Annotated in this window: 41 protein-coding genes (1 of these 41 cut by a window edge); 13 read left to right on the top strand and 28 right to left on the bottom strand. The window is 34.1% G+C overall.

The window, feature by feature from the left end:
* The 11 genes from BLV91_RS04860 to BLV91_RS04810 all read right to left on the bottom strand — a co-directional run.
* Positions 1 to 100 carry the 5' end (the start) of a thioredoxin family protein gene (locus BLV91_RS04860; RefSeq protein WP_091430274.1) on the bottom strand. 209 nt of this gene lie to the left of the window's left edge, so the window shows 100 of its 309 coding nt (coding positions 1-100); the start codon lies at positions 98 to 100; the stop codon falls past the left edge of the window.
* A 158-nt stretch (positions 101 to 258) separates the two neighbouring features.
* A complete protein-coding gene (locus tag BLV91_RS04855; protein ID WP_091430271.1) occupies positions 259 to 897 on the bottom strand; it encodes a peroxiredoxin in 639 nt (212 codons plus the stop codon).
* A gap of 189 nt (positions 898 to 1,086) precedes the next feature.
* Positions 1,087 to 2,538, bottom strand: coding sequence for a Na+/H+ antiporter NhaC (gene nhaC, locus BLV91_RS04850; protein ID WP_091430270.1), 1,452 nt, complete (start codon positions 2,536 to 2,538; stop codon positions 1,087 to 1,089).
* 237 nt (positions 2,539 to 2,775) lie between these two features.
* The gene (locus tag BLV91_RS04845) at positions 2,776 to 4,374 is read right to left on the bottom strand and encodes a glycoside hydrolase family 3 protein (RefSeq protein WP_091430267.1); all 1,599 of its coding nucleotides are present in this window, start codon (positions 4,372 to 4,374) and stop codon (positions 2,776 to 2,778) included.
* Between the two features lie 113 nt (positions 4,375 to 4,487).
* A complete protein-coding gene (locus BLV91_RS04840; protein WP_091430265.1) occupies positions 4,488 to 5,765 on the bottom strand; it encodes an MFS transporter in 1,278 nt (425 codons plus the stop codon).
* The gene (locus BLV91_RS04835) at positions 5,752 to 7,326 is read right to left on the bottom strand and encodes a glycoside hydrolase family 10-like protein (protein ID WP_091430262.1); all 1,575 of its coding nucleotides are present in this window, start codon (positions 7,324 to 7,326) and stop codon (positions 5,752 to 5,754) included. The genes BLV91_RS04840 and BLV91_RS04835 overlap by 14 nt, the downstream gene beginning before the upstream one ends.
* Positions 7,327 to 7,859: 533 nt before the next feature.
* Positions 7,860 to 9,068, bottom strand: coding sequence for an anhydro-N-acetylmuramic acid kinase (locus BLV91_RS04830; RefSeq protein WP_091430259.1), 1,209 nt, complete (start codon positions 9,066 to 9,068; stop codon positions 7,860 to 7,862).
* A gap of 40 nt (positions 9,069 to 9,108) precedes the next feature.
* On the bottom strand, positions 9,109 to 10,617 hold the full coding sequence (locus tag BLV91_RS04825) for a sodium:solute symporter (RefSeq protein WP_091430257.1): 1,509 nt from the start codon (positions 10,615 to 10,617) through the stop codon (positions 9,109 to 9,111).
* A gap of 41 nt (positions 10,618 to 10,658) precedes the next feature.
* Positions 10,659 to 11,486, bottom strand: a complete 828-nt coding sequence (gene murQ / locus BLV91_RS04820; RefSeq protein ID WP_091430254.1) for an N-acetylmuramic acid 6-phosphate etherase — start codon at positions 11,484 to 11,486, stop codon at positions 10,659 to 10,661.
* 188 nt (positions 11,487 to 11,674) lie between these two features.
* Complete coding sequence (locus tag BLV91_RS04815) at positions 11,675 to 12,946, bottom strand: RagB/SusD family nutrient uptake outer membrane protein (protein ID WP_091430252.1); 1,272 nt, start codon at positions 12,944 to 12,946, stop codon at positions 11,675 to 11,677.
* Between the two features lie 11 nt (positions 12,947 to 12,957).
* Complete coding sequence (locus BLV91_RS04810) at positions 12,958 to 16,017, bottom strand: SusC/RagA family TonB-linked outer membrane protein (protein ID WP_091430250.1); 3,060 nt, start codon at positions 16,015 to 16,017, stop codon at positions 12,958 to 12,960.
* Positions 16,018 to 16,227: 210 nt separating this feature from the next.
* Here BLV91_RS04810 and BLV91_RS04805 point away from each other — a divergent pair, with 210 nt between their 5' ends.
* The 5 genes from BLV91_RS04805 to BLV91_RS04785 all read left to right on the top strand — a co-directional run bounded on the left by BLV91_RS04805 (position 16,228) and on the right by BLV91_RS04785 (position 25,077).
* Positions 16,228 to 16,977, top strand: a complete 750-nt coding sequence (locus BLV91_RS04805) for a DeoR/GlpR family DNA-binding transcription regulator (RefSeq protein WP_091430247.1) — start codon at positions 16,228 to 16,230, stop codon at positions 16,975 to 16,977.
* A 115-nt stretch (positions 16,978 to 17,092) separates the two neighbouring features.
* On the top strand, positions 17,093 to 19,018 hold the full coding sequence (nagB, locus tag BLV91_RS04800; RefSeq protein ID WP_091430245.1) for a glucosamine-6-phosphate deaminase: 1,926 nt from the start codon (positions 17,093 to 17,095) through the stop codon (positions 19,016 to 19,018).
* Positions 19,019 to 19,153: 135 nt separating this feature from the next.
* The gene (locus BLV91_RS04795; protein WP_091430242.1) at positions 19,154 to 22,069 is read left to right on the top strand and encodes an FAD-binding and (Fe-S)-binding domain-containing protein; all 2,916 of its coding nucleotides are present in this window, start codon (positions 19,154 to 19,156) and stop codon (positions 22,067 to 22,069) included.
* Between the two features lie 299 nt (positions 22,070 to 22,368).
* A complete protein-coding gene (locus tag BLV91_RS04790) occupies positions 22,369 to 24,333 on the top strand; it encodes an amino acid permease (RefSeq protein ID WP_091430234.1) in 1,965 nt (654 codons plus the stop codon).
* A gap of 216 nt (positions 24,334 to 24,549) precedes the next feature.
* Positions 24,550 to 25,077 carry a PaaI family thioesterase gene (locus BLV91_RS04785; RefSeq protein ID WP_091430232.1) on the top strand — a complete coding sequence of 176 codons (528 nt, stop codon included), beginning with the start codon at positions 24,550 to 24,552 and terminating at the stop codon, positions 25,075 to 25,077.
* Between the two features lie 76 nt (positions 25,078 to 25,153).
* Here BLV91_RS04785 and BLV91_RS04780 read toward each other — a convergent pair whose 3' ends face one another.
* Together BLV91_RS04780 and BLV91_RS04775 are read right to left on the bottom strand one after the other, a co-directional pair.
* Positions 25,154 to 26,353 (bottom strand): aminotransferase class I/II-fold pyridoxal phosphate-dependent enzyme, encoded by a 1,200-nt coding sequence (locus BLV91_RS04780; protein WP_091430230.1) that lies wholly within the window; start codon positions 26,351 to 26,353, stop codon positions 25,154 to 25,156.
* A 22-nt stretch (positions 26,354 to 26,375) separates the two neighbouring features.
* The gene (locus BLV91_RS04775) at positions 26,376 to 27,008 is read right to left on the bottom strand and encodes a MarC family protein (protein ID WP_091430228.1); all 633 of its coding nucleotides are present in this window, start codon (positions 27,006 to 27,008) and stop codon (positions 26,376 to 26,378) included.
* Positions 27,009 to 27,166: 158 nt separating this feature from the next.
* On the opposite strand from BLV91_RS04775, the gene BLV91_RS04770 reads away from it, so the two are divergent.
* The 3 genes from BLV91_RS04770 (at position 27,167) to BLV91_RS04760 (ending at position 30,017) form a co-directional block, all read left to right on the top strand.
* Positions 27,167 to 27,625 (top strand): Lrp/AsnC family transcriptional regulator, encoded by a 459-nt coding sequence (locus tag BLV91_RS04770; RefSeq protein WP_091430226.1) that lies wholly within the window; start codon positions 27,167 to 27,169, stop codon positions 27,623 to 27,625.
* A gap of 307 nt (positions 27,626 to 27,932) precedes the next feature.
* Positions 27,933 to 29,336, top strand: coding sequence for a dihydrolipoyl dehydrogenase (gene lpdA / locus BLV91_RS04765; protein ID WP_091430323.1), 1,404 nt, complete (start codon positions 27,933 to 27,935; stop codon positions 29,334 to 29,336).
* 144 nt (positions 29,337 to 29,480) lie between these two features.
* Complete coding sequence (locus BLV91_RS04760; RefSeq protein WP_091430224.1) at positions 29,481 to 30,017, top strand: lipocalin family protein; 537 nt, start codon at positions 29,481 to 29,483, stop codon at positions 30,015 to 30,017.
* 87 nt (positions 30,018 to 30,104) lie between these two features.
* Here BLV91_RS04760 and BLV91_RS04755 read toward each other — a convergent pair whose 3' ends face one another.
* Positions 30,105 to 30,482 (bottom strand): DoxX family membrane protein, encoded by a 378-nt coding sequence (locus BLV91_RS04755; RefSeq protein WP_091430222.1) that lies wholly within the window; start codon positions 30,480 to 30,482, stop codon positions 30,105 to 30,107.
* 246 nt (positions 30,483 to 30,728) lie between these two features.
* On the opposite strand from BLV91_RS04755, the gene BLV91_RS04750 reads away from it, so the two are divergent.
* The 3 genes from BLV91_RS04750 to BLV91_RS04740 are packed head-to-tail and all read left to right on the top strand — an operon-like array spanning position 30,729 to position 35,409.
* Positions 30,729 to 32,015 (top strand): anthranilate synthase component I family protein, encoded by a 1,287-nt coding sequence (locus tag BLV91_RS04750; protein ID WP_091430220.1) that lies wholly within the window; start codon positions 30,729 to 30,731, stop codon positions 32,013 to 32,015.
* Positions 32,016 to 32,062: 47 nt separating this feature from the next.
* The gene (gene tilS, locus BLV91_RS04745; RefSeq protein ID WP_091430219.1) at positions 32,063 to 33,373 is read left to right on the top strand and encodes a tRNA lysidine(34) synthetase TilS; all 1,311 of its coding nucleotides are present in this window, start codon (positions 32,063 to 32,065) and stop codon (positions 33,371 to 33,373) included.
* Positions 33,373 to 35,409, top strand: a complete 2,037-nt coding sequence (locus BLV91_RS04740; RefSeq protein WP_091430217.1) for a protein-disulfide reductase DsbD family protein — start codon at positions 33,373 to 33,375, stop codon at positions 35,407 to 35,409. The genes tilS and BLV91_RS04740 overlap by 1 nt, the downstream gene beginning before the upstream one ends.
* Before the next feature lie 75 nt (positions 35,410 to 35,484).
* Here the strand turns inward: BLV91_RS04740 and BLV91_RS04735 are convergent, their stop codons facing one another.
* The 8 genes from BLV91_RS04735 to BLV91_RS04700 all read right to left on the bottom strand — a co-directional run bounded on the left by BLV91_RS04735 (position 35,485) and on the right by BLV91_RS04700 (position 46,837).
* The gene (locus tag BLV91_RS04735; RefSeq protein WP_091430216.1) at positions 35,485 to 36,789 is read right to left on the bottom strand and encodes an ammonium transporter; all 1,305 of its coding nucleotides are present in this window, start codon (positions 36,787 to 36,789) and stop codon (positions 35,485 to 35,487) included.
* Positions 36,790 to 37,063: 274 nt separating this feature from the next.
* Positions 37,064 to 38,362 carry an amidohydrolase family protein gene (locus BLV91_RS04730; protein WP_091430214.1) on the bottom strand — a complete coding sequence of 433 codons (1,299 nt, stop codon included), beginning with the start codon at positions 38,360 to 38,362 and terminating at the stop codon, positions 37,064 to 37,066.
* Positions 38,363 to 38,411: 49 nt separating this feature from the next.
* Positions 38,412 to 41,408 carry an amidohydrolase family protein gene (locus BLV91_RS04725; RefSeq protein WP_091430212.1) on the bottom strand — a complete coding sequence of 999 codons (2,997 nt, stop codon included), beginning with the start codon at positions 41,406 to 41,408 and terminating at the stop codon, positions 38,412 to 38,414.
* Positions 41,409 to 41,574: 166 nt separating this feature from the next.
* Positions 41,575 to 42,648 (bottom strand): alanine/ornithine racemase family PLP-dependent enzyme, encoded by a 1,074-nt coding sequence (locus BLV91_RS04720; RefSeq protein WP_091430210.1) that lies wholly within the window; start codon positions 42,646 to 42,648, stop codon positions 41,575 to 41,577.
* Positions 42,648 to 43,799: an alanine racemase gene (gene alr / locus BLV91_RS04715; RefSeq protein ID WP_091430208.1), complete on the bottom strand. Its 1,152-nt coding sequence runs from the start codon at positions 43,797 to 43,799 to the stop codon at positions 42,648 to 42,650. Before alr ends, BLV91_RS04720 begins: the two co-directional genes overlap by 1 nt.
* Positions 43,789 to 44,943, bottom strand: a complete 1,155-nt coding sequence (locus BLV91_RS04710; protein WP_091430206.1) for an amidohydrolase — start codon at positions 44,941 to 44,943, stop codon at positions 43,789 to 43,791. Before BLV91_RS04710 ends, alr begins: the two co-directional genes overlap by 11 nt.
* Before the next feature lie 6 nt (positions 44,944 to 44,949).
* Entirely contained in the window at positions 44,950 to 45,384 is a 435-nt protein-coding gene (locus BLV91_RS04705; protein WP_091430204.1) for a GNAT family N-acetyltransferase, read from the bottom strand.
* Positions 45,365 to 46,837: a sodium:solute symporter family protein gene (locus BLV91_RS04700; protein ID WP_091430202.1), complete on the bottom strand. Its 1,473-nt coding sequence runs from the start codon at positions 46,835 to 46,837 to the stop codon at positions 45,365 to 45,367. The genes BLV91_RS04705 and BLV91_RS04700 overlap by 20 nt, the downstream gene beginning before the upstream one ends.
* A 62-nt stretch (positions 46,838 to 46,899) precedes the next feature.
* On the opposite strand from BLV91_RS04700, the gene BLV91_RS04695 reads away from it, so the two are divergent.
* A complete protein-coding gene (locus BLV91_RS04695; RefSeq protein WP_091430200.1) occupies positions 46,900 to 47,085 on the top strand; it encodes a hypothetical protein in 186 nt (61 codons plus the stop codon).
* A 133-nt stretch (positions 47,086 to 47,218) separates the two neighbouring features.
* Here BLV91_RS04695 and BLV91_RS04690 read toward each other — a convergent pair whose 3' ends face one another.
* A complete protein-coding gene (locus BLV91_RS04690; RefSeq protein WP_091430198.1) occupies positions 47,219 to 48,421 on the bottom strand; it encodes an NAD(P)/FAD-dependent oxidoreductase in 1,203 nt (400 codons plus the stop codon).
* Between the two features lie 194 nt (positions 48,422 to 48,615).
* On the opposite strand from BLV91_RS04690, the gene BLV91_RS04685 reads away from it, so the two are divergent.
* Entirely contained in the window at positions 48,616 to 50,151 is a 1,536-nt protein-coding gene (locus BLV91_RS04685) for a YifB family Mg chelatase-like AAA ATPase (RefSeq protein ID WP_091430196.1), read from the top strand.
* 125 nt (positions 50,152 to 50,276) lie between these two features.
* On the opposite strand, the gene BLV91_RS04680 is transcribed toward BLV91_RS04685, so the two are convergent.
* From BLV91_RS04680 to BLV91_RS04660, 5 genes are all read right to left on the bottom strand, one after another.
* Entirely contained in the window at positions 50,277 to 50,618 is a 342-nt protein-coding gene (locus BLV91_RS04680; protein ID WP_091430195.1) for a DUF3024 domain-containing protein, read from the bottom strand.
* 350 nt (positions 50,619 to 50,968) lie between these two features.
* Positions 50,969 to 52,255, bottom strand: a complete 1,287-nt coding sequence (locus BLV91_RS04675) for a DEAD/DEAH box helicase (protein WP_091430192.1) — start codon at positions 52,253 to 52,255, stop codon at positions 50,969 to 50,971.
* A gap of 414 nt (positions 52,256 to 52,669) precedes the next feature.
* Positions 52,670 to 53,056: a hypothetical protein gene (locus BLV91_RS04670; protein ID WP_091430189.1), complete on the bottom strand. Its 387-nt coding sequence runs from the start codon at positions 53,054 to 53,056 to the stop codon at positions 52,670 to 52,672.
* Between the two features lie 234 nt (positions 53,057 to 53,290).
* A complete protein-coding gene (gene ypfJ / locus BLV91_RS04665; RefSeq protein WP_091430187.1) occupies positions 53,291 to 54,148 on the bottom strand; it encodes a KPN_02809 family neutral zinc metallopeptidase in 858 nt (285 codons plus the stop codon).
* An 85-nt stretch (positions 54,149 to 54,233) separates the two neighbouring features.
* Complete coding sequence (locus BLV91_RS04660; protein WP_245709606.1) at positions 54,234 to 57,611, bottom strand: PAS domain S-box protein; 3,378 nt, start codon at positions 57,609 to 57,611, stop codon at positions 54,234 to 54,236.
* Positions 57,612 to 57,671 lie beyond the last annotated feature (60 nt).

The raw sequence follows: 57,671 nt of genomic DNA, 5'->3' as shown, positions 1-57,671 counted from the left end.
TTCGGCAATTACCACACCACGAAGCCGAAAATTGTACGACAACCTTATTGTTTTGGTTGACTAAATCAGCTAAAGTATCTTCGTTTAAATCGATTAACATAGTTTTGTTTTTAGATGCAAAGGTTCAGAGGAACTAAGTTGCAAAGGTTTTTAAAAAGATTTAAAAGCGACAAAGTTGCAAAAGGCTTGAATTGACAATTAATTCAAAGTATAAACTTTGAAACTATATGCCTTTGCAACTTTGTAACTCTTAATAAATTAGTTTAAGCTTAAGTATTCAGCAGTACTTTTTCTGTCAGCACTCATTGCTTCTTTACCAGCTTCCCAGTTTGCAGGACAAACTTCCCCTTTTTCTTGGATATGAGTATATGCATCAACCATACGCAAGTATTCGTTTACGTTACGACCTAATGGCATATCGTTAACACTTTCGTGGAAAATTTTTCCAGTTTCATCAATTAAATAAGTAGCTCTAAAAGTTACATTAGATCCTTCGATCATAACTGAATCAGTTTCTTCACTATATTCAGTTGAATCAATATCTAGAATCCCTAAAATGTTAGATAAGTTTCTGTTAGTGTCAGCAAGGATTGGGTAAGTAACACCTTCGATTCCACCATTGTTTTTTGCAGTGTTTAACCATGCAAAGTGAACTTCATTTGTATCACAAGAAGCACCAATTACGATTGTATTTCTTTTTTCAAATTCAGGTAATGCAGCTTGAAAAGCATGTAATTCTGTAGGACATACAAAAGTAAAATCTTTTGGGTACCAAAACAAAAGTACTTTTTTGTTGTTATTTGTAGCTTCTTCAAAAATGTTGATTTTCATGTTGTCTCCCATTTCTGAGATAGCATCAACTGCAATACTTGGGAATTTTTTTCCTACTAATGACATAATTATATTGTTTAATTTTTATTTAATATTCTGCAAAAATAGGGAATAAGAAAGGCTGTTCATTATCAATTTCAATTATATATTTTTATCGAATTATAGCTTTTGCTTATTGGTAAAAAACACAAAGCCATAACTTACGGTAAGTCATGGCTTTATATTTTGTCTCGAATTAAAAGTGTCTTTTTTTTGTTATTTTTTATCGACCAATTGTCTAATTTTAATATTGAATGCTGCAAAGATTAATGTCATAAACGGGCTCAAGATATTAAAAAAGGCATAGGGTAGATAATCAAGTGTTGAAACACCCAAAGTTCCTGATTGATAGGCACCACAGGTATTCCACGGAATTAAAACTGAAGTTACTGTTCCAGAATCTTCTAATGTTCTACTTAAATTTTCAGGAGCTAGGCCTTTCTCTTTGTATGCTTTGGCAAACATTTTACCAGGAACCACAATAGCTAAATATTGATCTGAAGCGGTAATGTTTAATGCCATACAACTTCCTACTGTTGAAGCAAACAGTCCAAAAGTAGTGTGTGCCATTTTTAAAAGAGTCTGACTTATTCTGGATAAAGCGCCAATAGCATCCATTATTCCACCAAAAACCATCGCACAAAGAATTAGCCAGATAGTACCTAACATTTTTTCCATTCCACCAGAAGTAAATAAATCGGCAAGAGTTTTGTTTTCTGTCGGTACTACTACTTTGCCGGTAATGGCATCCATTACCCCTTTATAACCTGACTCAAAAGTCATGTGATCTACACCTGCAATTTGGTTAATGATATGCGGCTGAAATATTAAAGCGAAAATAGCAGCTAAAAGAGTTCCTACTAAAAGAGCAACTAAGGGTTCGGTTTTTTTGATAATTAATCCTATTACAATCGTAGGTACCAAGAATAACCATGGCGAAATAGTAAAGGATTTTTCTATGTCGGCTAGAAGGCTTGCAATATCCACATTTCCATTGATCTCAACGGATAAGCCCAAAATAATAAAAATAATAAGGGTGATTACATAAGTTGGAATCGTTGTTAAGGTCATGTACCTGATATGAGTAAATAAATCAGTACCAGCCATAGCAGGAGCAAGGTTGGTTGTATCTGACATTGGAGATAATTTGTCTCCAAAATAAGCTCCTGAAATTACTGCTCCAGCGACCATTCCCAAATCGAAACCTAATGCACCTCCAACGCCTATCAAGGCAATACCAACAGTTGCACTTGTGGTCCAAGAACTCCCTGTGGCGATTGAGATTATCGAACAGATGATTAAAGTAGCAGGTAGAAATATGGCAGGGCTTAAAATTTGTAAACCGTAATAAATCATTGATGGGATTATTCCGCTAATTAGCCAAGTTCCAGCTAATGCGCCAACCATAAGTAATATAAGGATAGCACCCACGGTTGATTTTATATTTTCAGCAACCTCTTCCATCATTTTTTCGAAAGTGACTTTATTCAAAAATCCAACGATGGCGGCGACAGCAGCGCCTAATAATAGAACAAATTGGTTACTTCCACTCAAAGCGTTATCTCCATAAACCGCGACATTATAGCCTAACATAACTATAAGTGCCACAACTGGAATTAAGGCTTCGGTTATTGATAATTCTTTATTTCTGTTAATTTTGGTATCCATACTATTGCGTTTGAGATTGCAATATAGATAAAAAACTACGTAAAAGCCTAAACTGATATTGAATAAACAACTTGTTTCTAAACCGTTTTTTTAGAACGAAAAATAGTTTGTTTAGTGCTCTTTTTTTTTAGGCTTAGGTGTTGATTTTTAGTAGAATGTGATTTGAATTCCAATTCTAGATCGTCTGATAAAACAATTGCACTAAAAGAATTATGAAATTTTTTTTTTAAAATACTGCTAAATGCCATTAATATGGACGGGTAAAATTCCTTTACATAAACTATTATTAAGCAATTGTATGGCAGCATTTTCTTGGAATTCGATAAAATCTTGATATACCTGAACAATTCCAGTAGCAAATTCCAAATCGGGAATAACTTGCAACGCATAAGGGTTTCCAAATACATAGAGCACGCACTTTTTTGATTGTAGTAATTGCTTTATTATTGATAATACCTCAGGAGCCAAATCAAAATTATTCATTGGTTTTGCTTTCGGAATGTATAATCCAATGACAAGAGTATCAAATGGCGCAAGATCTTTTTCCAAAGAAGCTATAGTATGTTCTTCTATTTCTTCTACAGAAAATAATGGTGCTTTTAAAGTAGGATTCAATGAATTAAAAAAGGGATTGTCATTTCCTTTATGGAGGCTTAGTAATGCTAATTTTCCTTTTTTGGATGCTTTCAAAACTAGAGCAGTGTTGTTATTACCTTTGATTATAGTGATGCTGCTTTGCGCAATTTTACGATTCAATAATGAAGCCGTTTCAAAGTCTAAATTAGCAGCTACAGTTTGATGATTGTCTAGAATTCCAGCTTTCTGTTTGCATTTCATTAAGCGAGCATAGCTTTCTTCAATACGTTCTGCTGTTGCGTTTTTAAGAATCTCCTGAATACCTTCTGGAACATTCTCGGCAAAGCACAACACATCATTTCCAGCGTTGAAAGCTTCCCATTCTAATTGCCCTTTTTTATCGTACAGTTTGGAAACGCTATGCATATTCAAGGCATCTGAAATCACTAATCCATCATATCCTAATTGCTTTCGCAAAAGATCTTCAATCACGGATTTTGATAAAGTGGCCGAGGTGTCTTTACCTTCATTTAAAGCTGGAACTGCAAGGTGTCCAATCATGATGGAGTCGACATTATTTTCAATTCCTTTTATGAATGGATACAATTCGTTTTCGAGTAGTTGTTCCAGGTTTTCTTCTAAAATTGGCAGTCCTAAGTGCGAATCAACATTGGTATTTCCGTGACCAGGAAAATGCTTTAGACAGCCTAAAACCCCTACGTCACTCATTCCTCTTAAATATTCTAAAGCAAAATCAGCTACTTTTTCCTTGTTTTCACCAAAAGAACGGTAGCCAATTACGGGATTATTTGGGTTATTATTAATATCAGCAAGAGGTGCTAAATTGTATTGAATTCCTGCCGATTTCAAATCCAAGCCTATTTGTTTCCCCAGTTCGTAAACTAAATGGGATTCACTGTCTGGCAAAGCACCAAGAGTAATAGCATAAGGATATTGAGGTGTTTTTTCGACGCGCATAGCTAATCCCCATTCAGCATCAATACTCATCAAAAGTGGAGTAGAGGCACATTTTTGGTAACGAACAATAAGATCTTTTAAACGCTGGTAACTATCGTCATTATAGACTATCTTTTTCTTGGTTTCATAATTTGTAGCTGCACTGGCTCTACTATGAAAAAAAGTTAATCCACCTATATTATGTTCTTTAATTAATTGTTCGGTTGCCTGAATATTTTCTTCAGAATCGTTTATAAAAACCGCTGGAAAAAAGAATTGTCCTATTTTTTGTTCTAATGTCATATCTCTTTATTTAAACACAAAGTACACAAAGGAGGCACTAAGTTTGCAAGGATTGTTTTTGCTTCTTTGTTCTTCATTTATTCTATTTTCATAAACTTAAATGACTTATATGTTTATGAATTTTCTTGGCCTACCTTCTTTCCAAATTCTTTCGGATATATTAAGAATCGTGACAGAATTAATCCAGGGATTGTGGCGAGGAAAACCCAAATAAAGAAATTTCCATAGCCTAAGTACTCTTGGATAAAACCACTTAACATTCCCGGAAGCATCATTCCTAGTGCCATAAACCCAGTAGCGATGGAGTAGTGGGAGGTTTTTGATTCACCATCAGCAACATAAATCAAGTACATCATAAAGGCGGCAAAACCAAACCCATAACCAAATTGCTCCGCTATAACTGTAGCATAAATATAATAGACAGAAGTAGGGTGAAAATGAGCTAATAAAATAAAACCGATAATAGGTAAGTGCATCGCTAGAATCATGGGCAACATCCATTTACCAAGACCATCTCTAGAGATAACAATACCTCCTATGATACCTCCAACGGTTAGTGAAATCACACCAAAGGTACCGTAGATAATTCCTACATCTTGTGTTGTTAATCCAATTCCGCCAACACTAATATCATCTATTAAAAACGGGGTTAACATTTTTAATAATTGAGATTCTCCCAAACGGAATAATAAGATGAAAGCCAAAGCAATTCCAATTTGTTTCTTTTGAAAAAAACTAGAAAATACACTAGAAAAACTAGCTTTTTCGGCCTCTACCGAATTTTTTACAATTGCTTTTTCAGTTCTTGGGGTAGCAAAATAATTGTAGATTGTGATTAAAGTCATTAATAATCCAACAATAATCATCGTGTAAGACCAAGCTTTTTGTTTGTCGCCATATTCTTGCTCTAAATATCCTCCAATAATTACAATCAAACCATTTCCGGTAAGCATGGAAAGTCTGTAAAAAGTACTTCGGATTCCTAAGAAAAAGGATTGTTGGTCCTTCTCTAAAGCCAACATGTAAAAGCCATCACTGGCCACATCATTAGAAGCCGAGGCAAAAGCAGCTACCCAAAAAACAGCCAAACTAATGACAAAAAAATGATTCATAGGAATGGACAATCCTACTATTAAAAAGGCGATAGATATGACTAATTGCATAGCCAAAAACCATTTTCTTTTAGTGGAATACAAGTCAATAAAAGGACTCCATAATGGCTTTATTACCCAAGGAAGATATAAAAGACTAGTATAAATACCGATGTCTTCATTGCTGATTCCTAGGTTTTTGTACATGATCACCGAAACCGAAATAATAATAGCGTAAGGAAGGCCCGAGGCAAAGTTTAAAATAGGTATCCAATACCAAGGTCTGTTATCTACTTCCATTATTTGATGCGCTTTGAGTTGGTTTTTTTTCGGATGTTGTACTTAGTTGAGTAGCTTTACTTTCATTACCATAAAAGTCAATAAAGGATAAAGCATACGTATTATTTTTATCTAATTTATTCTTTTTAATAACTATAGAAATGCTGTCTTTTTTTTCTTTGAAAGCAATTTTATCAACAATCTGACTTGTATCACTAATGTCTAATTTAGCTCCATTTTTCGCCTCGTAAACCATAACATAGCGAATCTTACTATTCAAAGGATAATTGAGGGTATAAGTAGAACAGTTATTGTCGCTAATTGAATTACAAACGGTAGGATTGTCAATAACTATATGTCTGGAATTTGGCACAACATACGGTAGGGCCGGATATTTATATTGGTTATTCATCAACAAATCAGTAACAGATTTGTTTCTGTTGATAAATGATTTGGCACTAAAGAAAGCATTTCCATTAATGTTTTTATAAGATCTGGTTACGTCAATCTGATTTGGTATTTCAGAAGGAACGTTCCATCTTTTGTCTGAATCAGTGTTGATTTTGTAACTCCCATTTCCGATGTAGACTGCAGTGTTTTTTGAGTTTTCAGCCCACCATTTTAATAGTTTGGTATACGAAGCGGTGCGGTGGTCCATACTCCAATACAATTGTGGCAGAATATAATCAACCCAGCTGTGTTCCATCCACGCCATTGGATCAGCAAATAAATCATCGTAGTTCGTTTGTCCAGACTGGGTGTCAGAACCTTTTGGATCTACTGATTTGTTGCGCCAAACTCCAAACGGACTAATACCAAATTGTACCCATGGCTTGATACTTTTTATGGAATAGGAACAGTATTTCACGAAATTATTCACATTGTAACGTCTCCAATCAGCCAAGCTCATTCCAGCACCGAATTTCTTGAAGGATGCAGAATCATCGAACTCTTCTCCTGCTATTTTGTATGGATAGAAATAATCATCAAAATGAATGGCATCAATATCATAGTTTTTTACCACCTCGTCAACAACTGCAATTAAATGAGTTTGAACATCAGGCAAAGCAGGATTATAGTAATATTTCCCACCATATTTAATCATCCATTCGGGATGTTTAAAGAAATCATGCGTTGGACTCAATACTTCTGTATTTAAGTTCATAGTTGCACGATATGGGTTTAACCAGGCATGAAATTCAAAGCCTCTATTGTGAGTTTCAGTTATCATCCATTCAAGCGGGTCAAAATTATCAGCAGGAGCTTTTCCTTCTTTTCCTGTTAAATATTTAGACCATGGGGCCAATTTAGAAGGATAGAAAGCATCGCCAACACTTCTAATTTGGACAATCACCGCGTTATAGTTTAGCTTTTTATAGGTATCTAAAATTTCAATGAAGTCGGCTTTTTGCTTTTCAATAGGATCAGTACCCGCTTTTGGCCAGTCGATATTCACAACAGTGGCAATCCATACCGCTCTAAACTCATTTTTAGGGTTTGCTGAGTTTTCTTGCGCCCCTGCATTCCAAAACGATAGTAGGAAAATTGAAATCAGTAGTAGTATGGAGTTGTTCCGGTTCATTATAAGTATGTTTTTATAGAGTTCAAAAATAGTTTTTTTAGTGAAGTTTAATAGATAAATGAGTATTAAAATTCCGCTTATTTAATGGCAGCAATTTCTTTGCCAAATATTTTTAGGAAAAGCAGTTAATAGTATTCAAAGACGATAGAAAAAAACAATCCATTTGAAGTGTTTTCATCATTCATTTATCAAATAATTGCTGTCTAGTGATTTATACTAATATAATTTAGAAGTAGACCTAGATAGAAATTCGAAAGAAATGAGCATAGTTTTATTAACTGCTAGTAGGTCAAAATATCTAGAAGACATTCAAAACCAAATTAGGGGCAATATAAAATAAGAAAAATAATTCTTTAGTACAGACATATTATTCTAGGTGTTTTAAATGTGGGTTAATAAATTTCCAACTTACTGTTTTATTGATAATTATCATCATTTAAATAGTAAGTTTTCGTTATACATCTAGCGAGATTAATCGTTCTTCTTTCATTTTTTAAGTTATTTAATAAAAGTTAATATTTCAAATGTACTCCTTAACTGGGGAACGATATTTTTCCCATAGAAACTGAAGGGATTCCTTTACGGGTTCCAAAATCAGTGGCTTTACCAGAAATCGTTTCATTGGCTAAAACAGCAAATAGCACTGCTTCTTTTGCATCACCACTAATACCTAATTCATTAGTAGTGAAAAAATAGCAAGGTAATAGTTCTTTTAACCATTTTACTAATAATGGGTTATGAGTACCTCCTCCTGACATATAGATGTTAAAACTTGCTAAGTCGTATTTTGTCTTTTCTATTGCTTGCTTAATTCCTTCGGCTATAGTTTCCGCACTAAATCTAGTTAATGTTGCCAGTAGATCAGAAACGGAAATGTTTTCGGTCTTACTTGCGGTTTGAGCGGTCCTGATAAACTTGATGTTAAAAAGTTCTGGACCTGTCGTTTTTGGAAAAGGATCTTTAAAAAAATCATCTTCTTTTAATGCCTCTAAGAGCGCTTGGTTTACGGTCCCAAGTTTTGCAATTTCTGCATCTTTATCATATGATTTTTCTGGATAAAATAGTCTGACAGATGCATCTATTAAAGTATTTCCAGTTCCTGTATCCGTAACAAAAACTTCTTCAGAGTTCATGTTTGAGGGCAAGTATGTGAAATTTGCAATGCCGCCCATGTTAAGCATAATACGATTTTCTCCCTTTTTTCCAAAAATATAATAATCGCCATAAACAGCTAACGGCGCTCCTTCACCACCGGCGGCGATATGCTTTTGTCTGAAGTCGGACAGGGTTATTATTCCTGTCTTTACAGCGATTTGATCGCCATCACCAATTTGTAAAGTAGTATTTGGGAATTTTTCTTGTTGATGTAAAATTTTGGGTAGATGTAATACTGTTTGTCCATGTGAAGCAATTATATCAACTTCATTGCTTGCAATTCCCCATTTTTTAAGGCATTTTAATACCATGTTACCATGTAATATTCCAAGCCACTCGTTTAATAAAATGAGGCTGTGGAAATCAATAGTTTGTTTTGCAAAAACTTTCTGAATTTCTGTTTTTATTTCTTGTGTATATTCAACAGTATCAAATTCTATTAATTTAACCTGTGTGTTTTTACCTGAATCTGAAATTTCGCATAAAGCTACATCTAGGCCATCCAAAGATGTACCTGACATAAGTCCGATTATCCGGCGAGCAGGTTTTTGAGCTATCTTATAAAGTGATTCTATATTTATATTCATACATAAATTTTAAAGAACTATTTTTATTTTCGAGATCATTTTAAAACTGTAATGCTACATTAGAAGTTTTACTTACTAGATAGAGTCCTAGAAATGTAATTAGTCCATTAAGTAGGATCAATTCATTATCAAATACGTACCCAAACAATAGTGCTTTAGAATTTTCACTAATAACATAAGTCAAAGCGGGTGATAATAGACAGATTAAAGGCACTAGTTTGTCATTTACTTTTCTCGATTTTTTAAAAATACCAAAAGAATATAACCCTAATAAAGGTCCATAAGTATATGAAGCAACCTTGAATATCATTCCGACTACAGAACTGTCATTAATAGAATTGAAAATTAGAATTACAAAAAACACTAAGGCAGAAAAGCTAATATGGACAAAATATCTAGTTTTGACCAAGTTTTTTTTATTAAGATTTTCCGTTTTGTCCATATCTAGGAAATCGACGCAAAAAGAGGTTGTAAGTGCTGTCAATGCAGAGTCAGTTGTTGCAAATGTAGCTGCAATAATTCCTAATAAAAATACAATAGCAGGTATTGTTGATAGGTGATTCAATGCAATTTCAGGAAACAATAAATCTGTTCTTGGTTTGTTTGTAATAAGATCAAGAGGAGCGGTAATTCCATTTTTATCAGCATATATATATAGAAGTGCACCAACACTAAGAAAGAATATATTGATAATAACAAAGATTCCCGTAAATGTAAACATGTTTTTTTGGGCTTCGCCAATATTTTTGCAGCTCAGGTTTTTTTGCATCAAATCTTGGTCAAGACCAACCATTGCAATTGTAACAAACATACCTCCTATAATTTGTTTCACAAAGTGAAATTTACTAGTCATAAAATCATCAAAGAAAAACACTTTTGAATAGTTACTGTTTTTTACTTCATTGAAAGCTCCAATTGCATTTAAATCTAGACTGTCGCAAATGAAATAAATTGTCAGAAAAACAGAAGTTACCAGAAAAAAAGTTTGTAAAGTATCAGTAATGATTATTGTTTTAAGACCGCCTCTGTAGGTATATGAAAATATTAAAAGCAATGATATTAGTACCGTCAAGAAGAAAGGGATTTTATAGAAATCAAAAACATAACGCTGCAGTACTATAACTACTAGATAAAGTCTAAATGCGGAGCTGATAGTTCTACTTACTAAAAAAATAGTAGCAGCAGTCTTGTAGCTATAAGTACCCATTCTCTTTTCAATATAGCCATAAATAGATGTCAAATTCATCCTGTAATATATGGGTAGCAGTAATTTAGTAATAATAATAAATCCTATTGCATTTCCCAATATAAACTGAAAGTATTTAAACTGTTCCCCACTTGGAGCACCAACTTCTCCTGGAACCGAAATAAATGTGACTCCTGATAGAGCAGTACCTATCATTCCAAAAGCTACTAAATACCATTTTGAATTTTTATTAGCTTTGAAGAATGCTTCATTACTGTCGTCTTTCTTACTGACTCTATGTGATATGTAGAACAATATTCCAAAATAAACAATTATAAGGATAAGGATGGCATTTGGTGTCATTGTATAATCTTTAGGGGGTTGTTTTTTTGAATAAGGGAATGTTAAATATCAAGATTTTTATTTTGATTTAGTAATACTGCTCTTACGCTTTTATGTTTTTCTAACAATTTGGAAGCTGTTTTTTCATCTATTTGCAGTTCTTCAACAATCATTTCAACACCTCTTTGTACCAATTTATTATTAGACAATTGCATGTCGATCATTTTATTCCCATAAATTCGTCCCAGTTTAATCATAACTGAGGTTGAAATCATGTTTAATACTAATTTTTGAGAGGTTCCAGCTTTCATTCGTGTACTTCCAGTAAGGAATTCTGGCCCTACAATTAATTCAATAGGATAATCAGCTTCTTTAGAAATTAGACTATCACTATTGCAAGAAATGCTAGCTGTAATAATATTATTTTCCCGTGCTTTTTTTAGGCCCCCAATAACATAGGGCGTATTTCCAGAAGCAGCAATTCCAATTACTACATCTAAACTTGAAACGGCATAAGCGGATAAATCTCTCCAGGCTTGATTATTGTCATCTTCGGCATTTTCTACGGCTTTTCTAATGGCAGAATCACCTCCGGCTATAATACCAATTATCCAATTATCAGGAACTCCAAAAGTTGGAGGGCATTCAGAAGCATCAAGGATACCAATTCTTCCGGATGTTCCTGCTCCAATGTAAAATAAACGACCTCCTAGTTTCATTTTGGAGGCAATAATATCAACTAATTTTTCAATTTTCGGAATTTGCTTTTTAATAATATCTGCTACTTTTGCGTCTTCTTTATTGATGTTTATGAGTAATTCTTGAGTACTCATTTTATCTAAATTAGAATACAAAGACTCTTGTTCTGTATCTGGATTGTTTCTTTTCATTTTCTTAAATTGAGGAAGTTATTTAGTGAGAATTAAGATTCTTTTACTTTTGCAAAAAGTTGTATTTAAGCAATACAAAGACTTTACAGTAAGTTAATTATAACTTTTGCATTATGGAATTTTGTAGTAATAGAATTGTAAAAAAACGAGGCCAAAAAATTAATAGCCTCGTTTTAAATAGAACAGTTTTAATTAACTGGGTCTGTAGGTGTATTTGGGTTATTGAACCTTTCTGAATCAGGATAAGGATACCAATTTCTATTTCTTTCAGTTGCTGAACGACCAAAACGTCTACTATCTTCTAACTTTAAACCCGTCATGTATAACTCAATACAACGGTTTCTGTAGATTTCAGTTAGAAGGCTTGCTTGATCTAATGATCCTGAATATGCAGGTAAATTTGCAGCAATACCATACACGTCATTTGCTGTTGTTTTCGTCAGAACTTTGTCCAGTTCTATTTTTGATTCTGCAAGCATGTTAGGAGTTTTTCTAGCATAGGCTTCCGCTTTAATTAGTATAATTTCGCCAGGTAAGAACACTGGAATTGCTTTTGTATTTGAATTATAGAAACCAGCAGCAGTGGTAGGATTAGATCCTGACGTAATATAAAAGTCAATTCGACCATCAGTAGGAACAGGCGCTAGGGCAGAAGGAAGGCCAAAAGTTCTGCTTATTGGCTGAAAAACATTGTTGGTCAATATTGAATTAAAAGCGATAGGATTGTTACTTACAGCATCATAATAAAAGGTTGATTTAGAAGCTAAATCAACTAAGTTAGCATGTTCCAGAGCTTTATTATAATCACCTAACATTAGGTAAAATCTGGATAGTAGAGCGTTAACTGTATTTTTATATTTTATGCTTGATGCTAAGCCAGTAAAACCATTTGCATTAGTAGCTAGGTAAGGTTCAGTAGCTTTTAGCGTCGCGATTACTTCAGTCAAAACTTCAGCTCTTGAATTGAATGGAGCATTTTTCATTGTTTTTAAAGGGATACTTTCGTAAAATTGGATAAGGGTTCCCAAGGCCATTGCTTTAAAAATAGAAGCATGAGTAAAAACGCTTCCTTTTTCATTTTCAACAGTCATCACGTTGATGTTATCGATTATTTTTTGTGACTCGGACTTAATTACTAAACATTGTGACCAAAGATTGTTTGTAAGCCCATTTTTGGATGTTAAAGAGACACCGCCGATAGATAATTCTCCTTCATCGGCATTACCAGCATTAATTAAACGCAATTCATTTGTAGTGAAACCATTTGCAGTTATTACAGTGTACATTGGACTTAACCTACTAGTACTCCATAATTGTTGCAAACCATTTGCAGCACCAATAAGGCCATCTCTACTGGTTAATACACCTTCCTCAGATGGTTTTGTAGGATCTAAAAATTCTTCGTTGCAAGACGTAAATAAAAAACTTGCAACTAGTATGGATATAAATATTTTTTTCATGTTTTTTTATATTAAAATTGGAATTTTAATGCTAAAGAGAATGATCTAGGAATAGGGACTGTCCCAAAATTATATTTTGCTACTGATGATTGACCACCAGAATTTGTTTCAGGATCAAAGCTTGTAAATTTATCCCATGAAAATAAATTTCTACCGCTTGCATTGATAGTTAAGTCATCAAAAAAGCTATTTAACTTTCCAAAGGAATAACTTAAAGACACTTCTCTTAGCTTTATATAATTACCGTCAACAACTCTAAACTCTTCAATACCATATATTGACCATATATATCCTCTAGGTAGTTCACCGTTAAGTTCTTTTTCAACTAACTCACCATTTCCAACTCCCTGTCTTGTTCTGTAATCTGCATCAAAAACATCAACACCTTGTACTCCATCAAATAAAATTGACATACCAAATTTTTTGTAATTTAAATTTGCTCCAAAAGAGATGATGTAATCAGGGTTAGGATTCCCGATTTGTTTGTTTAAAATAGTTCCTGTAGGTTGACCAGAGGCGTCTCTTAATGCGGTTCCAGTTGCTGAATCTCCTTTTTCAACTTGTGGATAGCCATTTGCTGTTAATAACAAAGTGCCATCTGTGTTTCTTGCATAGTAAGTTCCGTAATAAATACCGATAGGCTGTCCTTTTTCCACAAAAACTGGAGCTCCAGAAGGATTACTGTCTAGCTTAAATCTTTGCTGTGGCAAACCAGTGACTTTGTTTCTATTACTACTATAATTCACGTAAAAATCTAGATTAAAATCTTCTTTTTTAATTACATCGTAGCGCAATCCAATTTCCACACCTTTGTTATTCATTTGACCAATATTTTGGATTGTATTAGTTGATCCTGTTGAACTCGCAAGTTCTACTGGTAACAATAAATCTTTTATATCAGCATTGTAGTAACTAAAAGATAAGTTAACACGATCTTTTAAGATTCCTAGATCTGCTCCAACTTCATATGTTGAACTTTTTTCAGGTCTTAGATCTAAATTTCCTTTTTTGAAGCCTTCAAGAGTGAATGAAGTGTTTCCCACAAGGTTTCCTGTAGAATAATTTGTAAACCTTGCATAAGGAGTTATTGCTGTTAAGCTTCCTGACTCTCCCCATGAACCACGTAAACGTGCGGAGCTTATTGGAGAATTGTCCATGAATTTCTCATCAGATAATACATAACTAGCGCTAACTTTTGGATAAAATTGAGAACGATTTTCCTTTGAAAAAACAGTTGAGGCATCTTGTCTTCCAGCAATTGTCACGAAAAACTTGTTGTTAAATCCAATTGTTTCTTGTAAATAGAATCCCCATAGGTTGTATTTCGATTGACCAGCACTTGGAGATCCTGGAAGTAAAGTGTTAAAAGCATTGATTGTTTGTACAAATGGTTTTAAGTCTCGTCCTTCAATTGCAAAGAGTTCGTCTCGGTAAGACTGAACGTTATAACCGGCAAACGAAGTTAACTTTACTTTTTTATTGATATTCCAAAGGTATCTTAAGTTCAAATCGTTGTTAAATTGTACAACTCTGTTAGTTGCTTCAGAAACATAACCATCATTGAAATAAGTTCCATTAACTGGGGAATACGGGTATCTAGGTATAAAAACGGTACCTTTTTGATTATAGTTGTCTAGACCAAAAATAAAATCAGCGTTAAAATTTTCAAATGGCTTAAAATTTAACTGAATATCAGAAATCATACGATCAGTTTTCTGTGTGATTTTGAAAGTTTCAATTACAGACAAAGGATTAACTCGATTGGGATCTACAGCTAATAAATCTCCATTAGAATTTCTTTGATTAATATCGTAAATATTGTTTGTTATTGTAATAGAGTTGATAGGACTCCAAAATACGTTACCATCCGGTTTTTCATTAGAGTTAGAAGTGATATAATTTAAACCTACAGAAGCAGTTAATTTACTATTAAACTCATGTTGTATTTTTAATTTTGCCCCCAATCGGTTGTAATCAGTATTCTTAATAATACCTTCATTTTTCAAATAACCGATAGAAGAAAAATATTTTGTCTTATCGTCGCCGCCTCGTAATGAAAAGTAGGTGTCGTGTCCTATTCCAGTTACAAATACATCATCTTGGTAGTCATATCTTTCAATTCCAGAAATGGTTTGTGTTTCTAAATTTCTACCCGCTACTAATACAGTTGTAGGACTTGCAGGCTGTCCTTGTATTGGGAATAAAGCTGGAGATGAGTTGACGAATTGTTTGTCTGACTGATTAACGTAGACTTTTTTGCGTAAAGAGTTTGTGGTTAAGCTTGTAGAGAAAGTATATTTTGTATCACCTGATCTACCTTTTTTAGTAGTGATTAATATCACTCCATTTGCTGCACGAGAACCATATATTGCAGCTGCAGCACCACCATTTAATACTTCAATTGTCTCAATGTCATTTGGGTTGATATCTGAAGATCTATTTTGTCCAATTTGTAGATTAGAGTTTCCTTTACTTACGTTTAGATTTGTAAGGTTGGTGGATGCATTATTTAAAACCACACCATCAATAACGTATAAAGGGTCAGATGAACCTAGTATCGATGAAGTTCCTCTAAGCTTTATACTAAAACCTCCGGCAGGATCACCTGAGTTTTGGGAGACCTGAGCACCAGCAATTTTACCTTGTAAAGCTGAAGAAATGTCAACAGGTTTAGCACGGTTCAAACCTTCTGCTTTTATACTAGTTACAGAATTACCTAGTTCCTTTCTAGTAACACGGACTGTTGAACCAAGTACAACTACTTCATCTAAAGAATTTAATTCTTCAGATAAATTAGCGTTAATGATATTGGATTTTTCTGAGGTTTTAATTTCAGAACTTAAAAAACCAATGTAACTAAAAACAAGTAAATCTGTTGGTTCTGCTACGATGGAGTATTTACCATCAAAATCAGTAACACTACTTTTAGTAGTACCTTTAATAAGAACTGTAACTCCGGGAATAGGAATACCATCCGCTTTGTTTTTTACAGTTCCAGTAATTGTTTTTGTCTGTGCAAAAGCACTTTGAACCAACAAAAACAATAATGAAATCAGGAATAATTTTTTCATAATTATTTGGTTTATTTTAAGGTTAGTACACAAATATATTTATTTACTGCAAATAATTGCAATTTTTTTCGAATTTTTTTCGTTTTTTAGTTGAAAACCGCAACATAATGCAATTTTTAATACTAATTTAAAATAGGGTATTGATTATATAGCTACTTTTTAAACGATTTTATTTAATACATTTGTCATCTATCAATTTATTTTATCAATATGTTAAAAGCAGAAAGGCGCAATTTTATATTAACCAAGCTGGTTAAGGAACAACGTGTTAACACTATTGAATTAGCCGAGGTTTTAGGTCTTTCCGAAGATACTATTCGTAGGGATTTGAATAAGTTGCATGAAAAAGGACTTCTTGAAAAAGTATATGGAGGTGCTATTCCCGTTAAGGATAATGATAAAAATGTTTTTGACATCGTTATTTCTAACGAAAAAAAGAAAAGAGAAATTGGTCTTAAGGCTCTTTCTTTGCTGCATGATGGTCAGGTGATTATTATGAGTGGAGGAACGACAAATTTGGTTTTTTCTAAGTTAATTCCGCCTTTGTTGAAAGCAACTATATATACTTATAGTTTGCCTATTGCAATGCAATTGTCTCAATATCAAAATATTGATTTGATATTTATTGGAGGAAAAATGCAAAAGAATGCAATGGTTACTATTGGTATGGATGTGTTACAGGTTTTGTCAAAAATTAAGGCCGACATCTGTTTTATGGGAGCTAGTAGCGTTAATGTTAAACAAGGACTGACAGAAGTGGGTTACGAAGTTTCTATTGTGAAGAAAGCAATGCTGGAAGCATCGGATAAAGTGGTTTCCATGTTTACAGCTGATAAACTAAATAGTAAAACACCTCATGTAGTTTGCAGTATTGATCGGTTAAGCACTATTATAACTGATTTAAATCCAAAGGATAAGATTTTAGAAGAGTATCACGCGGCCGGAGTTACTGTACTTTAACTGCATTATGTTGCGTTATTTGATTATTTTTATGTTAAATAACGCATTTAACTGCGATGTTGTGTTCTAATTTTTTAAGTTTGTTGTATTAACTACCTTAAATTACATAATAATTATGAATGTAACTCGCAACCTAAGCTATGTAGCACCTGGAAAGTACGAAACAACACGATTTGAGAAAATCCATAGTGTGATTTTTAAAAACTCGGTAGAAGCTTCAAAAATAGTTGCTCAGGAAATAGCAACGCTCATACAATCTAAACAAGCAGAAAACCAAAAATGTATTTTAGGTTTGGCGACGGGTTCTTCTCCCATTCGTGTATATGCTGAATTAGTACGTCTTCATAAAGAAGAAGGCTTGAGCTTTAGCAATGTGATTACTTTTAATTTGGATGAGTACTATCCAATGACAAAAGAAAATAATCAGAGCTATCATTATTTTATGCACGAGCATCTGTTTAATCACATCGATATAAAACCAGAAAATATTAATATTCCTGATGGTACTGTCGCAATTGAAGATTTAAATCAATATTGTGTTGATTATGAATTGAAAATAAAAAATGCTGGTGGTCTTGATTTTCAACTATTGGGGATTGGACGTACAGGACATGTTGGTTTTAACGAACCAGGTTCTCATGTTAATTCAGGAACTCGTTTAATTACACTGGACCATATTACAAAAGTAGATGCTTCATCAGACTTTAACGGAATTAGTAATGTTCCTAAAAGAGCCATTACAATGGGAGTTTCTACTATTTTGAGATCCAAGCGAATTGTTTTATTGGCTTGGGGCCAAAATAAAGCGGATATTATCAAAAGAACAATCCAAGGTGATATCAGTGCCGAAATCCCTGCTACTTTTTTACAAAATCATGACAATACTACTTTTGTTTTAGATCAATCTGCTGCTTCTGAGTTAACCCGCCTTAAAACTCCTTGGCTGGTTGAGGAATGTGTGTGGACAGAAGAATTAAAGAGTAAAGCAATTGTGTGGCTGTGCAAAAAAACAAAACAGTCTATATTAAAACTTACTGATAGAGATTATAACAATAATGGAATGTCAGATTTGTTAGCACAGGAAGGTTCTGCCTATGATATGAATATTAATATGTTCAATAAATTACAACATACCATTACAGGATGGCCAGGTGGAAAACCAAATACAGATGATAGTAATAGACCTGAGAGAGCTGAGCCTGCAAGGAAGAATGTGATTTTATTTAGTCCTCACCCTGATGATGATGTGATTTCAATGGGAGGAACTTTTTCTAAATTGATTAAACAAGGACATAATGTTCATGTGGTGTATCAAACTTCAGGTAATATTGCGGTTACTGATGATGAGGCTTTAAAATTTGCCGAGGTTTGTAATGACTTCATTGGCGAAGAAACATCTAAAATAGATTTTAAAGAAGTGATTCATTTTTTGAATAACAAAAAAGAGAACCAAATTGACTCTGTTGAAGTTCGAAAATTAAAAGGACTGATCAGAAGAAGAGAATCCTATGCAGCAACACGATATATTGGATTAAAAGATGAGAACATTCATTTTTTAGATCTTCCTTTTTATGAAACAGGACAAATCAAGAAAAATCCATTGGGACCTGACGATATTACAATTGTAATGGATATTATCGAAAAAATAAAGCCACACCAAGTATTTGCTGCTGGAGATTTAGCTGATCCTCACGGAACGCATGAGGTTTGTTTAAATGCTATTTTTGCTGCTATGTCAGTCTTGAAAGGAAAACTATTTTTATCTGATTGCTGGTTGTGGTTATATAGAGGAGCTTGGCATGAATGGGATATTGACGAAATTGATATGGCAGTACCCCTAAGTCCAGACGAAGTATTGCTAAAAAGGCATGCTATCTTATTCCATCAATCTCAAAAAGATAGAGTAATGTTTCAAGGAAGTGACTCTAGAGAATTCTGGGTTAGAGCTGAAGACCGCAATAAGAATACCGCTAAGATCTACGATGATTTAGGTCTTGCTGAATATGAAGCAATTGAAGCTTTTAAACGTTTTGATTATTAAAAACAGATTAAAAACAGAATGGAGCTCGCTAAAATGTAAAAGCACGCTACTTATTACATTTTAGTGAAGCCGTTCTATTAATTATAATGTACTATCTTTTATATTTGTGAAAACAAAAGCAATATACTTTACCCCATGTCAACCCCACTTCCACTAAAGCAATTATCAGAATCGTTAGAGGGAACCCTTTTACACGATACACTTAATAAAATTTTATATGCTACTGACGCTTCGGCATACCGAATAATGCCAGAGGCTGTGGCTTTACCTAAAACTACCGAAGATATTGTAAAATTGGTGCGTTTTGCGCGCGAGCATAAAATTTCTTTAACACCAAGGACGGCTGGAACTTCATTAGCTGGACAAACTGTAGGTAGTGGGATTATTGTGGATGTTTCCAAGCACTTTACTAAGATAGTCTCTTTTGATAATGAGAAAAAAACAATAACAGTACAACCTGGAGTAATCCGTGATGAATTGAACTTATATTTAAAACCTTACGGATTATTTTTCGGCCCAAATACTTCTACTTCGAGCCGTTGTATGATAGGTGGGATGGTTGGGAATAATTCATCAGGGACCACATCGATTCGTTATGGTGTGACACGGGATAAAATTGTGGAGATAAAAGCTGTTTTAAGTGATGGTTCCCAAGTCGTTTTTGGCGAATTAACTTCGGCGGAGTTTGTTGAGAAGACAAAAGGAGATTCTTTAGAAAGTGCTATTTATAGAAAATTATACGAAGAGTTATCTGTAGTGGCAACACAAGAAGAGATTAAAAACGAGTTTCCAAAACCTGAAATCCACCGCAGAAATACAGGCTATGCTGTAGATATATTATTGAAATCAGATTTGTTTTCTGGAACTGAACCTATAATAAATGTGGGGAAATTACTTTGTGGAAGCGAAGGAACGCTTGCTTTTACAACCGAAGTTACTCTGAAGGTAGATGTTTTACCTCCAACAAATAATGTAATGGTGGTAGCTCATTTTCATACTATTCAAGAAAGTTTAGAAGCAGTAGTTACCGCAATGAAACATCATTTGTACACCTGTGAAATGATGGATGACACCATTTTAAACTGTACCAAAACTAATAGGGAACAAGCCAAAAATCGATTTTTTATTCAAGGAGATCCAAAAGCTGTCATCATGATGGAAGTGGGGTCTTATGTAAGCATGGAAGATGCTGAGGAGCAGGCTAATGCTTTAATTGCTGATCTTGAGCTGCATAATTTTGGCTATGCATTGCCTAAAATTTATGGAAGCGATATTGATAAAATAAACGAGTTACGTAAAGCAGGTTTGGGACTTTTAGGAAGTATTGTAGGCGATGACAAAGCAGCCGATTCTATTGAAGATACGGCGGTTGAGCTGAGTGATTTACCTAATTATATTGCCGACTTTTCAGCAATGATGAAAAAGCATGGCCAAGATGCTATTTATTATGCGCACGCAGGAGCAGGTGAAATTCATTTGCGCCCAGTGTTGAATTTAAAGACAAAAGAAGGTGTTTACCAATTTAGAAATATTGCTACCGAAGTGGCTGTTTTGGTAAAAAAGTATAGAGGTTCGTTAAGTGGGGAACATGGTGACGGAATAGTGCGAGGAGAGTTTCTTCCGTTTATGATTGGAGATAAAAACTATGAATTGCTAAAGCGCATCAAATTGGCTTTCGACCCGTATTCGGTTTTGAATATGGGGAAAATTGTCAATGCCTTAAAAATGGATGAAAATCTTCGTTTTGAACCAGGAAGAGAAGAGCCAGAAATTCAAACGATTCAGGATTTCTCTGATAGCATGGGTATTTTAAGATTGGCTGAAAAATGCAACGGTTCTGGTGATTGTAGAAAACCAGCATCAGCAGGAGGAACCTTATGTCCGAGTTATCGTGCTACGAAAAATGAAAAAGATACCACTCGTGCGCGTGCTAACGCATTACGAGAATATCTAACGAATTCTGAGAAAGACAATAAATTCAATCATAAAGAATTATACGAAGTATTTGAGCTTTGTGTTAGTTGTAAAGCTTGTGCCAGTGAATGCCCCAGTAATGTAGATGTGGCGGCATTAAAATCAGAGTTTTTATACCAATACCAAAAAACAAACGGTTATTCGCTTCGAAATAAGATTTTTGCTAATAATGCCAAACTGAATAAGTTGGGAAGTGTTTTTCCGTCACTGACTAATTTTATGGTCAATCAGCCTTTGGTCAAAAAAGGAATGGGTGTAGCACCTAAAAGAGAAGTGCCTTTACTGGCTCCGAAATCTTTTAGAAAATGGTTAGAAAACAATAAGTCAAAAAAAACAACTGCTTTATTTCCTAACGGAAAATTGTATTTGTTTTGTGATGAGTTTACTAATTACTACGATGTTCAGGTAGGAATTGATGCTTATGAATTATTGACACAATTAGGTTACGAAGTTCTTGTAGTTGATCATGAAGAAAGTAGCAGAGCTTATATTTCTAAAGGTTTTCTGGAAGAAGCGAAAGTAATAGCTAATAAAAACGTTTCGATTTTCGCCACTATTGTATCTGCTGAAATACCATTAATTGGAATTGAACCTTCGGCAATTTTGACTTTTAGAGACGAATACCTGCGTCTCGCTGATGATAAAATAGCAGCCGAAAAATTGTCTAAAAACTGTCTGACTATTGAAGAATTTTTCAAAAGAGAAATTGAAAGTGCAAAAATAAATGCAGATCAGTTTTCGAATGAAGGAAAACAAATAAAAATTCATGGTCATTGCCATCAGAAATCATTGAGTACTATTGAAGCAACTTTTGCCATGTTGAATGTTCCTGAAAACAACAAAGTGACCATTTACAATTCAGGTTGTTGCGGTATGGCAGGTTCTTTTGGTTACGAAGCGGAACATTATGACATTAGTATGCAAATGGGGGAAGATACTTTATTCCCGAAAATTAGATCGACAGAGGCAAATATTGCTATTGCTGCTGCCGGAACTAGTTGTCGCCATCAAATTTTTGACGGTACCAGCAGAAAAGCACTACACCCAGTAACTATTTTGAAAAATTGTTTGAAATAAGAGGATTTTGAGGGCTGTTTGTAACTCCAAATTGAGAATTAATTAGGGCCTATTTTAACCGCTTGGCTTTAATTGTGATTTTTTAGTTTTGGATGTCTTTTTTAATTTCAATATTAACTTTTAAAATATCGTGTAATTAACAATTTGACTTTTATATTTAAAATAATAAAAATTTAGTACCAAATATCGATAAATTGAATTTGTTTTATACATTTGATTTTTAAATAAAGCTTGCGTTATTTCTAAGATAATGGCATATTATTTACGGTATATTAATTTTTAATACGAAATTATAAAGTATGGCATTTTCAAGTTTGTTTAGAAAAAAAACGGTGCAAGATATCTTGGCACAGGTCGAAAAGAATAATACCGACGGGCACAATTCATTAGGAAAACATCTTAAAGCAAGAGATTTGGCCGCTTTTGGTATTGCCGCCATAATTGGTGCTGGTATTTTTAGTACTATTGGAAAAGCAAGTTTTGACGGAGGTCCGGCAGTTATATTCCTTTTCTTGTTCACTGCCATTGCCTGTAGTTTTGCCGCTTTTGCTTATGCTGAATTTGCTTCTATGGTTCCCGTTTCTGGGAGTGCGTATACCTATTCTTATGTCGCCTTCGGGGAATTGATAGCTTGGATAATTGGTTGGGCATTAATAATGGAATACGCAATCGGGAATATTACGGTTGCCATATCCTGGAGTGATTACTTTACGAGTCTGATGGACAATATCATTAATAGCCTCAATCACACCTATCATTGGCATTTGGAAATACTGGCTGATTGGGTTCAAATGGACTATTTAACGGCTTCAAACGGCTTTAGAGATGCGACAGCTTTAATGCAGGGAGGAAAGTCTTTTGAGAATTTAAATTTAGGACTACAAGCAGCTTATAGAGCATGGACAACTGCGCCAACAATAGGTTCATTTCATTTCGTCGCTGATTTACCGGCTTTATTCATCATCATTTTGATTACCGCCTTAGTATATCGTGGAATGAAAGAATCTCGTAATGCTAGTAATATGATGGTAATCGTGAAACTCTGTATTATTTTATTGGTGATTGCAGTAGGTGCTTTCTATATTGATATTGATAATTGGACTCCTTTTGCTCCAAATGGAGTGAGTGGTGTATTAAAAGGAGTTTCGGCTGTTTTCTTTGCTTATATTGGTTTTGATGCCATATCTACCACAGCTGAGGAATGTGAAAACCCACAACGGGATTTACCAAAAGGAATGATGTGGGCTATTATTATTTGTACTGTTTTGTACATAATAATCGCTTTAGTATTAACAGGAATGGTTAGTTATGCTGATTTGAATGTTGGTGATCCTTTGTTGTTTGTTTTCGAAAAGTTAGATTTAAAAATCATGTCAGCTATTATTGGAGTAAGTGCCGTGATAGCTATGGCAAGTGTATTGTTAGTTTTCCAAATGGGACAACCGCGTATCTGGATGAGTATGAGTCGCGATGGTTTGTTACCCAAAAAATTCTCTAGAGTGCACCCAAAATATAAAACACCTTCATACGCAACAGTTGTTACCGGCTTTGTGGTAGCGATTCCTGCATTGTTTTTAAACCTGACGATGGTGACTGATTTGTGTAGTATAGGTACTTTATTTGCCTTCGTATTGGTTTGCGCCGGAGTCTTGGTATTACAAAACAAGAAGGATATTCCAAGAGGAAAATTCAAGACGCCTTATGTAAATTCAAAATATATTGTTCCGTTCATGCTGGCCGCAGGTTTGTTTTATGCTTTTAATTATAATAATAAAGCATCTATGGATTTTATCACTAACGCCACACAAATAAATAATGCTACGGACATTATTACGGCATTGAATAAGGAAGAATCAAAAAAAGTATACGATTATTTAGTAAGTATTGATACTGAAAATAAAACAACTGAGACTCCTGATTTGGAGAATCTATTGAGCCAGTACCAAAAGGATGACGCCAAATATGCTTCAGTTGTTACCGGTTTACCAATAAACAATGAGTTGAAATACGAAAGCGGTTTTAGTCTTTTTAAACATAAAATACCTATGTGGATCTTTCTAATATCATTGATAGGATTGACTATTTGGTCGTTCAAGGAAAATTTATCTTTAATTCCATTATTGGGGTTAGTAAGTTGCTTGTATATGATGGCGGAATTGAGCGTATGGAACTGGATTTATTTTACAGCTTGGTTACTTATAGGACTTACGATTTACTTTGGCTTCAGCCGAAAAAACAGTAAGTTGAATATGATAGAAGTTTAAACCACAGCCTTTAATTAAATTATAAAAACGTCTTGTCAATTACAAGGCGTTTTTTGTTTTTCATTTGTTTTAAGTAAAATAGGATAATAATCTAAGTTGTTTATATTTGATGGTAAGTATCGCTTAGATTGCCATTCATTTTTAGAACAGGACAATTCATTACTGTCTACAGTAGGCGCATCAGAATAAATAAAGGTTTATAAAAATAAATAATCAATGTCAGTATATAAAAAGTTAGCAGATATAGGATCTAAGTTTGTAGGGAAAAGCAAACTCTTTAAACATGGTTTTAACTATTCTCCTATGTATCGAAGGAGTACAGCTAAGATAATTGATATATCAGAGGATTTATTGAATGTAAGTGTTAAACTTCCTATCAGTTATAAAAACAAGAACTATGTAAACTCCATTTTTGGCGGTAGTATGTTTTCGGCAGTTGATCCAATTCCGATGGTTCAATTAATGAATCTTTTAGGCGATGACTTTGTGGTTTGGGACAAGTCGGCAGAAATATATTTTAAAAAGCCTGCTAAAGAAAATTTGTATGCTGAATTCAATTATACAGCCATAGAGGTAGAGGAAATCAAGAGTAGAGTGCAAACTGAAAACGAAATTGAAATCACTAAAATTACGACACTCACAAATATAGACCGTACTGTAATTTATTGTGAAGTTAGGAAAACAATATATGTAGCCGTTAAATCTTTCTACATTGAAAAAAAGAAATTAATAAACCGCCAGTAATCTTTTATAAAAATAAAAATCCGTTCAAGATTGCTCTCAAACGGATTTTAACCACATTAAAAACTAAAAAAAAAAATTATAGAATAGAAAGCTCTTTCATGCAGGCTTTCATCATTTCATACGTTCTCTTGATGTCATTGTCCAGTCCTATTGAAAAACGAATTAAACCGTCTGTCAGTCCCATTTCTGCTTGTTCCTCCATTGGAATTTCACTTGATGTTGAAGAGCCCGGAGCGCTAAACAATGTTTTATAAAATCCTAGACTTACTGCTAAGTATCCTAAATTTCGGGATTGCATCAGTTCCATTAGCGCATTGGCTTTCGCCAAAGAACCCACATCTACTGTCATCATTCCTCCAAAACCATATTCTGGGTTAATCATTGAAGCGTATAATTTGTGGCTTGGGTGACTTGCTAATCCTGGATAAACAGTCTTTAGACCGTCTTTTTCAAAATGTTCCGCAAGGTAAGCGGCGTTATGGCTGTGTTGTTTTATTCTGAGATGTAATGTGCGAAGGTTTTTCATCACACTGGCTGAACGCATACTATCCATTGTAGGTCCTAGTAACATACTAGCGCCACTGTTAACGTCTTTCAGTTGATTGATGAACTCTTGTGAAGCACAAGTAACTCCACCAACTGTATCGCTGCTTCCGTTGATGTATTTGGTTAGACTGTGAATCACAATGTCGGCACCAAATTTTACCGGAGAAACAGATAATGGTGAGAAGGTATTGTCAACAATCAATGTCAAATTGTGTTTTTTGGCAATTTTAGATAAACCAGCAATATCAGCCACTTCCAATAAAGGATTGCTCACTGTTTCACAATACAAAACTTTGGTGTCAGCGGTAATGGCAGCTTCTACGATATCTAATTTTGTAATGTCTACAAAGGCCGTTTTTATCCCAAATCGTGGGGCAAAGTTTTTTAGGAACGCATAAGTCCCACCATAGATTGTTCTACTAGAGACGATATGATCACCTGCACCGCACAATTGTAATAATGTAGGTGTAATAGCTCCCATTCCAGAAGCGGATACGTTTGCCGTTTCTGTTCCTTCCATCGCTGCTAGCGCTTTGTCTAGATACAAATTGCTGGGAGAAGAGTGGCGAGAGTATAAGTAACAACCTTCCATGTTTCCTTCAAAAGTATCGAACATGGTTTTCGCCGATAAAAAGGTATAAGTAGAAGAGTCGGAAATTGATGGGTTTACACCACCAAATTCACCAAAATACTGTAAGTCTTGAATGTTGTCTGCGGGATTAAATTTCATATTGGTTTGAGTTTTTTGATAATTATTTTATGATATCGAGTATAATTGGCTTTAAGCCACTAAAGAAAAACTCTACAGCAATAACCATTACTATTAGCCCCATCAATCGCATCATCACATTGATGCCGGTTTGGCCTATGAGTTTAATGATTTTTGTAGAGCTTAACAAAATGAGATAGGTTATGAAAACAATGACGGCGATAGTAACTAGTAGAATTATAATTTTGGTATAGGAATTGGCATCTTCCATTAAAACAATAGCATTAGTGATTGCACCTGGTCCACAAATCATAGGAATAGCTAATGGGGTAATCGAAATGTCATTGACATAGGTTTTAACCTCGTTTTTTTTGATTTTCACAGCGCTTAAACGAGCTTGAAGCATATCCATACCCATCATAAAAAAGATAACACCACCCACTACTTTAAAACTATTGACAGAAATTCCAAAAAATTTAAAAAGCAACTGACCAGATAATGCAAAACCAATTATGATAATAAAGGAAACTAAAGAAGCCTTTTTAGCAGTATGTTTTCTTTCCTGATCAGATAAGTCATTGGTCATGGTCAAAAAAATAGGCATGGTCCCTAATGGATTAATTAGGGTAAAGAAAGAGGTCAGACATAAAAGTCCAAAAGTGATTAATTCATCCATTGACAAAGCGTGATTTAATAGAGTAAAGTTCTATTATATAGTTTTTATTGTCAATGATGCAGTCTAAACTTAGATTTTTAATCTTAAAAAATGTGATGTTGTAGATTTTTTATCTATTTTTATTCAAAGTTTACGGATTTCACCAAAAAAACAACAATATGACATTGGACTCAATAGATAAAAAATTACTGCTGTTATTGCAAACCGATAGTAAAAAAACGACCAAGGAACTTTCTTTGAAACTAAATCTTTCGGTCACTGCGGTCTATGAACGCATAAAGAAACTGGAGCGAGAAGGAGTTATTGGTCAATATGTTGCCTTACTCAACAAATCGAAAGTAGATAAGGGTTTTGTCGTTTTTTGTCATTTAAAGCTTATTCAGCACTCTCAGGAATTTCTGACTAAGTTTGAAAGCGAAGTAGTTAAACTTTCGGAGGTGTTAGAATGCTTTCACGTAAGTGGTGATTATGATTATATTCTCAAAATAGTAGTAAAGGACATGGAAGCCTATAGAGAGTTTTTAGTAAGTAAGCTGACTACGTTGCAACACATAGGCAGTACTCAAAGTACCTTTATGATTAGCGAAGTTAAAAATACAACAGTTGTTCCTGTCTAGTAAATTAGTTGAAGAGGTATAACAAGCTCGGAATTATTTGCAATAAAGCAAGAACCATACTTCCGAGAATTATCACTAATTAAATTTCCATTTGTCTTTATCTTCGAAATTTTTCAAGATGAGGTAAATGTCCATTCTGTTTTTCATTCTTCGAGAAATCACACAAAAAAGCCTAAATAATATGTATTAATTAACGAATATTCATCGGATTCGCATTTTAAATTATTATTTTTGCATCAGAAAATTTTTGTTCTTGGTTTTCAACAAATCAGAAACAACAAACTATAAACACAAAATAAAATATACTATGAGTTCATTTGACGTAGTCATTATTGGTTCTGGTCCAGGAGGATATGTAGCAGCAATTCGTTGTGCGCAACTAGGTCTCAAAACAGCAATTATCGAAAAATATTCAACTCTTGGTGGAACTTGCCTAAATGTAGGTTGTATTCCTTCAAAAGCAATGTTGGCGTCTTCCCACCATTATGCTGAAATAGCGCATTTTGCAGATCATGGAATTGAAGTTTCTGGTGAAGTGAAAGTAAATTTGGAGAAAATGGTTGCTCGTAAACAAGCAGTTGTTGACCAAACTTCAGGTGGAGTTAAGTATTTGATGGACAAAAATAAAATTACCGTTCTAGAAGGTTTGGGTTCTTTTGTTGATGCAACTCATGTTGCTGTTGCAAAAGCAGACGGGACATCTGAAACTGTAGAAGCAAAAAACATCATTATTGCAACTGGTTCAAAACCATCTTCTTTGCCTTTTATCAAAATTGATAAAGAAAGAATTATTACTTCTACCGAAGCATTAAAATTAAAAGAAGTGCCTAAACACCTTGTTATTATTGGTGGTGGTGTAATTGGAATCGAATTAGGTCAAGTGTATTTACGTCTTGGAGCTCAGGTTTCAGTAGTGGAATATATGGACCGAATTATTCCAGGAATGGATGCTTCTTTGTCTAAAGAATTGACAAAAGTTTTAAAGAAACAAGGAATGAAGTTCTACGTTTCTCATAAAGTAAAATCTGTTGAAAGAAATGGTGATGGTGTAGTAGTTCAGGCAGATAATGCAAAAGGAGAAACTATTACGTTAGAAGGAGACTATTCATTAGTTTCTGTAGGGCGTCGTCCTTATACTGATGGATTAAATGCAGATAAAGCAGGTGTGAAAATCTCAGATAGAGGACAAGTAGAAGTAAATGATCATTTACAAACTAATGTTCCAAATATCTATGCAATTGGTGATGTAGTTCGTGGAGCGATGTTAGCTCACAAAGCGGAAGAAGAAGGAACTATGGTTGCTGAAATCTTAGCTGGACAAAAACCACATATTGATTATAACTTGATTCCAGGTGTTGTTTATACTTGGCCAGAAGTGGCTGCAGTAGGACAAACGGAAGAGCAGTTAAAAGCTTCTGGAGTAGAGTATAAAGTAGGAAGTTTTCCTTTCAAAGCATTAGGACGTGCTAGAGCAAGCGGAGATTTAGATGGTTTTGTGAAAATCCTTGCTGACGCAAAAACGGATGAGGTTCTTGGAGTTCACATGATTGGTGCAAGAACTGCCGATTTAATTGCTGAAGCAGTTGTTGCAATGGAATTCAAAGCATCTGCCGAAGATATTGCAAGAATGTCGCATGCGCATCCTACATTTGCAGAAGCAATAAAAGAAGCCGCATTAGCAGCTACTGAAAATAGAGCAATACACGTTTAGTGTTACATAATTTATACTAAGAAAACCGTCAAATTTTATTTGACGGTTTTTTTTTGGGACAAAAAAATAATTTTATAAGGTTCAGCTTGAATTATATAAATAATTAGTAGCGATTCGTTATTATCTTTGTTAAAAACAAAAAGGATGAAAAAGAGATACTTATTAGGTGGGTTAATTTTAGTAGGTGTTGTTCTTCTTAATTCCTGCTCAAGCAAAACCATTCCAGAAAAAGCAAAAGCAGTTGATCATTTCGATAAAGAAAAATATTTAGGTAAATGGTATGAAATTGCTAGGTTAGATTTTAAATATGAAAGAGGTTTAAATAATACTACTGCAGAATATTCCATCAAAGAGAATGGAATGATTAAAGTAGATAACAAAGGTTATGATTATAAAAAGCAGGAATGGAAGCAAAGTATTGGTAAAGCCAAGTTTGTAGGTGACGAAAAGATAGCAATGTTAAAAGTGTCTTTCTTTGGCCCTTTTTATGGGGGTTATAATGTTATTGCTATTGATAAAGACTATAAATACGCTTTGATTGCAGGAGGAAGCCTTGAATATTTATGGATTTTATCTCGAGAAACATCAATTCCAGAAGAAATTAAGGATGTTTATTTGAAAAAAGCACAAGATATTGGGTATAATACAGCCGACTTAATCTGGGTAGAACATGATAAATAATTTAAATTAAAATTCGATTTTTTACGCCAAAAAAGAAACCCGCTCATGTAGCGGGTTTCTTTTTTTGATATGTTCTTTTAAAAGGACTTAATCCATTTTAAACAGTCCTTTATAGTTTTCCCAGTGGGCAAATATTAACAATAAATTCCCTACAAATACAAATATGGCTAATGGTAGATTGTCTGGCGTTAAGAAATAGTTGATTAATAGAATATTTAGAGTTACAGGAAAAATAACAAGGTTTGCTAACGTTGTGAATTTTCCTGTAACAAATGATAATCCGCATAAAAACTCTATTGATTTTGCCAAAGGAAATAAATAAGTAGAGGCGACTAATCCAAGTTGGAAGGCTTTAAATTCCCCTGTAGAAGCCGGTTCTGGATTAAGATGAAAAAAGTAACTGACAGAGGTATAAAGAAACAAAAGACCGAGAAGGGTTCGAACAATAATGGTTGCGATTTTCATAGTATTTAGGTTTTATTGGTTAAACGACTAAAATGTGATATTCTGGAAATTCACTTTCATTCCTATTAAATAGTTCCCAATGCTACCCCTTTATTAGAAAAACTATGTATTCGATTTGGTATGTTGAAATGCTTTAGAGACAGCACGTTATTGTAAATTTACGAAAAATATCGGCTGATTTTTCTTATAATGAGATATTAAAGGTTTTTTTTTATCGTAATTTTGGATTTTAAAAATAAATAATTTTTGAGAACTTCAATTCACAAGCACATTTTAGACCCAATATTGTTCAAAAAACAACTTTTAATTTGGTCGCAACAATTCCGTGAAATTATTTTTCTGGACAGTAATGATTATCCCCAACAGTATTCAAATTATAATTGTCTGCTAGCTGTAGATGCATTTACTTCAATAAAAACAGATACTCACAATGCTTTTGAAGATTTAAAACAATACCAACAAACCACCAAAGACTGGGTTTTTGGTTATTTATCATATGATTTAAAAAATGACGTTGAGCCGTTGCAATCCAGCAATTTTGATGGTTTAGATTTTCCCGACTTGTTTTTCTTTCAACCTAAAAAAATATTTTTGTTAAAAGGGAACCAACTGGAAATTCAATATCTCAATATGTGTGATGATGAAGTTGAAGAAGACTTTGCTGAAATTCTTAAAATTCTTCCCTTTAATGAAGAAAAAGAACCTGTAGTAAATATTATTCAAAGAATTAGCAAGGAAAATTACCTTAAAAAAGTAGACAAAATGTTGGACCGTATCCATCATGGTGATTTGTATGAGGCTAATTTTTGCATGGAATTTTATGCCGAAAATGCGACTATAAATCCTTTAGAAAAATATGAGAAACTGAATGAAATTTCACAAGCTCCATTTGCCGTTTTTTTTAAAAATAATACGCATTTCCTATTGTCAGCATCACCAGAACGCTATTTAAAAAAGCAAGCTGACTCGTTACTATCACAACCAATAAAAGGGACTGCAAAACGATTTTCAGATGCGATAGACGATGAAAAGGCGAAAATCCAATTAGCATCAGACCCAAAAGAACGTGCAGAGAATATTATGATTACTGACTTGGTTCGAAATGACTTATCGCATACCGCACAAAAAGGTTCTGTTGAAGTACAAGAGTTATGCGGCATTTACTCCTTTATGCAGGTACATCAGATGATCTCGACGGTTACTTCAAAAATAGACCCGCAATACGCTGCTGTTGATACCATAAAGACTACTTTCCCCATGGGAAGTATGACAGGTGCACCTAAGATCTCTGCGATGAAGATAATTGAAGAACTCGAGGAAACAAAGCGGGGTTTATACAGCGGTGCAGTTGGTTACTTTACTCCAGATGGCGACTTTGATTTTAATGTAGTAATACGCAGTATTTTGTACAATCAAGAAAAGAAATATGTCTCGTTTTCTGTAGGAAGCGCCATAACATCTCTATCATCTCCTGAAAAGGAATATGAAGAATGTTTGCTTAAAGCAAAAGCAATGCGAGAAGTCTTAGAATAAGTGAAATTCATAAATCTATTTCAGATTTTAATCTTTATTTTTGAAGAATGTTAGATAAACTCAAAAATCATATTGCTCATAACTTCCCTTTTTTAGAGAACAAAAAGCTTTTACTGGCTACCAGCGGAGGCTTGGATAGTATGATTATGGCTCATTTATTTCATAAATTAGAATATGATGTTGCCCTTGTTCATTGTAATTTTCAGTTGAGAGGCATGGAAAGTTTTGGGGATCAGAATTTTGTCCAGGAGTATGCAGAAGAGAATGAAATCCCGATTTTTGTGACACAATTTGATACGGAGGCTTTCGCCAAAGATTATAAACTCTCCACACAAGTGGCGGCTCGTGATTTGCGTTACAATTGGTTTTACGAACTTTTAGAAACTGAAAACTATGACTATATTCTCACTGGCCATCATGCTGATGATAATATAGAAACGTTTTTAATTAATTTAAGTAGAGGCACAGGCTTAGAAGGCTTAGTCGGAATTCCAGAGCAAAATGATAAAATTATCCGACCCTTATTGCTTTTTTCTCGCGAGGAAATTGCAAAATATGCTAATGATAATGAAATTAAGTGGAGAGAAGACAGCAGTAATGCCTCAGATAAATATTTGCGAAACAAAATCCGTCACGATTTAGTTCCACTATTAAAAGAACTTAACCCACAATTTATTTCTTCATTTCAAAAAACACAGTCTTTCCTGCAGGAATCACAGCAAATGGTCGAAGATGCTTCGATTATGGTGTATCAGCAGGTGGCAAAGCAAGAAGAAGAGGAAATACGTTTCGATTTAAATCAATTAAGAAAACTGCCTAATTATCAGTCTTATTTATACCAATGGCTGCATGAATTTGGATTTTTAGCTTGGGATGATGTATATGACTTAGTTGATAGTCAGTCTGGAAAGCAGGTTTTTGCGCCCAACTTTCGTTTACTGAAAGACAGGGATTTCTTAATCTTATGTCCGATAAATACTGAAATCGAGGAAAAGGAGTATTTTATTGCCAAGGATACCAGGGAAGTTAATATTCCCTTAAATCTTACATTTTGTAAGGTATCTAACATTTCAGTTGCTTTAAATACCGCTATATTTGTTGATCGGGATCAGTTACAGTTTCCTTTGGTTTTGCGCCGTTGGAGGCAAGGTGATTATTTTCAACCTTTTGGAATGGAAGGAAAATCTAAAAAAGTGAGCAAGCTTTTTAAAGATGAGAAATTATCACTGATCGAAAAAGAAAACGTTTGGATTTTATGTTCAGGCGAAACAATTGTCTGGATTGTAGGAATCCGACAAGATGAGCGATTTAGAGTAGGCGATGCCACTCAAAACATATTAAAAATACAACTAGAATAATGAAGAAAATTATTTTTTTACTGCTTGCAGTTTTGGCTTTTGCCAATGTAAATTCTCAAATATTAGATCCCGTAAAATGGACCACTAAAATTGAAAAGAAATCTGACAATACTTACATTCTGACATTTAACGGAGTTATCGAAAAAGATTGGCATATGTATTCCCAATTTACTCCTGATGGCGGACCATTAGCATTGGAAGTAATTTTTAAAAATCAAAAAGGTAATTTTAGTCTTGTTGGCAAAGCCAAAGAGAGTAAAACAAAAACGGCCTACAATGATATTTTTGAAGTTGACGAAACTTATTTTCAGAACAAGGCTCAAATTCAGCAGATAATTCATGTAACCAATACGAAGACGGCAAAAATTGAAGCCGAATTAAATTATCAGGTTTGTAAAGAAGTTTGTATCAATTTAGAGAAAAAGTTTACTTTTTCCATTCCAGCAGATGCAATTGTAAGCAGTGCACCAACGGTAGAAAAACCAATTGTGGAAACCGTAGAAATGGTAGATTCGACAAATGTAGATTCACTTGTTCCAAGTCTTGGTGCTAGTAACGTTATGGTAGCTGCTCCTGAACAAATAGTAGTTGAAGCCAAAAATATGGATACTAAAAGAGGATTATGGTCTATCTTTTTTATCGCTTTCCTTTCAGGTTTTGCGGCTTTGTTGACACCTTGCGTTTTTCCTATGATTCCTATGACCGTAAGTTTTTTTACGAAGCAAAGTAAAAGCAGGGCTAAGGGGATAAGAAATGCTGTTATTTACGGTATAGCGATTATTGTTATTTATGTAATGTTAGGATTTGTGGTAACCTGGGTTTTTGGTGCTGATGCACTGAATGCATTGTCTACCAATGTTTGGTTTAATTTACTGTTTTTTGTTTTGTTAGTTGTTTTTGCAGCTTCATTCTTAGGAGCTTTCGAAATTATGCTTCCTAATTCATGGGCAAACAAAGTAGATAATCAAGCTGATAGAGGAGGTATGATTGGAATATTGTTTATGGCTTTGGCTTTGGCAATTGTATCCTTTTCTTGTACAGGTCCTATTGTAGGAACATTATTGGTTGAAGCAGCTTCTAAAGGTGGAATTGCACCTATTGTAGGTATGTTTGGTTTTTCATTGGCTTTAGCCTTACCATTTATGCTTTTTGCCATGTTCCCAGGATGGTTACATTCTCTACCAAAATCTGGTGGATGGTTGAACACCGTTAAAGTGGTATTAGGATTCCTTGAACTAGCCTTAGCGTTCAAATTCTTATCGAATGCTGATTTAGTATTACAATTACATTTATTAGAAAGAGAAGTTTTCTTAGCTATTTGGATTGCTATTTTTGGAACGTTGGCCTTTTATTTATTTGGAAAAATCACTTTGCCGCACGATAGTCCATTAACTCATCTTTCGGTAGGAAGATTGCTTACAGGACTGCTTGTATTAAGTTTTACCATTTATCTAATCCCAGGACTTTGGGGAGCGCCTTTGAAATTAATCAATGCATTTCCTCCTTCAATAGAATATAGCGAAAGTCCTTTTGGAGTAGGTGGTTCTGGAGGGAATGCTCCAGCAGCTATTTTGCCCGACGGCGCTAAAAGTGGCCCGCATGGAATTATTGTTTTTGATGATTATGATAAGGGCTTGGCTTACGCCAAATCAGTCAATAAGCCCATCATGCTTGACTTTACAGGTTATGCCTGTGTGAATTGCAGAAAAATGGAAAATAATGTTTGGTCTGATCCAAAGATATTACCCATTCTAAACAATGAAGTAGTACTTATTTCTTTGTATGTAGATGATAAACGAGATTTGCCTGAAAGCGAACAATTTGTATCTAAAACAACTGGTTCAGAGATTGAAACAATAGGGGATAAGTGGACGGACTTTATGATATCTAAATATAAAACGAATACGCAGCCTTTATATGTTTTAACAGATCTAGAGGGGAATAATCTAAATATAGATGCTCCAACGATAAGTTATGTTTCATTAGAAGAATATGAGACTTGGCTAAAAACAGGGATTTCAAACTATAAGAAATAAAAAAATATTTAGATTTATATAAAAAGGAAGAGGCTGTCATTGACAGCCTCTTCTGGTTTTAATTATTAAGTAAGTTTACAAGTACTCACCATGTTGGGAGATATCTAAACCTAACTCTTCTCTGTCTTCACTAACTCTAAGAGGAGTGATTTTATTCACGATAAAGAAAAGAAAATAGGATGCAGTAAATGCAAAAACAGATACGATTACTAATGCTGTCAATTGGTTAATAAATAAAGTGGTTTCACCAAAGATAAGTCCTTGATCTGTAACTGCTGGATTTATTGCTTTCGATGCAAAAACACCAGTTAAAAGCATTCCAGTCATACCACCTACACCGTGACAAGCAAATACATCTAAAGCATCATCAATTTTACCTTTATGGAATTTAGTCACCATAATATTACTTACAATACTACTGAATACACCTATGAAAAGGGCGTTTGGAATACTTACAAATCCTGCTGCTGGAGTTATAGCAACCAGACCTACAACTGTACCAATACATGTTCCCATCGCAGAAATTTTATGTCCTAGAATTTTATCGAAGAAAACCCATGCCATTCCAGCAGCTGCCGCAGCTACAGTGGTTGTTCCTAAAGCTTGTGCAGCTAAACCATTTGCGGCAAGCGCAGAACCTGCATTAAATCCGAACCAACCGAACCATAATAATCCAGTTCCTAACAATACGTATGTGATACGAGCGGGATTTGATTTTTGACCTTTTCTTTTTCCTAGAAACATGGCCCCAGCTAATGCTGCCCATCCAGCAGACATATGAACTACTGTTCCTCCTGCGAAATCCAATACCCCCATTTTATATAATAAGCCGTCTTCGTGCCAAGTCATATGACATAAAGGAGTATAAATGAAAAGGATAAATAAAACCATAAATAACATATAAGCCCAAAAACGAATTCTTTCGGCAAAAGCTCCTGTAATTAAGGCAGGAGTAATTACCGCAAATTTTGCTTGAAATAAAGCAAATAACATAAATGGAATTGTTCCCCAAGCACTTGTTATTCCAACAGTATTAAACATAAAATAATCACTTGGATCACCAATAATACCTCCAATTGAAGTTCCAAATGATAAACTAAATCCAACAATTACCCAAAGTATAGTAACAATAATCATTGCCATGAAACTTTGTAACATGGTGCTAATAACATTTTTTTTACCTACCATTCCTCCATAAAAGAAACCCAATCCAGGAGTCATTATTAAAACTAGTGCTGTAGCTACAATCATCCATGCGGTATCTCCTGTGTCAAACTTAACCTCTTCTAAAGGAATTGGAGTTTCTGGAAACATGAAATTAGTACAGATTGTTAAGACCAAAAGTGTGATTAGTATCACGCTTAAAATAATTTTTCTCATTGTTTTTAGGTTTAATTTCGCGTAAAAATATAAAATAATTCAACACCCCCCGATTAAAATGAGCTAATTTGCTTAATTTTTCATATTTTATAATTTAACTCCTTTTATTTACGGGTGTCTTTAAATGTTTTAATTAAATTAGAATTTGTTAATATTGGCATTAGCAAATACATTCCAAATAGAAGCTAGTAAATAGATTCCACAAAAAAATAGACAAAATACCAGAAGGTAGATTGTCTATTTTTTTTTATTATTATAATTAGTTGTTCAAGTACTACTTTTGATTGTATTTTTCCTTATAAATACGGTTCAGATTTGACTGATGATTTTCTAATTTTAGTAACCTTCCCTGTATGTATGCTTTTGAGAGTTTATTTGTTCTCATATCTAAAGCATCTCCATCCGATATAAAAAGAGTGGCATCCTTTCCTTCCTCAAGTGTTCCGCAGAAACTATCAATTCCTAATAATTGAGCTGTATTTGAGGTGATTAATTGTAGGGCTTGTTCTTTATCTAATCCGTAAGCAGCGCAGGTACCTGCAAGAAAAGGAAGGTTACGTGTATTCATTCGTTCCTTGTCACCACTATTCTCAAGTGCTACGACAATCCCTTTATCAACTAATATCTTGGCCATTTTGTATGGAAGGTGTACATCTTGATCATCGTATTGAGGCATGTCATGAACACGTTTTAATAGAACTCCTATATTGTTCGACCTCAATAAATCGGCTGTTTTATAAGCCTCGAATCCACCTACAATTACAATTTTTGTGATTCCGCTTTCCTTTGCTAATTTAATAGCATCGATAATTTGTAACTCATCATTAGCGAGGATAAACAAAGTTTGTGAGCCATCAAACAATCCTTTGGTTGATTCAAAGACAACATTTCTTTCTTTCGAGTTAGCCTGTTGATAGGCTTTTGCATTCGATAAAAAAGAAGTTATTTCACTTAACTGTTTTGCGTAATCTTTATTTAAAGTCATTTCTCCAGGTTCAGTCCATCTGCCTGTTTGCTTAAAAGGGGAAGGGAAATTCAAATGAATTCCGTCATTTTCTTTCACTACCGCCTCTTGCCAACTCCATGCATCCAACTGGACAATGGAGGATGTACCTGATATTCTACCTCCACGAGGAGTAATTTGTGCCATTAGGATTCCGTTAGGGATAACAGTTTCAATAACTTTAGATTCGGCGTTGTACGCGATTATACTGCGCACATTTGGATTCATATTTCCAAGTTCACTTTCATCATCAGATGATTTAATGGCATCAATTTCAACAAGACCCAATGTTGAGTTTGGCGCAATAAAGCCGGGATATATTTGTTTTCCGCTTGCATCGATTGTTTCCTCGTAGGCATCTTTTGGCAACCTGATCAATGTAGCATCGGCCACTAATGTTAGCTTTCCGTCTTTAAAACCAATTGCGCTGTTGTCGATTACTTGCCCATTTCCCAGATGAGCTGTACCGTTAAGAATCAAAATAGATTTAGATTGCTTATTGGCAGGAGCGTGCTGGGCTATTAATGATATGCTGAACAGCAATGATAGGATATATGTATTTTTGCTCATTGTATTTAGAATTATGTTTTTATGATTGTGATTGGTTATTTTTGATTTACTATTGTTCTAAAGTATCACAATGATATTCTACTTTCTCTTTTTTCTTTGGCTCTTGAGTTTTCATGCCTTTGTTTTTCTCGTCCAGCATTTGACCAATTAACTGATTTCGGTCATTGACAATCTTTACTCTTTTAGCTTCATCTTTTTTAATGTCATAATATACAATGCCTTCGATTATTGTTTTCTCGACTTTGGCATAAATTGACAATGGATTATCATTCCAAAGAACAATATCAGCATCTTTACCTATTTTAATACTTCCTACTTTATCGTCAATATGCAATAGTTTTGCAGGATTTAAAGTGACAAACTTCCAAGCTTCCTCCTCAGTGACATCACCGTATTTGACAGCCTTTGCAGCTTCCTGATTCAATCTCCTTGACATTTCTGCGTCATCAGAATTGTAGGCAACCACAACTCCTGCATTATGCATAATTGCTCCGTTGTATGGAATAGCATCGTTTACTTCAAACTTGTATGCCCACCAATCCGAAAATGTCGATGCGCCAGCACCGTGTTCTTTCATTTTGTCCGCTACTTTGTATCCCTCCAGAATGTGTGTAAAAGTATTGACTCTAAAATTAAATTTTTCAGCCACGTTCATTAGCATCAAAATTTCTGATTGTACATAGGAGTGACAGCTAATAAAGCGTTCCTTATTTAGTATTTCAGCTAGAGTTTGTAGTTCCAAGTCAATTCTTGGTGCTTTTGTTTTATCCTTTTTAGAACTTGAATTGTATGTTTTCCATGCGGCATCATATTCTTTGGCACGCTGAAAATAATCAATATAAACTTGTTCTACACCCATTCTTGTTTGTGGGAAACGTGTAGGGTTTATATTCCCCCAATTCGCTTGTTTAACATTTTCTCCTAAAGCAAACTTGATGAATTTAGGTTGGTCTTTGTAAAGCATTTCCTCAGGACTAGCACCCCATTTCCATTTTACAATTGCGGAACGTCCCCCTATTGGGTTTGCCGACCCATGTAGCAACTGTGAGATTGTAACTCCTCCCGCCAGCTCTCGGTAAATATTTATGTCATCTGAGTTAACTACATCTTCTACTGTAACTTCAGCACTTGAATTGTGACCACTTTCATTCACTCCTTTTGTAATGGCAATATGAGAATGTTCATCAATGATTCCACTAGTTAAGTGTTTTCCTTTTGCATCTATAACAGTCGCTGTCGCATCAGTGATGCCATTTCCAATTGCTGCAATTTTACCGTTTTTTATTAATACATCCGTCTGTTTTAAAACACCTTCTTTTTCATTGGTCCAGACCGTAGCATTTTTAAATAATATGGTTTCTTGCTTTGGTTTTTCTAAATCACCAAAAGCAATATTAGGATAGCTAGTTGGTATAATTTTAATATTCTTCTCTATTTTAGATGAATCAATTTCTTTCAAGAATGGGGCAATTTTTACTGCTGACCATGTTGATTCTCTTCCGTCAAATGAAATTGCTTTTCCTGTTATATTTTGACTGTTATCTACATAAGCGCTAAGACGATTGTAATTAGTCTTTGTCGTATCTTTTGTTTGTATGATTAAAGAAATCCAATTATTTGAAATGGAAATTTTTGAATCAATTTTTTTTGCATCAGTTGTTTTAATCTCTGATTTTGGGGCGTTTATTTCACCTTTTATTATCCATTTGTAAGTTTTAGAATCATATGTTAGTTCATATTCTCCACGAATGTCTTTTGCAAGACGATCATTAATCACATACTTTGTTCCTTGAACCCAATTTTCATAAACGGTAGTTTCTTTATCGAAGATTTCTCCTGAAGTAATAAGGAAATTGGCAAAGCTACCTTCTTTTAAACTACCTATTTCATTGCTCTTTCCTAATAATGAAGCAGGAATTGTAGTTAGGGATTCCAATGCTTTGGTTTTGTCAAATCCATATTGAATCGCTTTTAAAAGATTGGTTCGAAAATCTTCGGTCTTTTTTAATTTATCTGTGGTTAATGCAAATGTGATTCCGTTATCTGATAATACCTTTAAATTTGTGGGAGCTTGGTTCCATTGCAATAAATCAGAATAATCCAATTGACTTGCTTGATATGGGTTTGAAACATCATACGCTTCTGGGAAGTTTATTGGAATAATAAATTTTGCATCAGTTTTTTTAATTTCTTCAATCCTTTCATACTCATTTCCGGCACCTTTTAAGATATAGTTCAAACCAAATTCTTTGGCAATTTTTGCGGCTCTTAAACTATTCAGTTTATCCTCAGATGCAAATATTTGAACTAATTTTTCATTTTTATTCAAGGCTTCCAATGATAAATCTTGAGTTTTTGAATTCCCTTTTTTGTACCAATCTAGGTCGAGATACATTTGGCGAAGCAAGGCCATCATTCCCATTAGTGAACTAGGGTAGGCTTGAATTGAAGAAGCACTTCTTGAAAAACTAAAATGATTACTGATTTTATCAGTTATTAAACGAACTCCTTGCTCTTCATTGTTTAGGGCGATTAAAGCACCGGTACCTTGAGCTATACCATCTTCGATATGCGTATTTACAACTCCAAATCCAGCCTTTAATAGCTCTTCGGCTTTTGAATTATCATATTTAAAGATTTGGTAAGCATCTGCTTCTGGTTTGATGTGCTCGTTCCAGTAATAACCTGCCTTTTTCGTGTCATATACCTGTGATTGACGGCTACTTTCGCTTTTTTTGGTTTTTTCGATTCCAAAACTACTGTACATATCAATAAATGAAGGGTAAATAGACTTACCGTCCAAATCAATTGTTACAGCGTTTTTTGGGATTGTCACTGTTTTTCCAACAGCGATTATTCTTCCATTTTGAACCAGTAAGCTACCTTTCTCAATGATTTGTTTGGACGTTACTATTATTTTGGCATTTATAAAAGCCGTATAGTTATTGTTTCTATTGTGGATACTTTCATTGTTTGGAAAATATTCTTGGGCATCTATTTTGAGAATGAAAATTAATAGAAATAGGAGGGTATTGATTCTTTTCATATAGGTTTGTTAATTTTTGCTAAATGTAGAAAATCATTATAATTAAATGTTAAAAAGATGGTTATTTAACATTTGTGTAATGGTTTGTAATTGTAAAACATAAAAAAGAAAGGGAAAATGAATTTTGATTTCATTTTCCCTTTTTACATTGTAGATTAAATATAGGTTATCCAATCGTTTTTTCAATATAATCGGAATTCAAAAGATAAAGCGCTCCCATATATTGTATTTTGAATGAGACTAAATCACCTATTTTATATTTCTTTTTCGAACTTGAAATGTCAATGACAAGCATATCTGAACTTGCATCAATGATAGTGATATCAGGATCCTCAGCTTCTATATATTGCGGTTGCATATCTAACAAACCAATATCCAATATTGCTCTTAACGAAGTCTCTCCTAAATCGTCTGTGTCACTTGGTACATAAGATGTTCCAACCCCACTTTCTCCCAACTCACCAACTGGTGTATCCGGTTTTTCAGTGATTTCTATAATTTCTGAATACAATTTGAATACATCATTATGCATGCCCTCAATAGTTTCGCCTGTAAAGAGATCTTTACCAAAAAATAAAGCTTCGCCAATTCTAAAATGGTTAACTGCCATTGGGCGTGCATTTTTCAATATTAAAGGAATGGCAACAGAAGTTCCTCCTGAAACCCACGGAATTGTGATGTTGAATTTTGCTTCTATCAGTTGCTTGTATAAACTTAATTGAATCAATTTGTCTTGAGTAGGCATAATGCCACTCAGGCAATTAAGATTGGTACCAATTCCGCGGATTTCTATATTGGGTAACTTTAATATATCACCATAAAATTCAACTAACTCTTCACCCATAACACCTTCTCGCAAATCACCCATTTCAATCATAATAATGACTTTGTGGATTTTATTTTGCTTTTGAGCCTCTTTGGAGAGCTGTTGGATAGTATAAATTTCAGTGTTAAAACTGACGTCAGCATATTTTACAATTTTTTCAATACTTCGTTTTGCAGGTGGTTTAATATAGACGGTTTGGATTGTAGGGTCCAACGCCTTTATTTTTTTTAAGTTACTAATTCTAGAATCATGCATTTCTCTTACACCTAATGCAATAATTTCTTTTAAGTAAATTGTATTACCGCAAAGAAGCTTTGTAACAACACCCCATTCTATATGTCTGGACTCAAAAATGTTATTCAAGAAAGTGTAATTTTCCTCTAATTTTTTTCGGTATAGTTTTATAAAGGCCATTATTCTATAATTTTACGTGGAATCGTTTTTGAAATTCGGGTTAATAATTCATAGTTCAATTGATTGCTAAAATCACTAAAAGAAGCTACAGATACTGAAAGGTCACTTTGAGAGCCAATTAAAACTACTTCATCGTCTTTCTTCACTGACTCAATATTTGTTACATCGACAGTCATCATATTCATGTTTACTGACCCAACTACAATACAGCGTTGTCCATTGATAAGAACTCTTCCTTGGTTGCTTAGAGAACGGCTATAACCATGAGAATAACCAATGGGAATTACTGCAACAGTCATATTCCTTTCTGCAAGGAAGCTAGTACCATATCCTATAAATTCTCCAATTTTCACCTTTTTCACACTCATTATTTTACTTTTCCAAGTAATAACTCTTTGAAGAGGATCAATTTTATTCTTTTTTGTACTTAAAAAATTGACAAATACTTCAGGACTTGGCCATAATCCGTATTGAATGATTCCTATTCGAACCATATCCATTCTGGTTTCGGGAAACATAATCGATGCCGCTGAACAAGCTGAATGTTTAATTTCTGGCTTTAAGTCAATCTTACAAAGATATTGATAAATATCATCAAATCGTTTAATTTGCTTATCGACCCTATAATAGTTTGCAATACTTTCGGCACCCGCATAATGTGTACATAGTCCCTTAAAATAAATGTGTTCTTTTTCTTTTTTTAGAAAAGCAATTACTGCATTGAGTTCGTTTTTTTCAAAGCCGGTACGATGCATTCCTGTCTCTACCTCAATATGTACAATTGCTTTTTTATTGAGTTTTTTTGCTGTTTTAGCCGCTTTTGTTAATCTGGCTTTCTCAAAAACAAAAAACTCTACGTTATTATCGACCACCCATTCCATGTCTTCGTCTTGAACGAGTCCCATTACCATAACAGTGGCTTTATTCTCTAATTCTTCTTTCACGGTTTTCGCTTCCTCTACATCAAAAACAGAAAAATGTGTTATTCCATTCGCATAGGCCATCGAAACAATTTCCTTAACGCCATGTCCATAAGCGTTTCCTTTTACAACACATGAAATTTGTACTTTTTTTCCAAAAGTAGTTCGAAGAAAAGAAAGATTCTTTTGATAAGCGCTGGTATTAAGTTCAATTATTGAATTAGTGTGCATCCGTAATTTGTTTGCTGATTTGGTGAAAAACGGAAATTCCCGTGCTGATAATCTCATCAGGAAAATCGTAATCTGGATTGTGAAGGGCAGGGGTGTTTATTCCAGAACCTAGGCCAAACATAGCGCCCGGATAGTGCTGGGTAAACAAACCAAAATCTTCACCCCATGTAAAAGGAGTTTCTTTTTCCAATAATTCAAAATTATTGGTTTTTGCTGAATTTCTAATATAATTTGTTGCTTCCTTATTATTTTCATTTGCTTGAAAACCTTGTGTCCAAGAGATTTTACATTTCAAATTAAATTCTTCAGCGATTGTTTTTGCTCGTTTCTCTAAAGTATTTTCTACTTGCTTCATTTGCGAATTACTGTCACTTCTTACAGTGAAATGAATTTCTCCTGCTCCAGCTGAAACTCCATAGGCTTTTTTCCCCATTTTAATATAAATAGGAGTAATCAGGCAGTAATTTTTCTTTGCAATATCAGCTTGTATGAGTTGGTTGAACTGAGTAGCTATTTTGGCTATCGCCAAAGTAGGATTAATTCCCATTTCGGGTTCACCCGCATGAGCTGTAATTCCTTTTAATTTAATAATCATGCTGTTTACAGCACAACTGAATGTGTCATTTTTAATGACAATTTGATTTTTTTTATAGCCGGGAATGTTATGCAAAGCAAAAACATAATCAGGTTGTAGCAAGGCAAATTTTGGATCCGAAAATACTTTTTGTGCTCCGCTACCATCTTCCTCAGCCGGTTGAAACAATAAAATTACTGATCCTGTCTCAGGTCTGTTTTGTGATAGTTCCATAGCTAGACCACATAAGATAGCCATATGACCGTCATGTCCGCATTTATGGGAAACCCCATTTGTTAGCGAGCGATGGTCAAATGTATTTATTTCTTCAATTGGTAAAGCATCTAGTTCGCATCTAAACAATACGGTTTTCCCCGTTTGTTTACCTTTATAAATTGCCACTATTCCAGTTTCTCCTATTTCTGTAATGATTTCATCTGGAGCGTACTTTTCGAGAAAAGCAATGATTTTTTTTGAGGTTTCTAACTCTTTTCCAGAAACCTCAGGATGTTGATGCAATTCCTTACGCAACTGAATTAAAGATTCAATGCGCTGTTGTAAATTTTCCATTTTGGACTATTTGATGAGACGCATTTCCAGGTATTTGTTAGTGAAACCTAGCTTTTCATATAGTTTTTTGGCTGGATTATCCGGTTCAACATGAAGTGCAATATTTCCCTCTGCAATTGAGATGGCTTTTTGCATTAATTGTTTTCCAAATCCTTTACCACGTTGGCTATTGTCAACAGCAATATATACCAAAATGTTTTCTGGTATGAAATCTTTCATGTTGGTATTGTTTAAAATGGTAACACCTACAATTTTATTTTCGTCTAAACCAACTACTATATTTCCTCCTTTTTCTGGAGTCATTACATAATCGATACATTTTAGAATGTCTTCGATTTTATCGCCATATTCTTCTAAATGAGTATATAGAAACTGAGCTATTATTTGATTTGTATATGTTTTATCTTCTCCTGAAGCTGCATTAATTATTTTGAATTCCATTTTGTTTTTCTTTTTTGTTATAGTGATAAATCGATATGGTAACGAATAAAATAAACGAAATAGTTATTCCGTAAATATTTGCATCCAAATGTTCGGGTAATTTTATTCCTAAAGGTAATTTATTTTCGCTAATAATTAGGAAAATTGTTGTTCCTCCTCCAAAAAGCATACTCCAAAAAGCAGCAGTGGGATGGCTTTTCTTCCAAAATAAAGCACCAAGTACAGGAATGAATAATCCTGATACCATGAATGCGTAGGAGTAGAGCATGAGCTCCAGCACATTTTGCATTTGTGACGCCAGTAATATGGCAAAAACACCAATCAATAGTGTGACTATTTGAGAAAGGCGAAGTTCTTTTTTATGCGTTAATTCTTTTTTAGAAAACTTGGCAAGAATATCGGTAACAATATTTCCTGAGGCTGCCATTAAACAAGAGTCAGCTGTGGAAAGGATAGCCGAAAAATAGGAGGAAAGCATCAAGCCCATTAATCCAATGGGAAGTATAGTCGCTAATAAAATAGGTAATCCCATTTCACTATCCATAGACGCGGCATCAGTAATTCCTTCAAACATACCATTTGTGGCGGCTACTTTGGCAAGCATTCCCAGTATTACTCCCATGAAAGCCATTATAGGCCATTCGAAAACTCCAGCAATTAGCCATGCTTTTTTCGCTTCTTTTTCGCCTTTACTGGCATAAATTCTTTGGTATAAAGTCATTCCCACAAACCAAATAGGAATGATGGTTATCGACCAATTTAATATTTGGTACCATTTTACATTGGTTAATGATAAATATTCAGGTGCTAATGTTGCTTTGATGACATCATAACCATCTACGGCATTATAAGCAATAGGAATACCGATAAAAACTAATCCTCCAATCAAGATCAACCATTGAATAGTATCAGTATATATAACGGCTTTTAACCCTCCAATTGCTGTATAGATTACTGCTATGGCGCCCATAACAATCAATGCTGTCTGAATATTTAATCCATCAATAGTTGCCGAAGCTAATTTGGCTCCAGCCAAAACCTGCGAACTTGTAAATCCAATATATCCAATAGCAGAAATAATTCCGGCTAACAATGCTACTTTACTATTGTAAAAATGATCAAATATTTGAGGAAAAGTGAAGAATTTATGTTTGTGACCTAAGTGGCTCACCTTTGGAATCAGGTAGACTGCACTTAGCCAAGCACCAAGTAGTCCCGTGAATAACATCCATGAACCAGAGATTCCCATTGTAAAACCAAGACCACCTAAACCAATCGAAAATCCACCACCAACATCAGTAGCGACAACTGATAAACCAATATGCCAACTGCTCATATTCCGTCCGCTTACGTAAAAATCCTCGGCTGTTTTATTTTTATTAAAGAAATAAAGACCAACGCCTAACATGGCAGCCATGTAAACAACGAAGATAATATAATCTATTGTGTGCATATTGTAATCGGATTATTTTGAAGCCTGCGAATGGAATTTTTCCAAATGGCAAAAGGTGCAGCATGCTGCAATTAAATGGTGATTTTAAAGTAGATTTCATGGCTATGAAATCGTTGAAAGGACGCTTGCTAAATGTTAGCGATAATTCATGTTTTGGTCCAAAAAATCAATTAAATCTCGGCAAATATAAGAAAATATATCCAAAAAGGGCTGAAAATGCAAATAACTGGAAAGTGCTTACTTTTTAATAAAATCATTTTTGAGTTTTAAATTGCGTATTTAAATTGGTTTTTGGGGCCTTAAAAACTAAAAATTGAAAGCCCATAATAGAATTTATAATTAAAAAAATCCTTTTGTTTTTTAACCATATTTATGCAATTGTTATCTGTCAAAAGCGAATAAATCAGCATCTGTTGGATTACCTACATATAGATCTTTAATCATCTCAGCAGCAATGACACTAAATGTAATTCCGTTTCCTCCATAACCTAGTGCAAAGTACATATTGGGATGGTCTTTATGTTCGCCTATGAACGGCAAACCATCTTTAGTTTCTCCAAAGGTTCCGCACCAATAAAAATCGATCTCAATTTTACTGTCAGGAAAGAACTTTTTGAAACGTTTTATAATGGCTTCATTTTTTTTCTCCATCAGTTTGTCTCTTCGTTTAGGATCCTGAAAAGGTTCATCAAAACCGCCTACCATAATTCTATTGTCCTCAGTAGTTCTTATATAAATGTAAGGCCGTGCTGTTTCCCAAATCAAACATTTTTCTTGCCAAAATTCATCCTCTTTCATTGGTTTACTAACAATCACATAAGTCGAGTTTAGTTGCATTACTTTCTCTTTCAATAATTTCTCCGACTCAAAACCGGGTGCTGCCACAATTTTTTTTGCTTTAATAGTGTTCTTTTTCTCTGTATGTGCAAGGATATAGCCTTTTTTATTTTCGATTTTCACAATTTCAGTATGACTGTAAACTAATAGTCCAGAGTGCTTTTTATGATAATCCAGAATCTCATTGCAAAGTTTAAAGGTGTCGATTTGTGCTGAGCAATCATTGTATAAAGCTCCTTTTTTGTCAATGTTAAATTTGCTTTTGAGTTGCTTTTGGTTCAACAAAGTAACAGGAAGCTTATGTTTCTTCCTGATTTCATATTCCTTTTCTAAATCTTTGAATCCCGCGGCATTTGAAGCAATATACAAACTGGATCTCCAATTAAAGTGGCCGTCAATTTTAAGTTTTTTTATAATTTTTTCTAAAGTATAAATGGACTCTAAACATTTTTTATACGCTTTAACCGCATTCACTTCACCTACTTTATCTATTAAATCAAATAGATAGGTGTCAATTTCGTATTGTAATTGGGCAGTGCTTGCAGTTGTACTTCCTGTAGATGACATTCTTTTATCAACAATTACACATTTGACTCCTGCATCACATAAAAAGTGCGCTGTTAGGGCACCTGTAATACCTGAGCCGATTATCAAAATTTCAGTTTCAATATTTGTGTCTAATGTCAAGTAATCATCAGTCAGTCCATTTTTTATTAGCCAGAATGGCAATCCAGATTTTAAATCCATAGCTTTTATATTAAAAATTAACAACACTAAAATTAATTTAAAATGATAAGATTGACTTTAATAATAATCTTTTTTTATTACAAGATTATCAGCTGAGTACGTTAATTATGGCGCAGAAATTTTTATCAAATCAGTTGGATTAATTTTTATTTTGGTATGTGAAAATTCATTATTTTTAATAAAAATAATCGCAGATGCTAGTTAAAGTTTTTGGAAGCGCAGTCTTTGGAGTAGAAGCCACAACAATCACGGTAGAAGTGAATATCGATAAGGGAATTGGCTATCACTTAGTGGGTTTGCCAGATAATGCCATAAAGGAAAGTAGCTATCGAATTGCTGCTGCTCTAAAAAATAATGGTTATTCTATGCCTGGAAAAAAGATAACTATTAATATGGCTCCTGCCGATTTAAGGAAAGAAGGTTCAGCCTATGATTTGACTTTAACAATAGGAATACTAGTGGCTTCCCAACAAATTGAGGCTAAAGACATAGATAAATATGTTATAATGGGTGAGCTTTCCCTTGATGGAAGTTTACAACCCATCCGCGGCGCTTTGCCTATTGCAATAAAAGCAAAAGAGGAAGGTTTTAAAGGTTTTTTCCTGCCAAAACAGAATGTGAAAGAAGCAGCTATCGTGGCTGGGTTAGACGTATATGGTGTTGAGAATGTTCAGGAAGTGATTGATTTTCTGGAAGGAAAAGGAAATTTAGAACCAACAACAATAGATACTAGAGCCGAATTTTATAAAGATCTTGATTTTCCTGAGTTTGATTTCAGTGACGTAAAAGGCCAAGAGTCTATAAAGAGATGTATGGAAATTGCAGCAGCAGGGGGACACAATATTATTCTCATAGGTCCTCCCGGTGCTGGAAAAACGATGTTGGCCAAACGTTTACCAAGTATTTTACCTCCTATGACTTTGCGAGAAGCTTTAGAAACAACAAAAATCCATAGCGTTGCCGGTAAGCTGAAGGAAGTTGGTTTAATGAATCAAAGGCCTTTTAGGAGTCCACATCATACTATTTCGAATGTTGCACTTGTTGGCGGTGGAAGTTACCCGCAACCAGGAGAAATTTCTATGGCTCATAACGGAGTTTTATTTCTTGATGAATTACCAGAATTTAAAAGGGATGTTCTCGAAGTGATGCGTCAACCATTAGAAGATAGGGAAGTGACAATATCGAGAGCGAAGTTTACCGTGACTTATCCATCGTCCTTTATGTTAGTTGCGAGTATGAATCCCAGTCCGAGTGGTTTTTTTAATGATCCAGATTCTCCACAAACATCTTCACCACACGAAATGCAACGTTATTTGAGCAAAATTTCTGGACCTTTATTGGATCGAATCGATATTCATATCGAAGTGACTCCAGTTCCTTTCGAAAAATTATCAGATGATCAAAAGGCGGAGAGCAGCGTCGATATAAGAAAAAGAGTGACTGCAGCAAGAGAATTACAATCCGCACGTTTTGAGCATATGGAAAACATACATTATAATGCCCAAATGAATACCAAACACATTAGAGAATATTGTGCTCTTGATGATGTTTCTAAACAATTGTTAAAGACTGCAATGGAACGACTGAATCTTTCGGCTAGGGCCTACGACAGGATATTGAAGGTAGCTAGAACTATCGCTGACCTTGATGCTGCTCCTACAGTAGTTTCGTCCCATATTGCCGAAGCAATTCAGTATCGTAGTTTAGATCGTGATGGTTGGTTGGGGTGATTTAGAGTTAAGTATAAATACACACTATTTTATCATTCCTGAAAATGAGGAATCACATTATTTGCTCACGTAATGGGATTTATTATTGGAATGGGCACGGAAATGCGATGTTAGGTGTTGGCTTATTATCCCCAAAAACAACCATACTCATCTTTCTCAATTAGTCTTATAAAATCGAGTAAGTTTGGAACAATTGGATTTGGTTTATATAAGTGCCATTTCAAATCCGCTCGTTTCCAATAAACTTTCCAGTTATTATCTTTTTTTACGAAAGTAGATTTAACCATGTCGATATGCATTTTAATATTTTCGTCTTGCCAATTTGGTCGAATTTCAAAAATAATTACACTTTGTTTTTCTATTCGATAAGAAATATCAAGTTTTTCCCTAATTTCTTCTGGCGGACGAATGTAGGATAGATAATTTTCAATTTCGTCTATTTCTACATTGTCAATTGTACTTTTCATATGATATTCAAATTTACCAATGTTGCATTATTTTTTGAGTTCTGCTCGGTCTCACGGTGCTTGCACCTAACTTACATATAATCAATATTCTATAGCCACTATAGCGTAGCGAATTAGTATCAAATATATAAATAATATTTTTATTACAAATTAACTTAGTGTTTTAGAATTGTGAGATCTATCTATAAAATGTTATTATTGAAAATTAAGCGCTCTAAATAGCCCCGATAGAAACGAAAATCCCTGTGTGGGCTAGTGTTTAGCCCTCACAAGGATTGTAGTGTATAGCGGGAGAAGACGTCTAAAAAAACGAAGTCATTCTGCTCCTAAAAAAAAGGAAATTTAATTTCTTAGTTGGAACGTCTATCAGTATTTTGACTAGGACGTCTTGGACCAAAGCTATTACTGCTACTTCGGCTTGTGTTTTCCGCTTTTGGTTTTCTAGGAGTTGAATTGCGTTGTTGTCTACCTTGACCTTGTTTAATTGGTTCGGTTGAAGCTTTCGGGTCTGGTTCAAAACCTTGTATGTTTTCTTTTGGTAATTTCATACCAATCAATTTCTCGATATCACGTAAGAAAACGGTTTCGTCTGGACTGAATAAAGAAATCGCTTCTCCATTTGCCCCAGCTCTTCCCGTTCTACCTATACGGTGTACATAATCTTCAGGAATATTAGGTAATTCAAAGTTCACAACATGTGGTAATAATGGAATATCTAAACCACGAGCCGCAATATCTGTAGCAACTAAAGCAGTTAGGCTTCCGTTTTTAAAGCCAGCTAAAGCTTTGGTACGTGCGCCCTGTCCTTTGTTACCGTGAATCGCTGCTGCTTGAATACCAGAACTAATCATCGCTTCAGTCAGTTTATTTGCACCTTGTTTGGTACGTGTAAAGACTAAAATCTGTTTCCAGTTTCCCTCAGTAATCAATTTGATAATTAATTCTGTTTTTTTCTCTTTTGCAACAGGATACACTTTTTGAGTAATGGCGTCTACTGTAGTATTTTCGGGTGTAGCTTCAACCTGAACTGGTTTATGCAAAATTCCCATTGCCAATTTCTTTATATCTTTTGAAAAGGTTGCTGAAAACATCAAGTTTTGCCTTTTTACAGGTAATACTTTCATTATACGTTCAATATCTCTCAAAAAACCCATGTCTAACATACGGTCTGCTTCATCCAAGACTAGGATTTCAACTTTAGAAAGTGTGATTAAACCTTGATTTTGTAAATCGATTAATCGACCAGGAGTGGCTACTAAAATATCGACACCTTGTCGTAGTTGTGCCACCTGTGGTTTTTGGTTTACACCTCCAAAAATAACGGCAGAGCGTAAATCTAAAAATTCACTGTATTCTTTTATGTTAGCCAATATTTGAGCTGCTAACTCTCTTGTAGGTGTTAGTATTAAGGCACGAATAGGTCTGTGACTTAAGTCCTTTCCTTGCGATAATATTTGTAATATTGGTAGTGTGAAACCTGCTGTTTTTCCTGTTCCTGTTTGTGCAGATGCCAATACATCTTTACCTTCTAAAATTGGTGGAATTGCTTTTTGTTGTATAGGTGAAGGAGTTGTATATCCTTTTTTGCTGATGGCTTTTAATAAAGCATCAGATAAGCCTAATGAGTTAAATGACATAAATTATATTTATGAAGTAAACGCTATTATTTAGCTTACTTCCTTAAGCTGGCAAAGATACTGCTAATTTTTCCGATCTGCTTTTGATTGTTTGACTTTGTTTTAGTATAAAGTAGTATTTCGTTTTAATCCTAGACAAAAGAAGTAGGGGAGATGGTGGTAAGGAAAATTTAAAACTAAAAATAAAAGGACACTTCATATTAGCTAAATGAAAATTTCAAGAATAGTATCTTATATTTTTTTTTGGATTTTATTAGAGTTGTAATAGCTGGTACTTTTGGAATCTGTATGTTAGTAGGTTTATAATATGATATTTAGTAATCCACTGTTACAGTATCTCTTTGTCAAATCGTTAAATATAGCTCCAATCGAAGTTTGATTTGAGTTGGTTGAATTAGATGTTAATTTAAAGTGTTATAAATCTTTTCCGAAGTACTCTTTTATAAAATCATGTTGTTGGTTAACATTCATTTTATCTGCATCTTTTATTTCTACTTTTAATTTCAAAAAGCGCTCATCTTCACTTAAGAAGTCAAAAAAATCTAATTTTGCTTCAGTAGGGCCAAAAAGTACTATTTCGTTATATTTGAGTATAGCCTTTCCAATTTTACTGAAATGTTTATTTAAGATAGTTGCTTTAGAACTACTTAGTGATTCGTTTTCGTTTAAATGACTTGATTTTTTTCCTCCTGCTACGAACTCAGATACAATCGTTTGAATTTCAAAAGGTTTTGTAGTAAATTCTATTAGGAAGGCAATTGAATCATCCATCCATATACCTATTTGATTTGGCTTTTTCATTTTGTTTACTAATTTATTTCGTGTAAAGTTATCGATATAAAGAAGTGTCATTATTTTTATAAGTCTAGTGGTATATTGATATCGTCGGTTGTCCCAAAAGTGTCGAGGAATGGTTTTTAAATAATCTTGTATGTCCCTTTAAATATGATTTTATAGCATTGTAGGAGAGGTGTATAAACAAAAAAAATCGGGAGTGAGTCCCGATTTTTTTTGTTTGAATTGAATTACAATTTATTATATTTCGTCAAAAGTGTTTCCTTGTTCGATGTCTCCAGTTTTATAGCCTTTCATAAACCAGTATTTTCTTTGCTCAGATGTTCCATGAGTAAAGGATTCAGGAACGATATGCCCCTGCATTTTTGACTGTATGGCATCATCCCCTACAGCATGTGCAGCACTCAAAGCTTCATCAATGTCACCATCCTCTAATATATTATTCATTTTTTGATTGTAATGGGTCCAAACACCAGCATAAAAATCAGCCTGCAACTCTAATGCTACCGATAATTTATTGGCTTCAGCCTTACTTTTACCTTGTTGCATTTGGCGCATTTTATTAGATGTTCCTAGTAAGGTTTGAACATGATGTCCTATTTCGTGCGCAATTACGTAAGCAGTGGCAAAATCACCACCTTGAGCTCCGAAACGAGTTTTTAATTCTTCAAAAAAGGCTAAATCCATATATACCTTTTGATCAGCTGGACAATAGAAAGGTCCGGAATCTGAGGTTGCGTTACCACATTCAGTTTCAACTCCACCAGTAAATAAGACTAAATTTGGTTTTTTATAATTGAGGTTATTTTCATTGAAAATTTTAGTCCACACATCCTCATTATCAACTAATATAGCATTTATGAAATCTTGTTCTTCTAGTTCTTTTGATGTTAGGTCTCTCTGTTCTGTTGGTGCAGACTGTTTTCCTTGAGTTTGTTCTAAGATATTACCCACCATTTGACCATTTTCACCTCCAAAAACATTTAATAATAAGATCACAATCCCGATGATTCCACCACCTACTATTGTTTTCCCACCAGAGGACATTCCTCTTCTGTCTTCTAAATTATCGCTTTTCCGTCTGCCTTGCCATTTCATAATAGTATTGTTTAATTGATTGTTAAGTTATAATGGATTTCCAAATTTAATTAAATAATTAAGACACTCGGTTTTCTTTAATAAATTAAGTGATCCATTTAATTAGAGTCTCTTCGATAATTCCCTTTGCAATAGGTTTTGAAATATAATCATTCATTCCTACTTTGATGCATTTTTCTTTTTCTTCCTTTTCTGTTCCGGCAGTTACCGCTATTATGGGAATGTCTTTCCCTAGTTTAAGTTTCCGTATTGCAGTCACAGCCTCATATCCATTCATCACGGGCATTTGAATATCCATAAAAATAATATCAGGATTCAAAGTTTCAAAATTCAATATAGCTTCCTGGCCATTATGGATTTCAAAAATGATTGCCTGTGGAAGTATGTTTTTTATTATAGTCTTTAGTAATAACATGTTGATTTTGTTGTCTTCAGCAAGCATTACTTTTAAATTTTTAAATTTGGCATCAGTCTTTAGAAATATATCATTACTCACATAATCAGGACTAGATAGCAATGGCTGTACTTCTGAAGGGGTATTTGTACTTTTTAAATCTACGTCGAAATAAAATGAACTTCCAACACCAATTTCGCTTTTAAGATTTAAATGGCTTCCCATAAGCCCCAACAGTTTGTTCGAGATTGTCAGACCGAGACCTGTACCTCCAAACTTCTTGGTAGTTGAGCTATCTTCTTGTGAAAAAGCTTTAAAGATTTTCTCCTTATTTTTTTCCATAATACCAATACCCGAATCAACTACAGCAAAGCGGATTCTATTAGTAGAATTATCAATTTCTTCTATAAGTGTAACCTCTAATCGCACAAATCCCTTTTCAGTAAACTTTACGGCATTTGCTAAAAGATTAATTAAAATTTGCTTTAATCGTACAATATCTACCCAAAAATACTTTGGAATATCTGATGCTATGTTAAGCTCTAGAGCTAATTTTTTTTGATTGGATTCATAAAAAATTAAATCTATAATCTGATCTAATAATTCTTTGACATTGTATTTTTCTATATATAAATCAAGTTTTCCGGCTTCAATTTTCGAGAAATCAAGGATGTCATTTACAATTCCTAATAATGAATTGGCAGATTGATTGACGGTAATCATATGCTTTTGCTGAATTTCACCCAGCTCCGTTTTCATCAATAGATCAGTAAAACCAATAATACCATTAAGCGGTGTTCTGATTTCATGGCTCATATTAGCTAAAAATTCAGACTTTGCTTTATTTGCGGCCTCAGCATAATCGCGTCCTTGAATTGCTTTTTCGGCCTCCTTTCTTTTGGTGATATCTAGCATGATACCTTCAATATAAATTATTTTACCGTTTTTAATGACGGCATCACCAAATTCTTCAACCCATACAATTTCATCATTTCGATTAATGATGCGGTACGTTAAATGGAAAGGTTCAAACTTTGATAAGCTTTCCGTAGATTCACGAATAGTCATTTCAACATCCTCAGGATGAATTAAATCCGTATAAATCATCCTCTTTTCTAGAAAATCAGCTTTCTTATATCCCGTTAGTTTTTCAATTTCGTCATTGAGATATAGTTTTGTATGGTCTTTATCATTTTCTGATAAGTAGACTGTCCCAGGTATATTGTTGGCTAATAATCTAAATTTTTCTTCGCTTTCAAAAATGGCTGTTTCATTAGAGATACTTTCAATAGATGAAGCAATATTTCGTGCTAAAGTTTGTAGAATTTTAATTTCATCTTCTGACCAAATTCTTTCTTTATCTGTATTGTCAAAACCTAGGAAACCATGAAATTTATTTTTTATAAAAACAGGGAAAAGGATGAGTGAAATTACATCTACATTCAGTAATTTGTTTTTTAAGGAAATATTCTTAATTTTCGGGACCGAAGCTTGATAAATTTTATTGTCTAATAACGGTAATATGAGTTCCTCAAAATATTCATATGGTAAGTTTTGAAGCTTTGGATTATTTTCAGTTAAAGTGGTATTGTCAAAAATCCAACGGTACTTTTGACTGATTGATTTCTCATCTGGATTATTTTTGTAATAGTAGGCGCGATGTGATTTTGTCGCATTTCCCATGATAACCAGAACTTCAGTAAAAATGGCATCAATATCTTTACTATTTAAGAATTTTTCAGTGCATAAAGCCATTGCTGACAATAATTCACTCTTATAAGCTAACGTTTTTTCAGTTTTTAATCTCATTTTAGACTCAATTGCCATAGCAAGCAAGTCTGATACCGAGCGGGCAAAATTGATATCTTCGTGATTCCAAGGTTTAATCTTATCGGTTGTTTCAATACAAATTAATCCTTTAAGTTTTCCATTTATGATTACAGGGGTGTCTAATAGGGAATAAATTTTATTTAGTGGTGCATAATCAATACACAGCTCTTTTGTTGCCGCTGCGGCATATATGTCTGAAGCTACAATTTGATTTTTTTCTTGAACATTTGCAAAATAGTGCGGGTATTGCTCTTTGGTCAATACAAGTCCGCTTTCATAGTTGTCACTATTTAATTGGTATAAATTAATACATTTTAGTTCTTCAGGAAAATTCTGCCAATAACTGGCTCGACTGGCACCTATTGTTATGGCTGTAATTTCTAATATATTTTTTAAAATAGTTTCAAAATCTGCATTTTTAGAGTAGCTTTTCACAGTTAAAACTCTTAATGCTTCGTTGTATTTGATGATTTTTTCTTGTCGTTCTGTTCTTTCTTTTTCAATATTTTTTACAAAAGTAATGTCTCTTGCAATAACGGAATAACCAGATATCTCTCCTTCCTCATCTCTGTTGACAGATACTTTTTGTGAGATCCACATCTCCTCACCATTTTTCTTGATAATTGGAAACTCCAGCATGGGGTAACTATTTATCTCTACGGTAGGGTTTGAATAAAAATTAAATACGTTTTCAGAATAAATGTCACTTATTAAATCACGAAATTTTATTTCTTTAAACTCTTCTAAGTTGTAGCCCATCAGCTTTTCAGAGTTCTTGTTTATTAGTATAAATTGACCGTATTTGTCTAATTCAAAAATAATATCTGTCGCAGACTCTACAAGATTCTCATATCTTTTTTGAGTCTTAATTTCGTTCGTGACATCTTGACCAATACCAATTATTAAATCATCTGAAAATCGTTTATCATTCCATTGTATGTGCTTAAACTCTCCGTTCTTACATTTTAGTTTTCGTGTAAATGTTCTTTCGGCAATGGTATTATTATGAAATTCTTCACCTATAAATTCTGGATCTTCTGTTACTTTCCAAAAACCAAGACCCATAACCTCTTCTACAGTGTATCCTAATATGGTTTCTATTGTTTCACTGCAAAATTGAACTTCTCCTTTTCTATTAGTAGCCATAACAAGAGAGTTTCCGTTATTGACAATCTGATTAGAGAACTTGAATTTGTCTTTAATATTTAAAGATGTTACATGATTAACATAGTTTATCATAAACACTAAAATGGAAAAATTTAATAAGATGATTACAGTTTTGATGGGTAGCATCTCAAA

It is taken from the genome of Flavobacterium degerlachei, assembly GCF_900106645.1.
GTDB lineage: Bacteria > Bacteroidota > Bacteroidia > Flavobacteriales > Flavobacteriaceae > Flavobacterium > Flavobacterium degerlachei.
This window is presented reverse-complemented; position numbering and strand designations above follow the sequence as displayed.

Bases quoted from the DNA above. Each gene is read 5' to 3' on its own strand.
- BLV91_RS04830 (WP_091430259.1), bottom strand. From the start codon at position 9,068: ATGAATATAAATATAGAATCACTTTATAAGATAGCTCAAAAACCTGCT.
- BLV91_RS04695 (WP_091430200.1), top strand. From the start codon at position 46,900: ATGCTGCAATTAAATGGTGATTTTAAAGTAGATTTCATGGCTATGAAA.
- BLV91_RS04700 (WP_091430202.1), bottom strand. From the start codon at position 46,837: ATGCACACAATAGATTATATTATCTTCGTTGTTTACATGGCTGCCATG.
- BLV91_RS04810 (WP_091430250.1), bottom strand. From the start codon at position 16,017: ATGAAAAAATTATTCCTGATTTCATTATTGTTTTTGTTGGTTCAAAGT.
- BLV91_RS04705 (WP_091430204.1), bottom strand. From the start codon at position 45,384: ATGGAATTCAAAATAATTAATGCAGCTTCAGGAGAAGATAAAACATAT.
- murQ (WP_091430254.1), bottom strand. From the start codon at position 11,486: ATGAAAAGAAACAATCCAGATACAGAACAAGAGTCTTTGTATTCTAAT.
- ypfJ (WP_091430187.1), bottom strand. From the start codon at position 54,148: ATGAAATGGCAAGGCAGACGGAAAAGCGATAATTTAGAAGACAGAAGA.
- nhaC (WP_091430270.1), bottom strand. From the start codon at position 2,538: ATGGATACCAAAATTAACAGAAATAAAGAATTATCAATAACCGAAGCC.
- BLV91_RS04795 (WP_091430242.1), top strand. From the start codon at position 19,154: ATGTCAACCCCACTTCCACTAAAGCAATTATCAGAATCGTTAGAGGGA.
- BLV91_RS04680 (WP_091430195.1), bottom strand. From the start codon at position 50,618: ATGAAAAGTACAATTGACAATGTAGAAATAGACGAAATTGAAAATTAT.
- BLV91_RS04815 (WP_091430252.1), bottom strand. From the start codon at position 12,946: ATGAAAAAAATATTTATATCCATACTAGTTGCAAGTTTTTTATTTACG.
- BLV91_RS04840 (WP_091430265.1), bottom strand. From the start codon at position 5,765: ATGGAAGTAGATAACAGACCTTGGTATTGGATACCTATTTTAAACTTT.
- BLV91_RS04675 (WP_091430192.1), bottom strand. From the start codon at position 52,255: ATGTCATTTAACTCATTAGGCTTATCTGATGCTTTATTAAAAGCCATC.
- BLV91_RS04785 (WP_091430232.1), top strand. From the start codon at position 24,550: ATGTCAGTATATAAAAAGTTAGCAGATATAGGATCTAAGTTTGTAGGG.
- BLV91_RS04740 (WP_091430217.1), top strand. From the start codon at position 33,373: ATGAAGAAAATTATTTTTTTACTGCTTGCAGTTTTGGCTTTTGCCAAT.
- BLV91_RS04710 (WP_091430206.1), bottom strand. From the start codon at position 44,943: ATGGAAAATTTACAACAGCGCATTGAATCTTTAATTCAGTTGCGTAAG.
- BLV91_RS04735 (WP_091430216.1), bottom strand. From the start codon at position 36,789: ATGAGAAAAATTATTTTAAGCGTGATACTAATCACACTTTTGGTCTTA.
- BLV91_RS04845 (WP_091430267.1), bottom strand. From the start codon at position 4,374: ATGACATTAGAACAAAAAATAGGACAATTCTTTTTTCCAGCGGTTTTT.
- BLV91_RS04760 (WP_091430224.1), top strand. From the start codon at position 29,481: ATGAAAAAGAGATACTTATTAGGTGGGTTAATTTTAGTAGGTGTTGTT.
- BLV91_RS04770 (WP_091430226.1), top strand. From the start codon at position 27,167: ATGACATTGGACTCAATAGATAAAAAATTACTGCTGTTATTGCAAACC.
- nagB (WP_091430245.1), top strand. From the start codon at position 17,093: ATGAATGTAACTCGCAACCTAAGCTATGTAGCACCTGGAAAGTACGAA.
- BLV91_RS04790 (WP_091430234.1), top strand. From the start codon at position 22,369: ATGGCATTTTCAAGTTTGTTTAGAAAAAAAACGGTGCAAGATATCTTG.
- BLV91_RS04780 (WP_091430230.1), bottom strand. From the start codon at position 26,353: ATGAAATTTAATCCCGCAGACAACATTCAAGACTTACAGTATTTTGGT.
- tilS (WP_091430219.1), top strand. From the start codon at position 32,063: ATGTTAGATAAACTCAAAAATCATATTGCTCATAACTTCCCTTTTTTA.
- BLV91_RS04855 (WP_091430271.1), bottom strand. From the start codon at position 897: ATGTCATTAGTAGGAAAAAAATTCCCAAGTATTGCAGTTGATGCTATC.
- BLV91_RS04805 (WP_091430247.1), top strand. From the start codon at position 16,228: ATGTTAAAAGCAGAAAGGCGCAATTTTATATTAACCAAGCTGGTTAAG.
- BLV91_RS04670 (WP_091430189.1), bottom strand. From the start codon at position 53,056: ATGAAAAAGCCAAATCAAATAGGTATATGGATGGATGATTCAATTGCC.
- BLV91_RS04685 (WP_091430196.1), top strand. From the start codon at position 48,616: ATGCTAGTTAAAGTTTTTGGAAGCGCAGTCTTTGGAGTAGAAGCCACA.
- BLV91_RS04725 (WP_091430212.1), bottom strand. From the start codon at position 41,408: ATGAAAAGAATCAATACCCTCCTATTTCTATTAATTTTCATTCTCAAA.
- BLV91_RS04825 (WP_091430257.1), bottom strand. From the start codon at position 10,617: ATGACACCAAATGCCATCCTTATCCTTATAATTGTTTATTTTGGAATA.
- BLV91_RS04775 (WP_091430228.1), bottom strand. From the start codon at position 27,008: ATGGATGAATTAATCACTTTTGGACTTTTATGTCTGACCTCTTTCTTT.
- BLV91_RS04835 (WP_091430262.1), bottom strand. From the start codon at position 7,326: ATGAACCGGAACAACTCCATACTACTACTGATTTCAATTTTCCTACTA.
- lpdA (WP_091430323.1), top strand. From the start codon at position 27,933: ATGAGTTCATTTGACGTAGTCATTATTGGTTCTGGTCCAGGAGGATAT.
- BLV91_RS04730 (WP_091430214.1), bottom strand. From the start codon at position 38,362: ATGAGCAAAAATACATATATCCTATCATTGCTGTTCAGCATATCATTA.
- BLV91_RS04660 (WP_245709606.1), bottom strand. From the start codon at position 57,611: ATGATAAACTATGTTAATCATGTAACATCTTTAAATATTAAAGACAAA.
- BLV91_RS04720 (WP_091430210.1), bottom strand. From the start codon at position 42,648: ATGGCCTTTATAAAACTATACCGAAAAAAATTAGAGGAAAATTACACT.
- BLV91_RS04690 (WP_091430198.1), bottom strand. From the start codon at position 48,421: ATGGATTTAAAATCTGGATTGCCATTCTGGCTAATAAAAAATGGACTG.
- BLV91_RS04755 (WP_091430222.1), bottom strand. From the start codon at position 30,482: ATGAAAATCGCAACCATTATTGTTCGAACCCTTCTCGGTCTTTTGTTT.
- alr (WP_091430208.1), bottom strand. From the start codon at position 43,799: ATGCACACTAATTCAATAATTGAACTTAATACCAGCGCTTATCAAAAG.